Annotated in this window: 56 protein-coding genes and 1 tRNA gene (2 of these 57 running past the window's edge); 31 read left to right on the top strand and 26 right to left on the bottom strand. The window is 73.2% G+C overall.

Annotation, left to right across the window (positions count from 1 at the left end):
• From acs to ACZ501_RS20920, 4 genes are all read left to right on the top strand, one after another.
• On the top strand, window positions 1–188 hold the 3' portion of the coding sequence (gene acs / locus ACZ501_RS20935) for an acetate--CoA ligase (RefSeq protein ID WP_468797225.1). It extends 1,768 nt beyond the left edge of the window; 188 of the gene's 1,956 nt are visible here — the last part of the coding sequence; the start codon falls outside the window, past its left edge; it ends in the stop codon at window positions 186–188.
• 182 nt (window positions 189–370) lie between these two features.
• Entirely contained in the window at window positions 371–1,858 is a 1,488-nt protein-coding gene (nhaA, locus tag ACZ501_RS20930; protein ID WP_468797222.1) for a Na+/H+ antiporter NhaA, read from the top strand.
• Window positions 1,859–1,912: 54 nt separating this feature from the next.
• The gene (locus ACZ501_RS20925; protein ID WP_362455605.1) at window positions 1,913–2,371 is read left to right on the top strand and encodes a phage holin family protein; all 459 of its coding nucleotides are present in this window, start codon (window positions 1,913–1,915) and stop codon (window positions 2,369–2,371) included.
• On the top strand, window positions 2,368–3,327 hold the full coding sequence (locus tag ACZ501_RS20920; protein ID WP_468797219.1) for an alpha/beta fold hydrolase: 960 nt from the start codon (window positions 2,368–2,370) through the stop codon (window positions 3,325–3,327). The genes ACZ501_RS20925 and ACZ501_RS20920 overlap by 4 nt, the downstream gene beginning before the upstream one ends.
• Window positions 3,328–3,709: 382 nt before the next feature.
• Here ACZ501_RS20920 and ACZ501_RS20915 read toward each other — a convergent pair whose 3' ends face one another.
• The 3 genes from ACZ501_RS20915 to nth form a co-directional block, all read right to left on the bottom strand.
• Window positions 3,710–4,912, bottom strand: a complete 1,203-nt coding sequence (locus ACZ501_RS20915) for a MarP family serine protease (RefSeq protein WP_361610621.1) — start codon at window positions 4,910–4,912, stop codon at window positions 3,710–3,712.
• Window positions 4,913–4,925: 13 nt separating this feature from the next.
• Entirely contained in the window at window positions 4,926–5,642 is a 717-nt protein-coding gene (locus ACZ501_RS20910) for an NUDIX hydrolase (protein ID WP_362455603.1), read from the bottom strand.
• Between the two features lie 261 nt (window positions 5,643–5,903).
• Window positions 5,904–6,731 (bottom strand): endonuclease III, encoded by an 828-nt coding sequence (nth, locus tag ACZ501_RS20905; protein ID WP_361610622.1) that lies wholly within the window; start codon window positions 6,729–6,731, stop codon window positions 5,904–5,906.
• Window positions 6,732–7,017: 286 nt separating this feature from the next.
• Here nth and ACZ501_RS20900 point away from each other — a divergent pair, with 286 nt between their 5' ends.
• Together ACZ501_RS20900 and ACZ501_RS20895 are read left to right on the top strand one after the other, a co-directional pair.
• Complete coding sequence (locus tag ACZ501_RS20900) at window positions 7,018–7,692, top strand: Crp/Fnr family transcriptional regulator (RefSeq protein WP_007264960.1); 675 nt, start codon at window positions 7,018–7,020, stop codon at window positions 7,690–7,692.
• 120 nt (window positions 7,693–7,812) lie between these two features.
• Window positions 7,813–8,616: a nucleotidyltransferase domain-containing protein gene (locus tag ACZ501_RS20895; RefSeq protein ID WP_361602822.1), complete on the top strand. Its 804-nt coding sequence runs from the start codon at window positions 7,813–7,815 to the stop codon at window positions 8,614–8,616.
• 10 nt (window positions 8,617–8,626) lie between these two features.
• Here ACZ501_RS20895 and ACZ501_RS20890 read toward each other — a convergent pair whose 3' ends face one another.
• From ACZ501_RS20890 to ACZ501_RS20870, 5 genes are all read right to left on the bottom strand, one after another.
• The gene (locus ACZ501_RS20890; RefSeq protein WP_468797216.1) at window positions 8,627–8,929 is read right to left on the bottom strand and encodes a hypothetical protein; all 303 of its coding nucleotides are present in this window, start codon (window positions 8,927–8,929) and stop codon (window positions 8,627–8,629) included.
• Window positions 8,926–9,771 carry an MBL fold metallo-hydrolase gene (locus tag ACZ501_RS20885; RefSeq protein ID WP_361602816.1) on the bottom strand — a complete coding sequence of 282 codons (846 nt, stop codon included), beginning with the start codon at window positions 9,769–9,771 and terminating at the stop codon, window positions 8,926–8,928. Before ACZ501_RS20885 ends, ACZ501_RS20890 begins: the two co-directional genes overlap by 4 nt.
• Entirely contained in the window at window positions 9,768–10,676 is a 909-nt protein-coding gene (locus ACZ501_RS20880) for an NUDIX hydrolase (RefSeq protein WP_468797213.1), read from the bottom strand. Before ACZ501_RS20880 ends, ACZ501_RS20885 begins: the two co-directional genes overlap by 4 nt.
• 910 nt (window positions 10,677–11,586) lie before the next feature.
• On the bottom strand, window positions 11,587–12,057 hold the full coding sequence (locus tag ACZ501_RS20875) for a RidA family protein (protein WP_361602810.1): 471 nt from the start codon (window positions 12,055–12,057) through the stop codon (window positions 11,587–11,589).
• On the bottom strand, window positions 12,054–12,215 hold the full coding sequence (locus ACZ501_RS20870; RefSeq protein WP_007264966.1) for a DUF4177 domain-containing protein: 162 nt from the start codon (window positions 12,213–12,215) through the stop codon (window positions 12,054–12,056). Before ACZ501_RS20870 ends, ACZ501_RS20875 begins: the two co-directional genes overlap by 4 nt.
• Before the next feature lie 46 nt (window positions 12,216–12,261).
• On the opposite strand from ACZ501_RS20870, the gene bagA reads away from it, so the two are divergent.
• Together bagA and bagB are read left to right on the top strand one after the other, a co-directional pair.
• Window positions 12,262–13,248, top strand: a complete 987-nt coding sequence (gene bagA / locus ACZ501_RS20865) for an ATPase BagA (protein ID WP_362455594.1) — start codon at window positions 12,262–12,264, stop codon at window positions 13,246–13,248.
• Between the two features lie 17 nt (window positions 13,249–13,265).
• Window positions 13,266–14,561, top strand: coding sequence for an ATPase BagB (gene bagB, locus ACZ501_RS20860; protein WP_468797318.1), 1,296 nt, complete (start codon window positions 13,266–13,268; stop codon window positions 14,559–14,561).
• 38 nt (window positions 14,562–14,599) lie between these two features.
• On the opposite strand, the gene ACZ501_RS20855 is transcribed toward bagB, so the two are convergent.
• The gene (locus ACZ501_RS20855) at window positions 14,600–14,950 is read right to left on the bottom strand and encodes a WhiB family transcriptional regulator (protein WP_361602800.1); all 351 of its coding nucleotides are present in this window, start codon (window positions 14,948–14,950) and stop codon (window positions 14,600–14,602) included.
• A 397-nt stretch (window positions 14,951–15,347) separates the two neighbouring features.
• On the opposite strand from ACZ501_RS20855, the gene ACZ501_RS20850 reads away from it, so the two are divergent.
• The gene (locus ACZ501_RS20850) at window positions 15,348–17,735 is read left to right on the top strand and encodes a transglycosylase domain-containing protein (RefSeq protein ID WP_361602797.1); all 2,388 of its coding nucleotides are present in this window, start codon (window positions 15,348–15,350) and stop codon (window positions 17,733–17,735) included.
• 77 nt (window positions 17,736–17,812) lie between these two features.
• Here ACZ501_RS20850 and ACZ501_RS20845 read toward each other — a convergent pair whose 3' ends face one another.
• A complete protein-coding gene (locus tag ACZ501_RS20845) occupies window positions 17,813–18,274 on the bottom strand; it encodes a GatB/YqeY domain-containing protein (protein ID WP_361602794.1) in 462 nt (153 codons plus the stop codon).
• Between the two features lie 68 nt (window positions 18,275–18,342).
• On the opposite strand from ACZ501_RS20845, the gene ACZ501_RS20840 reads away from it, so the two are divergent.
• Window positions 18,343–19,281 (top strand): metallophosphoesterase, encoded by a 939-nt coding sequence (locus ACZ501_RS20840; RefSeq protein ID WP_361602791.1) that lies wholly within the window; start codon window positions 18,343–18,345, stop codon window positions 19,279–19,281.
• Between the two features lie 101 nt (window positions 19,282–19,382).
• A tRNA-Pro gene (locus ACZ501_RS20835) sits at window positions 19,383–19,456 on the top strand.
• Window positions 19,457–19,726: 270 nt separating this feature from the next.
• On the opposite strand, the gene ACZ501_RS20830 is transcribed toward ACZ501_RS20835, so the two are convergent.
• Window positions 19,727–22,321, bottom strand: a complete 2,595-nt coding sequence (locus ACZ501_RS20830; RefSeq protein WP_468797210.1) for an AAA family ATPase — start codon at window positions 22,319–22,321, stop codon at window positions 19,727–19,729.
• 159 nt (window positions 22,322–22,480) lie between these two features.
• Between ACZ501_RS20830 and ACZ501_RS20825 the strand changes: the two genes are divergently transcribed.
• Together ACZ501_RS20825 and ACZ501_RS20820 are read left to right on the top strand one after the other, a co-directional pair.
• A complete protein-coding gene (locus ACZ501_RS20825) occupies window positions 22,481–23,029 on the top strand; it encodes an NADPH-dependent FMN reductase (protein WP_361602773.1) in 549 nt (182 codons plus the stop codon).
• 73 nt (window positions 23,030–23,102) lie between these two features.
• Window positions 23,103–23,546, top strand: coding sequence for a luciferase domain-containing protein (locus ACZ501_RS20820; protein WP_361602770.1), 444 nt, complete (start codon window positions 23,103–23,105; stop codon window positions 23,544–23,546).
• A gap of 114 nt (window positions 23,547–23,660) precedes the next feature.
• On the opposite strand, the gene ACZ501_RS20815 is transcribed toward ACZ501_RS20820, so the two are convergent.
• A complete protein-coding gene (locus tag ACZ501_RS20815; RefSeq protein WP_361602767.1) occupies window positions 23,661–24,515 on the bottom strand; it encodes a hypothetical protein in 855 nt (284 codons plus the stop codon).
• Between the two features lie 332 nt (window positions 24,516–24,847).
• Between ACZ501_RS20815 and ACZ501_RS20810 the strand changes: the two genes are divergently transcribed.
• Window positions 24,848–25,372 carry a potassium channel family protein gene (locus ACZ501_RS20810; RefSeq protein ID WP_468797207.1) on the top strand — a complete coding sequence of 175 codons (525 nt, stop codon included), beginning with the start codon at window positions 24,848–24,850 and terminating at the stop codon, window positions 25,370–25,372.
• Complete coding sequence (locus ACZ501_RS20805) at window positions 25,369–26,703, top strand: chloride channel protein (RefSeq protein ID WP_468797205.1); 1,335 nt, start codon at window positions 25,369–25,371, stop codon at window positions 26,701–26,703. Before ACZ501_RS20810 ends, ACZ501_RS20805 begins: the two co-directional genes overlap by 4 nt.
• A gap of 123 nt (window positions 26,704–26,826) precedes the next feature.
• On the opposite strand, the gene ACZ501_RS20800 is transcribed toward ACZ501_RS20805, so the two are convergent.
• Window positions 26,827–27,648 carry an alpha/beta fold hydrolase gene (locus ACZ501_RS20800; protein ID WP_468797202.1) on the bottom strand — a complete coding sequence of 274 codons (822 nt, stop codon included), beginning with the start codon at window positions 27,646–27,648 and terminating at the stop codon, window positions 26,827–26,829.
• A gap of 102 nt (window positions 27,649–27,750) precedes the next feature.
• Between ACZ501_RS20800 and ACZ501_RS20795 the strand changes: the two genes are divergently transcribed.
• On the top strand, window positions 27,751–28,401 hold the full coding sequence (locus tag ACZ501_RS20795) for a TetR/AcrR family transcriptional regulator (RefSeq protein ID WP_468797199.1): 651 nt from the start codon (window positions 27,751–27,753) through the stop codon (window positions 28,399–28,401).
• A 70-nt stretch (window positions 28,402–28,471) separates the two neighbouring features.
• Here ACZ501_RS20795 and ACZ501_RS20790 read toward each other — a convergent pair whose 3' ends face one another.
• Entirely contained in the window at window positions 28,472–29,065 is a 594-nt protein-coding gene (locus ACZ501_RS20790) for an HD domain-containing protein (protein ID WP_468797197.1), read from the bottom strand.
• Window positions 29,066–29,075: 10 nt separating this feature from the next.
• Entirely contained in the window at window positions 29,076–30,392 is a 1,317-nt protein-coding gene (gene codA, locus ACZ501_RS20785; protein WP_468797194.1) for a cytosine deaminase, read from the bottom strand.
• A gap of 261 nt (window positions 30,393–30,653) precedes the next feature.
• Here codA and ACZ501_RS20780 point away from each other — a divergent pair, with 261 nt between their 5' ends.
• Together ACZ501_RS20780 and ACZ501_RS20775 are read left to right on the top strand one after the other, a co-directional pair.
• Window positions 30,654–32,477 (top strand): S9 family peptidase, encoded by a 1,824-nt coding sequence (locus tag ACZ501_RS20780; protein WP_468797191.1) that lies wholly within the window; start codon window positions 30,654–30,656, stop codon window positions 32,475–32,477.
• A 43-nt stretch (window positions 32,478–32,520) separates the two neighbouring features.
• Window positions 32,521–33,366, top strand: coding sequence for an SURF1 family protein (locus ACZ501_RS20775; protein WP_468797188.1), 846 nt, complete (start codon window positions 32,521–32,523; stop codon window positions 33,364–33,366).
• On the opposite strand, the gene ACZ501_RS20770 is transcribed toward ACZ501_RS20775, so the two are convergent.
• The 7 genes from ACZ501_RS20770 to ACZ501_RS20740 form a co-directional block, all read right to left on the bottom strand.
• Window positions 33,344–34,507 carry a hypothetical protein gene (locus tag ACZ501_RS20770; protein WP_468797185.1) on the bottom strand — a complete coding sequence of 388 codons (1,164 nt, stop codon included), beginning with the start codon at window positions 34,505–34,507 and terminating at the stop codon, window positions 33,344–33,346. The two genes, ACZ501_RS20775 and ACZ501_RS20770, sit on opposite strands and share 23 nt — an antisense overlap.
• Window positions 34,504–35,235, bottom strand: a complete 732-nt coding sequence (locus ACZ501_RS20765) for a SigE family RNA polymerase sigma factor (protein WP_468797182.1) — start codon at window positions 35,233–35,235, stop codon at window positions 34,504–34,506. Before ACZ501_RS20765 ends, ACZ501_RS20770 begins: the two co-directional genes overlap by 4 nt.
• A 265-nt stretch (window positions 35,236–35,500) precedes the next feature.
• The gene (locus ACZ501_RS20760; RefSeq protein ID WP_361608801.1) at window positions 35,501–36,574 is read right to left on the bottom strand and encodes an aspartate-semialdehyde dehydrogenase; all 1,074 of its coding nucleotides are present in this window, start codon (window positions 36,572–36,574) and stop codon (window positions 35,501–35,503) included.
• Window positions 36,571–37,845: an aspartate kinase gene (locus ACZ501_RS20755; RefSeq protein WP_361608799.1), complete on the bottom strand. Its 1,275-nt coding sequence runs from the start codon at window positions 37,843–37,845 to the stop codon at window positions 36,571–36,573. Before ACZ501_RS20755 ends, ACZ501_RS20760 begins: the two co-directional genes overlap by 4 nt.
• Before the next feature lie 142 nt (window positions 37,846–37,987).
• Entirely contained in the window at window positions 37,988–38,635 is a 648-nt protein-coding gene (locus tag ACZ501_RS20750; RefSeq protein WP_361608797.1) for a DUF5063 domain-containing protein, read from the bottom strand.
• Entirely contained in the window at window positions 38,628–39,227 is a 600-nt protein-coding gene (recR, locus tag ACZ501_RS20745; RefSeq protein ID WP_361608795.1) for a recombination mediator RecR, read from the bottom strand. Before recR ends, ACZ501_RS20750 begins: the two co-directional genes overlap by 8 nt.
• A gap of 68 nt (window positions 39,228–39,295) precedes the next feature.
• Window positions 39,296–39,640 carry a YbaB/EbfC family nucleoid-associated protein gene (locus ACZ501_RS20740; RefSeq protein WP_361608793.1) on the bottom strand — a complete coding sequence of 115 codons (345 nt, stop codon included), beginning with the start codon at window positions 39,638–39,640 and terminating at the stop codon, window positions 39,296–39,298.
• A 273-nt stretch (window positions 39,641–39,913) separates the two neighbouring features.
• On the opposite strand from ACZ501_RS20740, the gene ACZ501_RS20735 reads away from it, so the two are divergent.
• Window positions 39,914–40,639, top strand: a complete 726-nt coding sequence (locus tag ACZ501_RS20735) for an SLATT domain-containing protein (RefSeq protein WP_361608791.1) — start codon at window positions 39,914–39,916, stop codon at window positions 40,637–40,639.
• Window positions 40,640–40,693: 54 nt separating this feature from the next.
• Here ACZ501_RS20735 and ACZ501_RS20730 read toward each other — a convergent pair whose 3' ends face one another.
• The 3 genes from ACZ501_RS20730 to ACZ501_RS20720 all read right to left on the bottom strand — a co-directional run bounded on the left by ACZ501_RS20730 (window position 40,694) and on the right by ACZ501_RS20720 (window position 43,577).
• A complete protein-coding gene (locus ACZ501_RS20730; RefSeq protein ID WP_361608789.1) occupies window positions 40,694–41,344 on the bottom strand; it encodes a hypothetical protein in 651 nt (216 codons plus the stop codon).
• A gap of 100 nt (window positions 41,345–41,444) precedes the next feature.
• The gene (locus ACZ501_RS20725) at window positions 41,445–42,116 is read right to left on the bottom strand and encodes a GntR family transcriptional regulator (protein ID WP_361608787.1); all 672 of its coding nucleotides are present in this window, start codon (window positions 42,114–42,116) and stop codon (window positions 41,445–41,447) included.
• A 108-nt stretch (window positions 42,117–42,224) separates the two neighbouring features.
• Complete coding sequence (locus ACZ501_RS20720; RefSeq protein WP_361608785.1) at window positions 42,225–43,577, bottom strand: aspartate aminotransferase family protein; 1,353 nt, start codon at window positions 43,575–43,577, stop codon at window positions 42,225–42,227.
• Between the two features lie 168 nt (window positions 43,578–43,745).
• On the opposite strand from ACZ501_RS20720, the gene ACZ501_RS20715 reads away from it, so the two are divergent.
• From ACZ501_RS20715 to ACZ501_RS20695, 5 genes are all read left to right on the top strand, one after another.
• The gene (locus ACZ501_RS20715; protein WP_361608783.1) at window positions 43,746–44,444 is read left to right on the top strand and encodes a DJ-1/PfpI family protein; all 699 of its coding nucleotides are present in this window, start codon (window positions 43,746–43,748) and stop codon (window positions 44,442–44,444) included.
• On the top strand, window positions 44,437–44,928 hold the full coding sequence (locus tag ACZ501_RS20710) for a MarR family winged helix-turn-helix transcriptional regulator (protein ID WP_468797179.1): 492 nt from the start codon (window positions 44,437–44,439) through the stop codon (window positions 44,926–44,928). The genes ACZ501_RS20715 and ACZ501_RS20710 overlap by 8 nt, the downstream gene beginning before the upstream one ends.
• Window positions 44,929–45,065: 137 nt before the next feature.
• A complete protein-coding gene (locus ACZ501_RS20705) occupies window positions 45,066–46,706 on the top strand; it encodes a serine/threonine-protein kinase (RefSeq protein WP_468797176.1) in 1,641 nt (546 codons plus the stop codon).
• A gap of 81 nt (window positions 46,707–46,787) precedes the next feature.
• Window positions 46,788–47,189, top strand: coding sequence for a nuclear transport factor 2 family protein (locus tag ACZ501_RS20700; protein ID WP_362455552.1), 402 nt, complete (start codon window positions 46,788–46,790; stop codon window positions 47,187–47,189).
• 5 nt (window positions 47,190–47,194) lie between these two features.
• Entirely contained in the window at window positions 47,195–47,839 is a 645-nt protein-coding gene (locus ACZ501_RS20695) for a LysE family translocator (protein ID WP_468797173.1), read from the top strand.
• A gap of 26 nt (window positions 47,840–47,865) precedes the next feature.
• Here ACZ501_RS20695 and ACZ501_RS20690 read toward each other — a convergent pair whose 3' ends face one another.
• The gene (locus ACZ501_RS20690) at window positions 47,866–48,345 is read right to left on the bottom strand and encodes an HIT family protein (protein ID WP_468797170.1); all 480 of its coding nucleotides are present in this window, start codon (window positions 48,343–48,345) and stop codon (window positions 47,866–47,868) included.
• A gap of 241 nt (window positions 48,346–48,586) precedes the next feature.
• Between ACZ501_RS20690 and ACZ501_RS20685 the strand changes: the two genes are divergently transcribed.
• From ACZ501_RS20685 to ACZ501_RS20655, 7 genes are all read left to right on the top strand, one after another.
• Window positions 48,587–49,522 (top strand): alpha/beta hydrolase, encoded by a 936-nt coding sequence (locus ACZ501_RS20685; protein ID WP_468797167.1) that lies wholly within the window; start codon window positions 48,587–48,589, stop codon window positions 49,520–49,522.
• Window positions 49,515–50,726, top strand: a complete 1,212-nt coding sequence (locus ACZ501_RS20680) for an acyltransferase family protein (protein ID WP_468797164.1) — start codon at window positions 49,515–49,517, stop codon at window positions 50,724–50,726. Before ACZ501_RS20685 ends, ACZ501_RS20680 begins: the two co-directional genes overlap by 8 nt.
• A 10-nt stretch (window positions 50,727–50,736) precedes the next feature.
• Complete coding sequence (locus tag ACZ501_RS20675; protein ID WP_362455545.1) at window positions 50,737–52,047, top strand: sensor histidine kinase; 1,311 nt, start codon at window positions 50,737–50,739, stop codon at window positions 52,045–52,047.
• Window positions 52,044–52,715, top strand: coding sequence for a response regulator transcription factor (locus ACZ501_RS20670; protein ID WP_361598715.1), 672 nt, complete (start codon window positions 52,044–52,046; stop codon window positions 52,713–52,715). Before ACZ501_RS20675 ends, ACZ501_RS20670 begins: the two co-directional genes overlap by 4 nt.
• 87 nt (window positions 52,716–52,802) lie before the next feature.
• Window positions 52,803–54,131 carry a sensor histidine kinase gene (locus tag ACZ501_RS20665; protein ID WP_468797161.1) on the top strand — a complete coding sequence of 443 codons (1,329 nt, stop codon included), beginning with the start codon at window positions 52,803–52,805 and terminating at the stop codon, window positions 54,129–54,131.
• Window positions 54,128–54,787 carry a response regulator transcription factor gene (locus ACZ501_RS20660; protein WP_361598709.1) on the top strand — a complete coding sequence of 220 codons (660 nt, stop codon included), beginning with the start codon at window positions 54,128–54,130 and terminating at the stop codon, window positions 54,785–54,787. Before ACZ501_RS20665 ends, ACZ501_RS20660 begins: the two co-directional genes overlap by 4 nt.
• A 25-nt stretch (window positions 54,788–54,812) precedes the next feature.
• Window positions 54,813–54,927: the start of a cytochrome P450 gene (locus ACZ501_RS20655; RefSeq protein ID WP_468797158.1), read on the top strand. The gene runs 1,103 nt beyond the window's last position; the window shows 115 of its 1,218 coding nt (coding positions 1–115); its start codon is at window positions 54,813–54,815; the stop codon falls past the right edge of the window.

Genomic DNA, 54,927 nt, shown 5'->3' with positions numbered 1-54,927 from the left:
CGATCGCGAAGCCCAAGCGGATCCTGCCGGTGGCGGAGCTGCCGAAGACCCGCTCGGGCAAGATCATGCGCCGTCTGCTGCGCGACGTGGCGGAGAACCGTGCGGTGGGTGACGTCACCACGCTGGCCGATTCCTCGGTCATGGACCTGATCCAGACGAAGCTGCCCACCAGCTCCGACGAGGACTGAGACCGGCAGGCCCCGGCCTGAGGGGGGCGTCCGGCGCGCAACGCGCCGGACGCCCCCCGTCCGTTTAAGGTGAAGATCACCTGATGCGACCGCGCGCGCCCTGTAAAGTAAAAGAAGCGTCAAGAGGTGACGCGGAGAAGTTCTGGGTGCGCCGGGAAGTCTGGTCGGCAACTGCATGAGCCATGCCGTCGACCACCCGGAGGTTCCCCACCGTGGCCACCCCCACGCACACGCCCACCCCGGTCCGCAAGCTGCTCGGCCGCCTCTCGCTGCCCGAGCGCCGCTTCGTCGCGGCCGCGCTGCGCACGGAGACCGTCGGCGGCGTCCTGCTCCTGGCGTCGGCGATCGCCGCCCTCATGTGGGCCAACATCCCCGCCGTCTCCGAAAGCTACGACAGCGTCCGGTCCTTCCACATCGGACCTTCCTCGCTGGGCCTGGACCTCTCGCTCCAGCACTGGGCGGCCGACGGCCTGCTCGCCGTCTTCTTCTTCGTCGCCGGCATCGAGCTCAAACGCGAACTCGTCGCGGGCGACCTGCGCGATCCCAAGGCGGCCGCCCTCCCGGTGATCGCCGCGGTATGCGGCATGGCGGCGCCCGCGCTCGTCTACCTGCTGGTCAACGCCCTCGGGAACGGATCGAGCGACGGCTGGGCCGTACCGACGGCCACCGACATCGCCTTCGCCCTCGCCGTCCTCGCGGTCATCGGCACCTCGCTGCCCTCCGCGCTGCGCGCCTTCCTGCTGACCCTGGCCGTCGTCGACGACCTCTTCGCCATCCTGATCATCGCGGTGTTCTTCACCAGCGCGCTCGACTTCCTGGCCCTCGGCGGCGCCGTCGCCGGCCTGGTCCTCTTCTGGTTCCTGCTGCGCGCCGGCGTCCGCGGCTGGTACGTGTATGTCCCGCTCGCCCTGGTCATCTGGGGCCTGATGTACAACAGCGGCGTCCACGCCACCATCGCCGGCGTGGCCATGGGCCTGATGCTCCGCTGCACCCGCAAGGAGGGGGAGCACCACTCCCCCGGCGAGCGCATCGAGCACCTGGTGCGGCCCCTGTCGGCCGGACTGGCGGTGCCCCTCTTCGCCCTCTTCTCCGCCGGGGTCTCCCTTTCGGACGAATCCATCGCCCAGGTCTTCACCCGCCCCGAGACCCTCGGTGTGGTGCTCGGCCTCGTCGTCGGCAAGACGGTCGGCATCTTCGGCGGCACCTGGCTGGCCGCCCGCTTCACCAAGGCCGAGCTGAACGAGGACCTCGCCTGGCCCGACGTGTTCGCCGTGGCCTCCCTCGCCGGCATCGGCTTCACCGTCTCCCTGCTCATCGGCGAACTCGCCTTCGCCGGGGACCCCGTCCTCACCGACGAGGTCAAGGCCGCCGTGCTGATCGGCTCCCTCATCGCGGCTGTCGTCGCGAGCATCCTGCTCAAGCTGCGCAACCGCAGGTACCGGGCGCTGACCGAGGCCGAGGAGCGCGACGAGGACAGCGACGGGATCCCGGACATCTACGAGCTGGACAACCCGGACTACCACCTGCGGATGGCGAGGATCCACGAGGAGAAGGCCGCCGAACACCGCCGCATGGCCGAGGCCGTGGCGCTCGCGCAGGCCCGTGGGACGGACGCGGCCACGGGCGAAGCGGCGGGCGGATCCAGCACCCGGGCCGACCGTCCGGCATGATCTGAGTGACGACGGAGGACAGCCGCCGACAGCCGACGACAGAGGGAGACAGAGATGAGCGCAGTGGACCAAGGGGTTCCGGGAGCCGAGCGCACCCTTGGGCAGCTGGTCGCCTCCGCCACCGCCGAGATGTCCGCCCTGGTGCACGACGAGATCGCGCTCGCCAAGGTCGAGATCAGACAGGACGTCAAGCGCGCGGGCATCGGCAGCGGCGCGGCGATCGTCGCGGGCGTGCTCGTCCTCTTCTCCCTCCCCGTACTGAGTTTCGCCGCGGCCTACGGGATCCACAATCTGGGCCTCGGCCTGGCCTGGTCCTTCCTCATCGTCGGCGGCGCGTTCTGGCTGCTGGCGGGCCTGATCGGGCTGCTGGCCGTGGCGAAGTTCAAGAAGGTCAAGCCGCCGGTGAAGACCATCGACTCCGTCAAGCAGACCGCGGCGCTCGTCGGAACCGTCAAGCCGCATCCGCGTCCGTTCAGTGACCAGGCTGTGGGTGTGGCACGCTCGTCCTCATGACAGCGCCCTCGGCCGAATCCGGCACTCCGCCCACCGCCACCTCGGCGGTACGGCTCGACCTGCCCGACGGGCGGGCGGTGACGCACCGGGACGTCGCCGCCAACGGCGCCCGCTTCCACGTCGCGGAGGTCGGTGACGGGCCGCTGGTGCTGCTGCTGCACGGGTTCCCGCAGTTCTGGTGGACCTGGCGCCACCAGCTGACCGCCCTCGCGGACGCCGGATACCGCGCGGTGGCGATGGACCTGCGCGGGGTGGGCGGCAGCGACCGCACCCCGCGCGGCTACGACCCCGCGAACCTGGCGCTCGACATCACCGGGGTCGTACGGTCCCTCGGCGAGCCGGACGCCGCCCTGGTCGGACACGACCTGGGCGGCTACCTCGCCTGGACGGCGGCCGTGATGCGGCCCAAGCTGGTGCGCCGCCTGGTGGTCTCCTCCATGCCGCACCCCCGCCGCTGGCGCTCGGCCATGATGGCCGACTTCGGTCAGACCCGGGCGAGTTCGCACGTCTGGGGGTTCCAGCGGCCGTTCATCCCCGAACGGCAGCTGGTCGCCGACGACGGGGCGCTCGTGGCGGAGCTGATCCGCGACTGGTCCGGGCCGCTGCTCCCGGAGGACGCCGATCTCGGCGTGTACCGGCGGGCGATGTGCATCCCGTCCACCGCGCACTGCTCGGTCGAGCCCTACCGCTGGATGATGCGGTCGATGGCCCGCCCGGACGGACTCCAGTTCTACCGGCGGATGAAGCGCCCCGTACGCGTCCCGACCCTGCACCTGCACGGCTCGCTGGACCCGGTGATGCGCACGCGCAGCGCGGCCGGCTCGGGCGAGTACGTCGAAGCCCCGTACCGCTGGCGGCTCTTCGACGGTCTGGGGCACTTCCCGCACGAGGAGGACCCGGCTGCCTTCAGCACCGAGCTGGTGAACTGGCTCAAGGACCCCGAGCCCGACCGCTGACGGGCCGTCGGCGGGCTGCCGGTGCGGCCCCGCCGACGGACTTGCCGACGAACCGCCAGGTGGCCCGTACGACCGTCTTACGGTCATTCAATTGCCCGGCGCATAGGCCAATTGGCCGCCCCGGACGGGGTTACGGACCTTGGACCCCGGGCACAGCTCGTTGTATGGGCTGGACGCACGACCACGGTGACACCGCACACGAACGCCGCTCGGCAACGGCGCCGAGCACGCACGACAGGACCGGCCGGGACGGCCACGACCCCCGGCTCGGGATCCCGCGCATCCTCCGCCGCCGTGCCCGTTGGGTATCGGCTCGGCTCCGCCATCCACGGATGTAGGAACGGTCACGCCGCCGGGAGCGGCGCTCCCGGCGGCGCAGGGGTCAGAGGGCGCAGCCCTGGGTGTCGACCCGGCGGTCGGCGGTCTTCCCGATGCGGATGTCCTCGCGGATCTCGTCCGCCGTCAGGGCGTAGCCGGTGTTCGGGTCGTCGAGGGACTTCGCGAAGACGACCCCGTACACCCTGCCTTCGGGCGTCAGCAGCGGGCCGCCGGAGTTGCCCTGGCGCACGGTCGCGAACAGCGAGTAGACGTCGCGGCGGACCGTGCCCCGGTGGTAGATGTCCGGGCCGTTGGCGTTGATCCGGCCGCGGACACGCGCCGCGCGGACGTCGTAGGCGCCGTTCTCCGGGAAGCCGGCGACGATCGCGTCGCTGCTGCTCGTCGCGTCCCGGTCGGTGAACTCCAGCACCGGCGCCTTCAGCTTGGGCACGTCCAGCACGGCGATGTCGCGCTCCCAGTCGTAGAGCACGACCTTGCCGTCGTAGAGCTTGCCCTCGCCGCCAATCTGCACGGTCGGCTCCACGACCCCGCCGACGACGTGGGCGTTGGTCATCACCTTGCCGGGCGCGAAGACGAAGCCGGTGCCCTCCAGGACCTTGCTGCAGCTGGGCGCGGTACCGACGACCTTGACGATCGACAGCTTGGCCTGCTGGGCCACTCCGCTGCGCGCCAGCGCCGGGTCGGGGGCCTTCACCTCGGTGATCGGCTCGTTCGAGAACGGGCTGAAGACCTGCGGGAAGCCGTTGCGCGCGAGGGTGGAGCTGAAGTCCGAGAACCAGGTGTTCGCCTGGGCGGGCAGCACGCGCGAAACCCCGAGGAGCACCTTGGAGTTGCGGACCTCCTTGCCCAGGGTGGGCAGCGAGGTCCCGGCCAGCGCCGAGCCGATCAGCCAGGCCACGAGCAGCATGGCGACGACGTTGACCAGCGCACCGCCGGTCGCGTCCAGCGCGCGGGCGGGCGACCAGGTGATGTGGCGTCTGAGCCGGTTGCCCAGATGGGTGGTCAGCGCCTGCCCGATCGAGGCGCAGATGATGATCACGACGACGGCGATCACCACCACGGTGGTGGACACCTGGGTGCCGTTGTCGGTCACCCGGTCCCAGATCAGGGGCAGCAGGGACACGGCGACGAGGCCACCGCCGAGGAAGCCGATCACCGACAGGACGCCGACGACGAACCCCTGGCGGTAGCCGACGATCGCGAACCACACGGCGGCGACCAGCAACAGGATGTCCAGCACGTTCACGAGGGTCACCGTCTCATGCGTGCCAGTCGAGCGGGACGTGACGTGAGCGGTCCCACGGTCGCTCCCAGCCCGCGAAGTGCAGGATCCGGTCGATCACTCCGGCGGTGAAGCCCCAGACCAGGGCCGATTCCACGGTGAAGCCGGGCCCTTCGTGCCCCCGCGGATGGACCACGGTGACGCGGTGCGCGGGGTCCGTGAGATCCGCCACGGGCACCGTGAAGACCCGGGCCGTCTCCGCCGGGTCGACCGCGCCGACCGGCGAGGGCTCGCGCCACCAGCCCAGCACCGGGGTCACGACGAACTCGCTGACCGGGATGTAGAGCCGGGGCAGCACCCCGAAGAGCTGGACGCCCGCCGGATCCAGGCCGGTCTCCTCCTCGGCCTCGCGCAGCGCGGCGCGCAGCGGGCCGGTGGTGTGCGGGTCGCCGTCTTCCGGGTCCAGCGCGCCGCCGGGGAAGGAGGGCTGGCCGGCGTGCGAGCGCAGGCTGCCGGCGCGCTCCTGGAGCAGCAGCTCCGGGCCGCGCGGGCCCTCGCCGAAGAGGATCAGCACGGCGGACTGGCGGCCCCGGCCGTCCTCGGGCGGCAGGAAGCGGCTGAGCTGGCGGGGCCGGACGGTCCGGGCGGCCGTCACGACCGGGTCGAGCCACGCGGGCAGGCCGGCCGTCGTGAGGGCCGGGCCGTCGGCCCCGCGCGCCGTTGCCGTGGTCTCGTCCTGCGTACCGCGCGTCATGGGCACCCCTGTCCGCATTCTTCTGTCGCCGCCGTCTCCCACACCGCTGAACGCGGTCCGGGTCCCGATTCGTTCCGTGGGGGCGCGGGCCCGCCCGCCGCGCGCCCCTGGCCGCCCCGGCCGCTGCCCCGGCGCCCCTGGGCCGCCCCGGCTGCCTGCTTCGCCGGCCCCTTGCCGCCGCAGCTGCCCGCTGCGGGCCCGTGGCCGCCGCTGTCGTCCTCCGTGGGGCCCCGGCCGCCCAGTCCCTGCCGCCGCCCGCGCTCAGGGCTCCGTACGGGCTCCCAGCGGCGGGGCGGGCAGGCCCGGGTAGTCCGGGGGCGGGGAGAGCCGCTGGCCCGGCTGGCCGCCCTTCTCGTACCGCAGGAGCTTCTTCGCCTTCTCCGGGTCCGTCTCGCCCTCCCCGTAGGCCGGGCAGAGCGGGGCGATCGGGCAGGCACCGCAGGCGGGCCTGCGGGCGTGGCAGATGCGGCGGCCGTGGAAGACGACGCGGTGGGAGAGCATCGTCCACTCGCTCTTGGGGAAGATCGCGCAGATCTCCGCCTCGACCTTCTCCGGGTCCACCTGCTCGGTCCACTTGAAGCGGCGCACCAGTCGGCCGAAGTGGGTGTCGACGGTGATCCCGGGGACCCCGAAGGCGTTGCCGAGGACCACGTTGGCCGTCTTGCGGCCGACTCCCGGCAGGGTGACGAGGTCCTCCAGCCGCCCCGGGACCTCCCCGCCGAAGTCGTCGCGCAGGGCTCGGGAGAGGCCGAGCAGCGACTTCGCCTTCGCCCGGAAGAAGCCCGTCGGCCGGATGATCTCCTCCAGCCGCTCCGGCACGGCCGCCGCCATGTCCTCGGGGGTCGGGTAGGCGGCGAAGAGGGCCGGGGTCGTCTGGTTCACGCGCAGGTCGGTGGTCTGCGCGGACAGGACGGTGGCGACCAGGAGCTCGAACGGATTGCGGAAGTCGAGCTCCGGATGGGCGTACGGGTACACCTCCGCGAGCTCGCGGTTGATGCGGCGGGCCCGGCGGACCATCGCCAGGCGCGATTCCGGCTTCGGCGCCGCCGGTTTCTTGGCCGAACCTTTGCCCAGCGGGGCAGGTCGCACCTTTTCGGACGCCGCGACAGGGGCTTGTTCGCCCACGGCTGAATTCTGGCTCACCGTCACTCCTGCGGACCCCTTGGCCTGTGCTCTCACCGGCTTGTTGGACACCCGGCCAGCCTAAGGCCGGGCGCCGACACCCGCCCGGACCTCAGGTAACACGACCCCGATTGGCCTCTCGCCGCACAGCACGCCCATCCGTCCGGCATCCTTGTGATTGATCGCACTGTTTGAGCCGTCCGGCAAAATGGGGAGCGGTCCCCACTGGCTGGTCGACATAGGAGAGAGACTCGTGGACGACGTTCTGCGGCGCGCCCCGCTCTTCGCGGCGCTCGATGACGAGCAGGCCGCGGAGCTCCGCGCCTCCATGGCCGAGGTGACCCTCGCGCGCGGCGACGCCCTGTTCCACGAGGGCGACCCCGGCGACCGGCTGTACGTGGTGACCGAGGGCAAGGTGAAGCTCCACCGCACCTCCCCCGACGGCCGCGAGAACATGCTGGCCGTTCTCGGCCCCGGCGAGCTGATCGGTGAGCTGTCGCTCTTCGACCCGGGCCCCCGCACCGCCACCGCCACCGCGCTGACCGAGGTCAAGCTCCTCGGCCTCGGCCACGGTGACCTCCAGCCGTGGCTGAACGCCCGGCCCGAGGTCGCGACCGCGCTGCTGCGCGCCGTCGCCCGGCGCCTGCGCAAGACCAACGACCAGATGTCCGACCTGGTCTTCTCCGACGTTCCCGGCCGTGTCGCCCGGGCGCTCCTCGACCTGTCGCGCCGCTTCGGCGTGCAGTCGGAGGAGGGCATCCACGTCGTGCACGACCTCACCCAGGAGGAGCTGGCCCAGCTCGTCGGCGCCTCCCGCGAGACCGTGAACAAGGCGCTCGCCGACTTCGCGGGCCGCGGCTGGCTGCGCCTGGAGGCCCGTGCCGTGATCCTGCTGGACGTGGAGCGGCTCGCCAAGCGCTCGCGCTGACGGCGTCGGCCAACGCCGCGGAAGGGCCCCGTCCGGGTGCGGACGGGGCCCTTCGCGCACCGGTCCGGCGGGGGCGGAACGTACCTGCGCTCCCTGCCCGGCGGCGTGCAGAGTAGGACCATGGAACGCAGAGGGCTGGACGCGGACGGCTACTTCGAGCGGGAGGGGTCCCTCGGGCGGATCCAGCCCGCGTTCGCGGAGCCCGTCGCGGCGGCGCGCGCCCGCGCCGCGGACGCGTACGGACCCCGGCTGCACAGCGCCTACCTCTACGGCTCCGTACCGCGCGGGACGGCCCGGCCGGGGCTCAGCGACCTCGACCTGCTGATCGCCCTGCACCGGGAACCGGGCGACGAGGACCGCGACACGGCCGAGGTACTGGGGCGCGGGCTCGACGAGGACTTCCCGCAGATCGACGGCGTCGGCATCCTGCTGTACGGCAAGGAACGGCTGCTGAGCGAGCAGGAACGTTACGACCTGGGCTGGTTCCTGGCCTGCCTGTGCACCCCGCTGCTCGGCGACGACCTGGCCGAGCACCTGCCCCGCTACCGCCCGGACAGCACGCTCGCCCGGGAGGCCAACGGCGACCTGGCCGCCCTGCTCCCGCGATGGCGGGCCCGGTTCGAGGCCGCCTCGGAGCCCGCGGAGTTCCGCAGGATGAACCGGTTCTTCTCCCGGCACCTGGTGCGGACCGCCTTCACGCTGGTCATGCCCCGGTGGGGCGGCTGGACCAGCGACCTCACCGAGTCCGCGGAGGTCTTCGGCCGCTACTACCCCGAGCGGGCGGCCCAGCTGCGCCGCGCGGCCGTGGTGGCCCTGGCCCCGACCGAGGACCCGGCCGTGGCGCGCGCGTACCTCGACGACCTCGGACCCTGGCTCGCGGACGAGTTCACGGCCCGGCTCGGCACGAAGTCGCCGCGCGGCTAGGGGGTGCTTCTCAGGCCTTGGGGGCGGCGGGCTCCAGGGACTCGACGGCCCGCTTGGCCTCCGCCAGGCCCGCGCCCGTGATCTGCCGGTAGAGCCTGATCGCCGAGACGGTGCGGCCGTCCCGCACCAGGGCGCGCACCCGGTCCATGCCCGCCGGCTCCGGCTCCTCGATGCCGAAGTGGTCCAGGACCCGGCCCAGCCGGCGCTCCAGCCGGTCGGCCTTGTCCTCCAGGGCCCGCACCTTGAGGTTCAGCGTCGACGTGATCCAGCCCGCCGTCGCCAGCAGCGCGAGCAGCAGGAAAAGCGTGTTCATTCAGGTCCCCCCGGGATCAGTCCGTGATCCCGAAGGTACTCGAGCTGTGCCTGCACCGACCACGTGGCCGCGGGCCACAGCGAGCGGTCCACGTCCGCGTAGACCTGCGCGACGACGGCCTCGGCGGTGCTGAACCCGTTCTCCACGGCCGTCTCGACCTGGGCGAGGCGGTGCGCGCGGTGGGCGAGGTAGAACTCCACCGCCCCCTGCGCGTCGTCCAGGACCGGGCCGTGGCCCGGGAGCACCGTGTGGACCCCGTCGTCCACCGTCAGGGAGCGCAGGCGGCGCAGGGAGTCCAGGTAGTCGCCCAGGCGCCCGTCGGGGTGCGCGACGACGGTGGTGCCGCGGCCCAGGACGGTGTCGCCGGTCAGCACGGCCCGGTCGGCCGGCAGGTGGAAGCAGAGCGAGTCGGCGGTGTGCCCCGGCGTGGCCACCACGCGCAGCTCCAGACCGCCGGTGCGGATCACGTTCCCGGCGGCGAGGCCCTCGTCGCCCAGGCGCAGCGCGGGGTCGAGGGCGCGGACCTTGGTGCCGGTCAGCTCGGCGAAGCGGCCGGCGCCCTCGGCGTGGTCGGGGTGGCCGTGGGTGAGGAGGGTGAGCGCGATCCGCTTGCCGGCCTGCTCGGCGGTGGCGATGACGGCCCGCAGGTGGCCCTCGTCGAGGGGGCCGGGGTCGATGACGACGGCCAGTTCGGAGTCGGGTTCCGAGACGAGCCAGGTGTTGGTGCCGTCGAGGGTCATGGCCGAGGCGTTGGGGGCCAGCACGTTCACCGCGCGGGCGGTGGCCGGCCCGGAGGAGACGGTCCCGCGGGGCTGTCCGGGGAGGGCTGCGGCATCGGTCATGCGGGGCCTCCCGGGCGCACGCGCTTGGTGAACTCGTCATGGCCCGGCCAGCTGAGGACCAGTACGCCGTCCTCCAGGGCGGCCTGCGCCAGCACCGGGGCGAGGTCCTGGGCCCCGGCCGCGGCGAGCGCGTCGGCGGCGCTCGCGTACGGCTCCAGGGAGCGCAGCGTGGAAATGGTCGGCGGCATCATCAGCAGCTCGCCCTTGTCGTATCCGGCGGCGGCGTCGGCGGGGCGGATCCACACGGTCCGGTCGGCTTCGGTGGAGGCGTTGCGGGTGCGCTGGCCCTCCGGGAGGGCGGCGACGAAGAACCAGGTGTCGTAGCGGCGGGGCTCGAACTCCGGGGTGATCCAGCGGGCCCACGCCCCGAGCAGGTCGGAGCGCAGCAGCAGGCGGCGGCGCTCCAGGAACTCCGCGAAGGACAGCTCACGCGCCACGAGCGCCTCGCGGTCGGCCTCCCAGCCGTCGCCCGTGGTGTCTCCGACGACCGTGTCCGGGGTCTCCCCGGCCAGCAGGACGCCGGCCTCCTCGAAGGTCTCCCGTACGGCACCGCAGACGATCGCCTGGGCCGTGGCGGCGTCCGTGCCGAGGCGCTCGGCCCAGAGCTCCTGGCCGGGTCCGGCCCAGCCGATGCGGCGGTCCTCGTCGCGGGGGTCGACGCCGCCGCCGGGGTAGGCGTACGCGCCGCCGGCGAAGGCCATGGAGGCGCGGCGGCGCAGCATGTGCACGGCCGGGCCGGCGGGGGTGTCGCGGAGCAGCATCACGGTGGCGGCGCGTCTGGGTTCCACCGGGACGAGGGCCCCGTCCGCGAGCGCGCGGATGCGGTCGGGCCACTCCGGGGGGTACCACTGGCCTCCGGCGGGCGGCTGGGCGGGCGACGGCTGACCGTGCTGACCATTCGGCATGGCCGGATGCTACGGCCATCCGGCCCGATGTTCGAGGCCCGCCCCCGCCCGGACGCCCGGGGGCCGCTGCCGTGACCGGGCGGGGCCGCTGCCCGGGCCGGGCGGACCGTGGACCACTCCGCTACCCGGGCCGGGCGGACCGTGGACCACTCCGCTGTCCAGGCCGGGCGGACCGTACCCCTCACCGCTGCCCAGGCCGGGCGGTGCGGAGCCCTTGCCCTGGCCGGGCGGTTGCGCCGCCCCTGGCCTTGCCCTGGCCGAGCGGCCCGTGACCTCACCCCTGCCCTGGCCGGACGGACGAACGTGGACGGCGCCCCTGCCCTGGCGAGGCGCACTGGACCGCGCCGCTACCTGCGCGGACGGACGTGGACGGCGCCCATGCCCTGGCCGGGCGGTTGCGCCGCCCCTGGCCTTGCCCTGGCCGGGCGAACCGTCATCCTCACCGCTGCCCAGGCCGGGCGGTGCGGAGCCCTTGCCCTCGCCGGGCCGTTCTGCGGCCCCTGCCGTTGCCCGGGCTTACCGCTGCGCGGGGCTGGGTCCCCCCTACCCGCCCTTCGCCCGTTCCCCGGGGCTCCGCCCCAGACCCCGCGCCTCAAACGCCGACGAGGCTGGGTGTGGCGCCGGCGTATCGAGGCGCGGGCGCGATACCGCTGTGTCCGTAGCCGCGCCCGGCGCTTGAGGGCGAGAACGGGTGAAGGGCGGGGAGGGGCGAGCCCGCGCAGCGGCCAACCACCCGCACCCGACCACCGGCACCAGCCACGCGCACCGACCCCGCCCCCGGCCCGACGGCCGGAGGCTGTCGCAGCGGGCCGAAGCCCGGGAAGCGCGCCGGCGCTGAGCGGTGCCAGGGCCGGGAAGCGCGCCGGCGCTCGGCGGTGCCAGGGCCGCGTCGCAGCAGGGGCTCGGCGCGTCAGGAAGGAAGCAGCTCGACCTGGATCTCGATCTCGACCGGCGCGTCCAGCGGCAGAACCGCCACACCGACCGCGGAGCGCGCGTGCACGCCCTTGTCGCCGAGCACCGCGCCCAGCAGCTCGCTCGCACCGTTCAGCACGCCCGGCTGCGCCGTGAAGTCGGGGGCCGAGGCGACGAAGCCGACGACCTTCACCACACGGGCGATCCGGTCCAGGTCACCGGCCACGGACTTGACGGCCGCCAGGGCGTTCAGCGCGCACGTCGCCGCGAGCTCCTTGGCCTGCTCGGCGGAGACCTCGGCGCCGACCTTGCCGGTCACGGGCAGCTTGCCCTGCACCATCGGCAGCTGGCCCGCGGTGTACACGTACGCGCCCGACCGGACCGCCGGCTGGTACGTGGCCAGCGGCGGTACCACCTCGGGCAGGGTCAGGCCGAGCTCGGCCAGCTTCGCCTCGACGACGCCGCTCATGCCTTCTCCCGCTTGAGGTAGGCCACGAGCTGCTCGGGGTTGTTCGGGCCGGGCACGACCTGGACGAGCTCCCAGCCGTCCTCGCCCCAGGTGTCCAGGATCTGCTTGGTGGCGTGAACCAGCAGGGGGACCGTCGCGTATTCGAACTTCTTGGTCATGGGGGCGAGCGTAATGCCTGAGCGGGAGTGGTTAGGCTCGGACGCTGTGAGCAGGCTCCAGGTGGTCAGCGGCAAGGGCGGCACCGGCAAGACCACGGTCGCCGCCGCACTCGCGCTGGCCCTCGCACGCGAGGGCAAGCGGACTCTTCTCGTGGAGGTCGAGGGCAGGCAGGGCATCGCACAGCTTTTCGGCACGGAAGCGCTCCCCTACGAGGAGCGCAAGATCGCCGTGGCGCCCGGCGCCGGCGGGGGTGAGGTGTACGCGCTCGCCATCGACGCCGAACGGGCGCTTCTGGACTACCTCCAGATGTTCTACAAGCTCGGCTCGGCCGGCCGCGCCCTCAAGAAGCTCGGCGCGATCGACTTCGCGACGACGATCGCACCCGGTCTGCGGGACGTGCTGCTGACCGGCAAGGCGTGCGAGGCGGTACGGCGCAAGGACAAGGCCGGGCGGTACGTCTACGACCACGTGATCATGGACGCTCCGCCGACGGGGCGGATCACCCGCTTCCTGAACGTCAACGACGAGGTGGCCGGGCTGGCCCGGTTCGGGCCGATCCACAACCAGGCGCAGGCCGTCATGAAGGTGCTCAAGTCCCCGGAGACCGCGGTGCACCTGGTGACCCTGTTGGAGGAGATGCCCGTCCAGGAGACCGCGGACGGGATCGAGGAGCTGGTGCGGGCGGGGCTGCCCGTCGGCCGGGTGATCGTCAACATGGTGCGCCCGCACCACCTCGACGAGGACACCCTGCGCGCGGCAGCGGAGGGCCGGCGCCCGGAGATCGCCAAGGCCCTGTCCCGGGCCGGGCTGGGCGGCGCGCGGCGGGGCGGGCTGGCCGAGCGGCTGGTGGAGCCGCTCCTGACGCAGGCCGCCGAGCACGCGAGCCGGGTGGAGCTCGAGCGGGAGCAGCGCGCGGTACTGGCGGGGCTGCGCGTGCCGACGTACGAACTCCCCCTGCTCGGCTCGGGGATGGAGCTGGCCGGGCTGTACGAGCTGGCGACGGAGCTCCGCAAGCAGGTGGACGCCGAATGAGCGAGGGAGGGGACGGCATGGGCCTGGACACGCCGCAGCGGCTGGCGGTCGACGCGCTGCTGGAGGACCCGAAGACCCGGATCATCGTGTGCTGTGGCGCGGGCGGGGTCGGCAAGACCACCACCGCGGCCGCGCTGGGCGTACGGGCGGCCGAGCGCGGCCGGAAGGTGGTGGTGCTGACCATCGACCCGGCGCGCAGGCTGGCCCAGTCGATGGGCATCGACTCGCTGGACAACACCCCCCGACGGGTGGCCGGCATAGAGGACGGCACGGCCGGCGGGGGCGAACTGCACGCCATGATGCTGGACATGAAGCGGACCTTCGACGAGATCGTCGAGTCGCACGCGGAGGCCGGGCGGGCGCAGGCGATCCTCGCGAACCCCTTCTACCAGTCCCTGTCGGCCGGCTTCGCGGGCACGCAGGAGTACATGGCCATGGAGAAGCTGGGCCAGCTGCGGGCCAGGGACGACTGGGACCTGATCGTCGTGGACACCCCGCCGAGCCGGTCCGCGCTGGACTTCCTCGACGCGCCGAAGCGGCTCGGGTCGTTCCTGGACGGGAAGTTCATCCGGGTGCTGATGGCTCCGGCGAAGGTCGGCGGCCGGGCCGGGATGAAGTTCCTGAACGTCGGCATGTCGATGATGACCGGCACGCTGAGCAAGCTGATGGGCGCCTCACTGCTGAAGGACGTGCAGACCTTCGTGGCGGCGATGGACACGATGTTCGGCGGGTTCCGCACCCGCGCGGACGCGACGTTCCGGCTGCTCCAGGCTCCCGGTACGGCCTTCCTGGTGGTCGCGGCTCCCGAGCCGGACGCCCTGCGGGAGGCGGCGTACTTCGTGGAGCGGCTGGCCGCGGAACGGATGCCGCTGGCCGGTCTGGTGCTGAACCGGGTCCACGGGAGCGACGCGGAACAGCTGTCCGCGGAGCGGGCGCTGGCCGCCGCAGAGAATCTTGAAGAAGGCGGCATTGTCGATCAGGAGTCCGGGAAAGCTGGACTTCGTGACGCCGCCGACGACGGCTCCCCCGGCGTGGACGACGCGCACGAACCGGCCGGCCCGCCCGACACGGATGGCACGGACGGCATGGACAGCACGGTGGACGTGGACCAGATCACGGCAGGGCTGCTGCGCCTGCATGCCGAGCGGATGCAGGTGATCGCGCGTGAGCAGCGCACACGCGATCGCTTCACCTCTCTGCACCCCGAAGTGGCGGTGGCCGAAGTGGCCGCCCTGCCCGGCGATGTGCACGACCTCGCCGGGCTGCGGGCCATCGGAGAGCGACTCGCGGCCGGGGTACCGGCCGGAGCGTAGGCGTGCGTACGGGTGGTGCCGACGCGGTGCCCGGGTGATTACCCGGCTGCCGCGTAGGTCTCGTACGTCACGTCGATCTCCGCGTCGACATCCACGGTGAGGATGCCCGTGCTGCGCTCGTACTCCGTGCGGGCGGTCTCGAGCAGCCGTCGCCACGAGGTGACGGTGGGACGCCGGCGCAGCAAGGCGCGTCGTTCCCGCTCGGTCATTCCGCCCCATACTCCGAACTCGACGCGATTGTCGAGCGCGTCGGCCAGGCACTCGGTCCGCACCGGACACCCGGTGCACACCGCCTTGGCCCTGTTCTGTGCCGCTCCTTGAACGAACAGTTCATCCGGATCGGTAGTGCGGCAGGCTGCCTGCGCACTCCAGTCGGTAACCCAGCCCATCCCGGTGCCGTCCTCTCCCGAATCGAGGCTCCCCCACGGCGGTAGCGGCATATTCACCGCTGCCAGTTGAGGACGTTACGGAAGGCGAGCACAGCGCAACACCCCCGACGGGCCCAATCTTGAATGGTCCGAACGGACTATGGGTAAGCGGCAGATCACCCGACGGAGTGATCCGGCGACATGCCCGACCATTCCGGCGATTCGGGTGAAATCGGGAAAGCGCCGGTGAGAGGCCGTCAGAGCGAAGGGCGGGATTCGGACATGAGTCCACCCCATTCGGGAAGGGTGAAAATCAAGCCGAGGGGTTGATGTCTCACCGCACTGCTGTGACAGTTGGGGACAGCTTAGGCCAAGGCATTCGCGCGTGTACGGCGAATGAGAACGTAGGCTGCCCTCCATGGGAAAGAAGCGCTCGGGCGCAGGGCTGACGGGGCCGCAGCAGGCCGCCAGGTTCCTCGGGGTGTCGGTTCTCTCCGGAGTTGTTCTCGCCGGCATCGCGATCCCGGGCGCCGGTGCGCTGGGCCTCGCCGCCAAGGGCACGGTCGAGGGTTTCGATGAGATCCCGGCCAATCTGAAGACGCCTCCGCTGAGCCAGCGCACCACGATTCTGGATGCCGAGGGTGGCTTGATCGCCACCGTCTATTCACGGGACCGGCAGGTGGTGCCGCTCACGGCCATGTCGCCGTACATGCAGAAGGCGATCGTCGCGATCGAGGACTCGCGTTTCTACGAACACGGCGCGGTCGACCTCAAGGGCATCCTGCGCGCGGTGAACCGCAACGCGCAGGAGGGCGGCGCGGCGCAGGGCGCCTCCACGCTCACGCAGCAGTACGTGAAGAACGTCTTCGTCGAGGAAGCCGGCGACGACGAGACGAAGGTGCGCGAGGCGCAGGAGAAGAGCCTCGGCCGCAAGATCCGCGAGCTGAAGTACTCGATCCAGGTCGAGGAGGAGCTCGGGAAGAAGAAGATCCTCGAGAACTACCTCAACATCACCTACTTCGGGCAGGGGGCGTACGGCATCGAGTCGGCCGCCCAGCGCTACTTCAGCAAGCCCGCCAAGGACCTCACCCTGGACGAGTCGGCGCTGCTGGCCGGACTCGTGCAGTCGCCGAGCCGGTACGACCCGGTGAACGACAGCCAGGAGGCGATGAAGCGCCGCAACGTCGTCCTGCAGCGCATGGCCGACGTGAAGGACATCTCGCAGGCCGAGGCGGACGAGGCGAAGGCGAAGCCGGTCACCCTGAAGGTGACCCGGCCGAAGAACGGCTGCATCACCGCGGTCAAGGGCGCGGGCTTCTTCTGCGACTACGTGCGCGCCACGTTCCTGTCCGACCCGGTCTTCGGCAAGACCCGCGAGGAGCGGGCGAGGATCTGGAACCAGGGCGGCCTGACGGTCCGTACGACTCTGGACCCGCAGTCCCAGGACGCCGCGAACGCCTCGATCAAGGACCACGTCGACGAGGACGACTCGATCGCCACGGCCGTGACCATGGTCCAGCCGGGCACCGGTCGGGTCCTGGCGATGGGCCAGTCGAAGCCGTACGGCTTCGGGAAGAACGAGACGCAGATCAACTACTCCGTCGACAAGCGGATGGGCGGCTCCAACTTCGGCTTCCAGGTGGGCTCCACGTTCAAGCCGTTCATCGCGGCCGCCGCCCTGGAGCAGGGCATGGAGCCGACCAAGGTCTACTCGGCCCCGAACAAGATGGAGTACCCGAGCCCGGTCTCGCGCTGCTCGGGCGCGCCCTGGCAGAACCTCCCGCTCGGCAACGGCAAGCTGCAGACCGCCGAGAACGAGACGCGGGACGAGGTCGGCCCGTACGCACTGAGGACGGCGATGGAGAAGTCCATCAACACCTACTTCGTGCAGATGATCTCGGAGATCGGGCTGTGCCCGGTGACGGAGATGACGCAGAAGCTCGGCGTGGTCCCGGCCAGCGGGGTGAAGCTGCCCGAGGAGCCGTCCATCGCCCTCGGTTCCGCCGAGATGTCCCCGCTGACGATGGCCAACGCGTACGCCGCCTTCGCCAACCGGGGCGTCTACTGCACCCCGATCGCCCTGGAGTCGATCACCGACGCGCACGGCAAGTCGCTCGCGGTGCCGAAGACCAAGTGCGACCGGGCGATGTCCCAGGACACGGCCGACACCATCAACAACCTGCTGCGCGGGGTCGTCGACTCCGGTACGGGTGAGCGGGCCGGTCTGACCGACCGCGACAACGCGGGCAAGACCGGTACCACCGACAACCGCTACAACGCCTGGTTCGTGGGCTACACCCCGAACCTGTCCGGCGCGGTGTGGGTCGGCTCCGGCGGCTCGAAGAAGATCTCGATGGAGGACATCACCATCGGCGGGCAGTACTACCCGAAGGTCTTCGGCGGCGGCCTGCCCGGCCCGATCTGGAAGGACGCCGTCTCGGGCGCGCTCGCCGGCCGCGAGGCCCCGGGCTTCGCGGCGGTCAGCATCCCGGAGGGCTCCACCGGAGGCGGCGGCACCGGTTCCGGCACGGGCGGCACCACCGGCGGCCGGGGCAACCCCAACCCGCCGGCCACCCGCAAGCCGGGGAAGCCCGGCAAGCCCGGCGGTGACGGCAAGCCCGGCGACACCCGGCCCGGCGGCGGGGCCGTCGGAGGAGCCGTCGGCGGCGGGGCCCTCGGCGGCACCGGCACCGGCGGTGTCGTCAGCGGAGGCGGCGGGGCCCAGCCCCCGGTACCGCCGGTCGACCCCGTCACCGGGGGCACCGTGGTCCCGGACCCCGCGGGCGGCGGCGCCCAGACCCCGTAACCACGGCATGCGAAGGGCCCCGGCCGGATCTCCGGCCGGGGCCCTTCGCGTACCCGTCGTCCGGGCGGGCCCGTCGGCTACGAGAGCTGCTGCCTGACGGCGGCGGCGACGCGGCCGCCCTCTGCCAGACCCGCCACCTTCGGGTTCACGATCTTCATGACGGCGCCCATGGCCCGCGGCCCCTCGGCGCCCGCCGCCTTCGCCTCCTCGACGGCCTGCGCCACGATCGCGCCCAGCTCGTCGTCACTGAGCTGCTTGGGCAGGTAGGCGTCCAGGAACTCGCCCTCCGCGGTCTCCCGCGCGGCCTGCTCGTCGCGGCCGCCCTGGCCGAAGGCCTCCGCGGCCTCGCGGCGCTTCTTCGCCTCCTTCGCGATCACCTTGAGGACTTCCTCGTCGGAGAGCACGCGCGCCTCCTTGCCCGCGACCTCCTCCTTGGTGATGGCGGCGAGGGTCAGGCGCAGGGTGGACGAAGCGAGTTCGTCGCGCGCCTTGATGGCGGTGGTGAGGTCTTCCTGGAGCTTGGCCTTGAGCGTGGTCATGCCCCTGAGTCTGCCAGGTAGGGGGGCTGCGGCGCCCACCGGTTTTCCGGGTCTGCGACGATGGGGTCATGCGCGCGCGTTACGGAGTCCCCCTGAAGGTGACCGCCTCCCTCGCGGCGGTGGGGGCCGCGGGAGTGGCCTATGCCGCCGGTTTCGAAGCCCGGTCCTTCCGGCTGCGCCGGATCACGGTGCCGGTGCTGCCCGCCGGCATGCGGCCGCTGCGCGTCCTACAGGTCTCGGACATCCACATGGTCGGCGGCCAGCGCAAGAAGCGCGCCTGGCTGCAGTCCCTGGCCGGACTGCGCCCCGACTTCGTCGTGAACACCGGTGACAACCTCTCCGACACGGAGGGCGTGCCCGAGCTGCTCGACGCGCTGGGGCCGCTGATGGACTTCCCCGGCGTGTACGTCTTCGGGTCGAACGACTACTACGGGCCGCGGCTGCGCAACCCGGGGCGCTACCTGATCGAGAAGGCGCAGGGCCGGCACGGGCTGAACGGCAACAAGCCGGTCGTCGGCGCCGTCCACAACCCGTGGGAGGACATCCGGGACGCCTTCGACGGGGCGGGCTGGCTGAACCTCACCAACACCCGGGCCCGGCTGAAGGTCAACGGAGTGGAGCTGGCGTTCACCGGCCTGGACGACCCGCACATCAAGCGGGACCGCTACGAGCGGGTCGCGGGTGGCCCGGAGGCGGACGCGGACTTCTCGATGGCCGTCGTGCACGCCCCGTACCTGCGGGTGCTGGAATCCTTCACGGCCGACCGCTACCCCTTGATCCTCGCGGGGCACACGCACGGCGGGCAGCTGTGCATCCCCTTCTACGGGGCGCTGGTCACGAACTGCGACCTCGACACGAAGCGGGTGAAGGGCCTGTCGACGTACGAGGCCCAGGGGCAGCGCTCCTACCTGCACGTCTCGGCCGGCTGCGGCACCAACCGCTTCACCCCGGTCCGCTTCGCCTGCCCCCCGGAGGCGACGCTCCTGACGCTGGCCCCGAAGTCCTAGCCGACCCGGGCGGCCCCCGGTGAAAACCGGATTTCGTCTCAGGCCGAGGGTCCGCTAAAGTAATCGATGTCGCCAGGACAGCAACACTCCAGGGCGACGATCGGGGTGTAGCGCAGCTTGGCAGCGCGCTTCGTTCGGGACGAAGAGGTCGTGGGTTCAAATCCCGCCACCCCGACTTCGTAAGACCAGGTCAGGGGCCTGATCCGCATCGCGGATCAGGCCCCTGTTTGGCGTTCGCCCCTATGTGGGGAGCAACGGGTAAGCCAGCCTCGGGAAACCGGCTCCCAGGGGAGCCGGTCGGGCATCTGCTGTGCTGCTGTGCTTGCGGTAACGCTCCTGTTCGGTGTCCTCACCGGATTGGAGGGAGAACGGAGCGGCCTTGACCGTCTCCGACGACCGAAGCACCCGCGCGGCTGTCCCGAACCACGAAGAGTGGGGCTGGGGGTCAGTCCAGGTTGAGGCGGGCGAGTTCGGTGCGGGAGCGGATGCCCAGTTTCGGGTAGGCCTTGTACAGGTGGTGCTCCACCGTGCGGGGGCTCAGGAAGAGCAGGGCGGCCACCTCGCGGCTGCTGCGGCCCGCCGCCGCCAGCCGGACCACCTGGAGTTCCTGCGGGGTGAGCCGGTCGGCGAGGGCGCGGGCGGTGGGGACCGCCGGGGCTGCGGACTCCCCCGCGGCGCGCAGTTCGGCGCGGGTGCGCTCCGCCCAGGGGGTGGCGTTCAGGCGCTCGAACACCTCCAGCGCGCCGTGCAGGCGGGCCCGTGCCTCCGCCTGGCGGCGGGCACGGCGCAGCCACTCGCCGTGGACGAGCAGCGTACGGGCGGCCTCGAAGGGGCGTCCGCTCCTCTCGTGCAGCGCTTCGGCCTCCGCGAAGGCCTCCTGGCGGCCGGTCAGCTGCGCCTCGCACCGCAGCGCGATCGCCCGGGCCCACGGCTGGCCCCCGGCCCGCGCCCAGGATTCGAGGCGCTGCCACGGGACCCGGCCCCGCTCGGGAACACCGAGCCGCACCGCGGCCTCCACCAGGTCGCCGGTCGCCGCCACCAAAGCCGTCATGTAGTGCGCCGGGCGGGTCCACGCCGACTCCAGCCGGACCAGGGCGTCCTCGTAGCGGCCGAGGCCCAGGTCGAGCAGGCCGAGCAGGCAGGCCACCGAAATCCCGCCGTCGACGGTCCCCCCGGCCACGGGCCGGCAGCGCTCCGGGTCCCCCTCGATCGCCGCGATCCGGGCGAGGGCCACGTCGAGGCGGCCGATCCGCTGCGGCATGCCGCAGTCCTCGGCGACGGCCCTGGCCTCGGCCACCGACGCCTCCGCGTCGCGGTGCCGACCCTGGATGACCTGGAGCCGGGCCAGCATCTGCAACGCCTCCGGGAGTCCGCCCACCAGGCCGGCCCGGCGCCGGCGGGCCACTTCGGCGGTGACCAGTTCCTGCACCCGGTCGTCGTCGCCGAGCAGGGCCGCGGCGTAGACCGGGCGCATGCCCTCCCCGCCCTCGGCGGCGGCCTCGGCGAGTGCGGCGAGACCGGCCGCATGGTCGCCGTCCACCAGGCCGGCCATGCCCTGGACGGTGTGGTCGCCGGGAAGGAGTTCCGCGCAGGCGCGCACCGAGTCGGCGTCCCCGGAGAACCAGGCGTACGTCGCCGCGGTGCGCAGCATCGACGCGGACGGCCCGGGCCCCGCTTCCCGGGCGCCGGCCACCAGGAGCCGCGCCGCGGCGGCCTGGTCGCCGCGCTCGAACTCCACGGCGGCGCGGACCTCGGCGACGGCGGCCCGTTCCGCTCCGGTGGTGGCGAGCGGGCCGGCCTGTTCGGCCAGGGTGTCGGCCAGGTGCAGGTCGCCGGCGGCCACCGAGGCGGCAGCGGCGCAGCGCAGCAGGCGTCCTCGGTCCGGCAGGGAGGTGGAGAGGGCCGCGGCGCGCTGGTAGAGGTCGCAGGCGATGGCCGGGGCGGCGCGGTCCCGCGCCCGGTCCGCCGCCCGGGCGACCTCCGCGGCCACCGCGGCGTCCGGTCCGAGGGCGGCCAGCGCCAGGTGGCGGGCGCGTACGTCGGAGTCCGCCGCACGCTCGGCCAACTCGCGGTGCACGCGGGCCCGCTGGAGGGAGGCGGCGCCCTGGTAGGCGGCGGCGCGGATCATCGGGTGCCGGAAGGCCGGCCGGGAGCCGTCGACACGGAGCAGGCCGGACTGTTCCGCCGCCTCCAGTGCCTGCGCCCCGTTGCCGCCCAGCGCGTCGACGGTGGCCAGTACGGAGGGCAGGTCCCGGCTGCTGTCCGCGGCCGCGGTGAGCAGCAGCAGCCGGACGTCGGCGGGCTGTTCGGAGATCTCGTCGCGGAAGGCAGCGAGGACGCGGTCGGTGACGGGCCGCCCGCCGGAGGGCCCGGAGGTGCGGTCGGTGCGGCCGAACTCCAGCAGGGCCAACGGGTTCCCATCGGCGTCGTCGAGGACCCGTTCGCGGCGTGAGGGCGACAGCCCGTACCGGTCGAGCACCTTCGCGGCGTCCTGCCGGTCCAGCCGGGGCAGGCAGAGCTCCGGGAGGCCGCGCGCGTCGAAGCCCTCGTCCCGGGCGGCGAACACGAGCACCACCGGTTCGGCGGTGATCCGGCGGGCGGCGAAGAGCAACGCGTCCGCGCTGCTCTGGTCCAGCCACTGGGCGTCGTCGACCACGCAGAGCACGGGGCCGGGTTCGGCGAGGCGGGCGAGCAGGGTGAGCAGCGCGAGCCCGGTCGTGTACCGGTCAGCGGGTAAGGCGGATCCGCCCAGCACGATCCGGAGTGCCTGCGCCTGCGGTTCGGGCAGCTCGGTGACCAGGTCCTGTACGGGCCACAGCAGTTGGAGCAGTGCGGCGCCCACGAGGTCGCGCTCCGCCTCGCATCCGGTCACCCGCAGGACCGTGTGCGCCGGCGCCGCCGCGATGCGGTCCAGCAGGGCCGACTTGCCGATGCCCGCCTCCCCGCGCAGGACGAGCGCGCCCCCGCGCCGGCCCTCCCCCGTCGCCGCGTCGAGCAACGCGTCCAGCGCCGCCTCCTCGGACTGGCGCCCGTAGAGCATGTGCTGCCCTCCCCCTCGTTCCTGCGGGCCGCGCAGACGGTTACGTAGCTGCTGTCAGAAACCTTACTGATCCGGCCGGTAGTCATCCGAGCCTACTGTCGGACCTGTCCGCGGCACCCGCCACGGTCGCCCCCGGGCCTCTCGACAAGGAGTCTGATCATGACGGTACGCATCCTCACCCTCGTGGGAAGCCTGCGGGCCGGCTCACACAACCGCCGGATGGCCGAGGCAGCCGTCAAGCACGCGCCGGAGCACGCGGAGATCGAGATCTACGAGGGCCTTGCCGAGATCCCCTTCTACAACGAGGACATCGACGTCGAAGGCGCCGTGCCCGAGCCGGCGGCGCGCCTGCGTGAGGCGGTCTCCCGGGCGGACGGGCTGCTGCTGGTCTCGCCCGAGTACAACGGCACGATCCCCGCCGTGCTGAAGAACGCCATCGACTGGCTGTCCCGCCCGTACGGGACCGGTGCGATCACCGGGAAGCCGGTCGCCGTCATCGGCACCGCCTTCGGCCGCTACGGAGGGGTCTGGGCCCAGGACGAGGCCCGCAAGTCCGTCGGCATCGCCGGAGGCACCGTCCTCGAGGAGGCCCGGCTCTCCATCCCCGGCTCCGTCACCCGCTTCGCCACCGTCCACCCCGCCGACGACAGCGAAGTCGTCACCGGCCTGCTCCAGGTCCTCGACCAGCTCGCCCCTGCACATGCGTGAACCGCTCTCGCCGCAACTCCTCCGAGCACTCGCGCCACGGCCGGCTCACCGGCTGGAAAGGAACAACACCGTCATGCTGACCCTGACTCCCCGCGAGGGCGCGGCCCCGCGCGTCTTCGGCCCGGCCCCGCACGGCCAGGGCTCGCAGATCTCCCCGATCATGCTGCAGGAAGAGCTGTGGGGGCGGATGCGTTCGCTGCCGTACGTCTACATGGCCCCGACGCTGGTCTCGGTCCCGCACGCCCGTGCGCTCTTCCTGCCCGAGGGCATCGGCACGGGGCCGGCCGAAGCCTTCCAGCGCGGCCGTGAGTGGGCCCACATCCACCCCCACCACGACGGCTCCCTCCACGTCACGCTCCCGAAGGAGGCCGAGGAGGACGTCATCGAGGCGGGCTGGGGCGTGCACCACCCGGTCCAGGCGGTGACGCTCGTCTACGGGCCCAGGAACGCGGCGGAGTTGGAGACCGTCTGGCAGATCGTCCAGGCGTCGTACCGGTACGCGGTGGGAGCGAAGTAGGCCCCACACGGGAGACCCGGCCGGTGGCCCGCGCGTGGCCCACCGCCCGGGAGGGATCCCGCCCCGGACCCCGGCTGCCCGTGAGGCAGCCGGGGCGGCGGCGTGTGCGCGGGGTCAGACGGCCTCGTCCAGGGTGTGGGGCGGCGTGGCGTCGAGCTGGAGCTTCCTGGTGATCTGGGGCATCTTCTCGCCCGGCGAGCGGCGCAGCAGCTTCAGTTCACGGCCCTCGACCCAGGCGTTCCAGGACTTGAGGTAGTAGAGGAGGTGCTCGCGTGAGTCGTCGGCCTTGCGGTGGCGCTTGCCGGCCGCCAGGCCCAGCAGGGTGTTGCGCAGGGTGAGCCTGGGGTCCCACTGGGAGAGACCCGCTCCGGTCATCAGGCCGTCGTACCACGGGCTCTGGTCCACGTCGGGCCGCTCACGGCCGGTCACGTACCAGCCGATGGACGCGGCGGTCACCGTGATCTTCGTGCCCCTGTTCAGCTGGATGCCGTGGTTGACGGCGTCCCGCATGTCAGGGTGCTGGGCCAGGATGCCCAGCAGCTGGTCGTTGGAGACGAGGGACGAGGCTCCCGACCATCCCAGGTCGGGCTGTGTCAGGTAGAGGTGCAGGCCGCGCAGGGCCGCGGCCAGGTGCGTGCTGTTCACCTCACCCGCGAGGGAGAGGGCGTCCCGGCCCGTGCGCTTGCGGCCGGTGTCCATGACGGTGAAGGACGCCCTCGGCACTCCGAGCGTCACCATCATCTCGACCGCGATGTCGGCTTTGACCACCGCTTCGAGTCGGTGCTGCCCGTCGATCAGCACGTCATCCTCGTCGAAGGCGATCCCCTGGTGGGTGAGCTGCCACTCCCCCCGCTCGATCGCCCGTGCCATCTGCGCGATCGTCTGCCGGCTGAGCGGTCGGTTGCTCGTGTTCTTCTTCAGCCACTCCTGGGCCAACTGCGGCGTGATCTTGCGGATTTCCGAGTACACGGGGTCCCCTTCCCCAGGCGCGACAGCACATGCCGGCAGCACGACTCAAATGCCCGTGCGGGCAACGGTGTTGATGCTAGCCCAGGGCTCTGACAGAAGGTGTCGTCCTGGACGATTTCGCCCGGGCCGCGGTCCTTGCTCCCCCTCGACCCCCCAAAACACGGTCTGACCTGCGTCGATGCGGGCGAGAGGCCGCCTGACGCGGAGTGCGTGGGGTGGAGTGCGGAGCTGCACACGTGCGCCGTCGGGCTTCGGGTGGGTGTGTGTGAGGTGCGGGGTGGGGTGGGGGGTGTTGGAATGCGGGGAGGGTCCGGCGGCGGTGAGGAGCGGTCATGGGCGGCGGCTCCGGGCGGGTGGCGGTGCTGGGGCACCTGGTGCGGGCGGGCGCGTCCGCGGCGCTGCTGACCTGGCTCTATTACGCGGCCCCGCTCGACCACGGCTTCGGGGCGGCGGCCGTCGCCGCGCTGCTCGCCGGGCTGGCCCTCTTCGGGTTCCTGGTCGCCTGGCAGGTGTCGGCCATCGCCCGTTCGCGCCGTCCGAGGCTGCGGGCGCTGGAGGCGGTGGGTACCGCCGTGCCGCTGTTCCTGGTGCTGTTCTCGGCGACGTACGTCCTGCTCTCGCAGGACCGGCCGGGGTCGTTCTCCGAGCCGCTGAGCCGCACCGACGCCCTGTACTTCGCCGTCACGGTGTTCGCGACCGTCGGCTTCGGGGACATCGCGCCCTCCGACGGGACGGGGCGCGCGCTGGTCACCGTACAGATGGTGGCCGACCTGATCGTGGTGGGGCTCGTCGCCAAGGTGCTGTTCGGAGCGGTACAGACCGGGCCTTCCCGACAGCCCGAGAGGAGCGAGCCATGACGGCGACCCCACCGAGCCGGCCGGCCGCACCGGCCCCGCCGGCCGAGCCGGTCCTGTTGCGGGGGCTGCTGAAGACGCCCCCGTACCGCAGGATCCTGCTGCTCTGCGCCCTGGTCGGGATCCCCGTGTCCCTCGTCTGCTTCTGGTTCCTCGCCGGGCTGCACGCGTTGCAGCGGCTGTTGTGGGAGAGCCTGCCGCACGCGCTGGGCTGGGACGGGCCGCCGTGGTGGTGGCCGCTGCCCCTGCTGCTGGCCGCCGGCGCCCTCGTGGGCCTGGTGGTCGCCCGGCTGCCCGGCGCCGGCGGGCACATCCCCGCCGCCGGTCTGGCCGTGGGCGGGGGATCGACCAGGGCACTGCCGGGCGTGGTGCTCGCGGCGGTGGCGAGTCTGCCGTTCGGCGCGGTGCTGGGGCCGGAGGCTCCGCTGATCGCCCTGGGCAGCGGCTTCGCCCTGCTGCTGCGGGACCTCGCGCGCGGCCCGGCCACCCCGCAGGCCACGGCGCTGCTGGGAGTGGCCGGGGCGGCGGCGGCCATCGCCGCCATCTTCGGGAGCCCGCTGATCGCGGCGGTGCTGCTGATCGAGGTGGTGGGCGTGGGGGGGCCGCAGCTGGTCGCCGTGATGCTGCCGGCCCTGCTCTCCAGCGGGCTGGGGGCCCTGGTGTTCACGGGCTTCGGACGCTGGACCGGTCTGCAGACCGGCGGCCTGAGCGTCAAGCTCCCCGGGCCCGTGCCCCGGCTGGACGCGGCGGACGTGGGCTGGGCACTGCTCGTGGCGGTGGCGGTGGCGGCCCTCCTGCGCCAGGCGGTGGGCGTGGGCCAGGCGGTGGCGGCCTTCGTGGCGAAGGCTCCGATCGCCCGTACGGCGCTGTGTGCGCTCGGCGCCGGCGTCTGCGCGGCCGTATACGCGCTGGTCACGGGCCGTTCCCCGGCCGACGTGGCCTCGTCCGGGCAGGCCGTGATGGCCACGCTGGCCGATGATCCGCGCGCCTGGGGGGTGCTCGCGCTGGTGGCCGTCCTGCTGTGCAAGGCCGTCGGGTACGCGCTCTGTCTCGGCAGCCTGCGCGGTGGCCCGATCTTCCCGGCGCTGTTCCTCGGGGCCGCCGCCGGGGTGCTGGCGTCGCCGCTGCCGGGGCTGGGGGTGGTGCCCGCGGTGGCGGCCGGGCTGGCCGCGGCGGCGGCGAGCGTGCTGCGGCTGCCGGTCAGCAGCTCGGTGATGGCGCTGCTGCTGGTCGGCACCGCTGGTATGACCCCGGTGGTGATCCTGGCCGCCGTGGCCGCCCTGATCGTCACCGAGCTGCTGCCCGGGCCGCGCCGCCGCGAGCTCGCGGGCTGAGGGCCGCCGCGTGTGAGGGGGGCGGGGGCGGGTTGCGCCGCCGCACCCGCCCCGCCGCGTGCGGCGGCCGTGCGCCGGCCCGTGCGAGCCGGGGAGGACGCCGCCGTCCTCCGGGCCTCACGGCTACGCGGCCGGGCCCGCGCTCTGCTCGCTGCCGTGGAACTCGGCCAGTACGGGCGCCAGAGCGGCCGGATCCACGTCGTGCGTCTGGCCGTCCAGGGTGCGGTGCAGGCCGGCCGGCAGCAGGGCGGCGAGGGCGCGGGCGCCGGACTGGAGCCAGGGGTCGCTGGCTCCGCCGCCGAGGGCGAGGACGGGGATCCGTACGGCCGCCCAGCGGTCCGCGGGCAGGGGCCGTCCGGACATGGTGCCGTCCATGATCCGGGCGTCGTACGGGAGGGTGTGCGCCAGCGCCGCGAAGTGGTTCCAGATGCCGCTCGCGCGCATGTGCTCCACGACCTCGGCGGGGACGCCCACGGCGGCGGTCAGCATGAAGGCGACGGCGTCGTCGCGCCGGCCCTCGGCGATGGCCTCGTCCAGCCGGGCGACGTAGTCGGCGGGGACCGGAGGGCGGCTGTCGTCGATGACGAACGGCGGCTCGTACACCGTCAGTTCCTTCATCGGGACGCCGTGGGCGGCGGCCTCCAGGGCCAGGACGGCGCCCGATGACATGCCCATCACCCGTACGGGCCCGTCGAGTTCGGCGATGACGGCGGCCAGGTCCTCGAACTCGCGCTCCACGGCGTAGGGGGCGGTGTCACCGCTGTCGCCGCGCCCGCGCCGGTCGTAGGTGACGACGGTGAACCGGTCGGCGAGGAGCCGGGCCAGCACGCCCCACCTCGGGTCGTCGCGGACCTGGTAGGCGCCGCCGACGAGGACGAGGGCGGGGCCCCCGCCGGTGCGGTCGTAGGCGATGGCGGTCCCGTCGCGGGATACGACCTTCTCCATGCTCTGCTCCCCCTATTCCCTATGTGGACGACGTCCACATCGCGCACATAGGCTATACCTAGAAGTTGACGCCGTCCACATACTGCGAGGAATCGAGGCCCCATGTCTTCGGAAGCCGAACCGCCCGCGCCACCCAAGCGCAGCACGTACCGCCACGGGAACCTCCGCAGCGCGCTGCTCGAAGCGGCCCTGGAGCTGGCGCGTGAAGGGGGACCGGACACCGTCTCCCTGCGGGAGGCCACCCGGCGCGCAGGGGTGTCGCCCAACGCCGCCTACCGGCACTTCGCCGACCGGGGAGCGCTGGTGCACGGGGTCGCGCAGGCCGCCATGGCCCGGGTGGCGCTGGCGATGGAGGCGGAGATCGACGGCCTCCCCCCGGCCCGGGACCCTGCCGAAGGAGCCCGGGCCCGCTTCCGGGCCGTGGGGACGGGCTACATCCGCTTCGCCGTGTCCGAGCCGGGCTGGTTCCGGACGGCGTTCCACGTCCCGGCCGACATGACGTACGCCACCGACACCACCGCCGCCGGGGCCGGCGGGCTCACGCCGTTCGAGCTGCTCGGCGCCTCACTGGACGCCCTCGTGGAGACCGGCGTCCTGCCGCCCGACCGCCGCCCGGGCGCGGAGTTCCTCGCCTGGTCGGCGGTGCACGGCCTGGCCGCCCTGATCATCGACGGCCCCCTGCGCGGCATCGGCCCGGAGCAGGCGCACCAGGCGGGCCAGGACGTGATCACCATGGTCGAGCGGGGGCTCTGAGGCAGTGCGCGGGCCGGGCCGGGCGGAACGGCCCCGCCCGGCCCGGCGCCTCACGCGTCCGCCCGGCGCGTCACGCGTCCAGGGGGTTGGCCGCGATGCGCTTCGCCGCGCCCGAGGCGACGTACGCCGCGGCCGCGCAGGCGGGCTTGCGGGACGCCTGGTCCTCGACCAGGGCCAGGAAGGCCGGGCCGAAGCCGAGGCGCGGGTACTGCTCCAGCAGGCCGGCCCGGAAGGCGGGGTCGAAGTCGGGCACGCGCAGACCGGACACGTCCGCGCTGGTGCCCACCTGGAGGAGGTGGCTCTCGACGTCCTCGGCGGCGGTGACGTCCTCCCGCATGTGCCGCACGATGACCTCCTCCGCACGGGCCCGGCGGGCCGGCTCCCAGCCCAGGCCCGCCGTGAAGATCCGCGCCACGTGTCCGCCGGCCTCCTCGAAGGGCAGGGTGTGGCTGTCGAAGGGTGCGGTCAGGCCCAGGTCGTGGAGCAGAGCACTGACGTAGAAGAGCTCCGCGTCGTACGAGAGCCCGTGCACGCGCGCGTACTCGGCGCCGAACGCGTAGGAACGCACGGAGTGGTTGAGCAGGGCGGTGTCGGCGTACTCCGAGGCGATCTCGAAGGCCGAACGGGCCGCGCCGGAGTCAAGGTTGTGAAGGGTCCACGTCATGGACGGAACCCTAGGCCGTGCCCGTCCCGGAGCGCCGCGTGAAGTCCACCTCCGACGGGCCCTCCTCCCCCGGCCACCACAGTCTGGCGGGTGCGGGCGGGGTCTCGGCGAGGACGGTGCCGCGCGAGACGACGTACCGGGGCCGGACCTGACGGCGGATCGCCTCCTCCGGACTCGGCGCCGGGAGGAGGACGAAGGAGGCGGGCGCGCCCGCCGCGATCCCGTACTCGGCGGAGGAGAGGCCCAGCACGCGCGCCGCACGCTCCGTCACCATCGAGAAAGCGAGCGGGATGTCGTCGGCGCCGGTGAGCTGGGCGGCGTACAGACCGACGAGGGCGGTCTGGAGCGGGTTGGCGGTGCCGAGGGCGTTCCAGGGGTCCATCACGTCGTCGTGGCCGAAGGCCACGTTGACCCCGGCGGCCAGCATCTCCTTGACCTGGGTGAGGCCGCGCCGCTTGGGGTAGGCGTCGAAGCGGCCCTGGAGGTTGAGGTTCGCGAAGGGGTTGGCGACCAGGCCGATTCCGGAACGGGCCAGGAGACGCTGGAGTTTGAAGCTGTAGGCGCCGTTGTAGGAGCCCATGGCGGTGGTGTGGGAGGCGGTGGCGCGCTCGCGCAGTCCCGAGCGCAGCGCCAGTGTGGCCAGTACCTCCACGAAGCGGGACTGTTCGTCGTCGATCTCGTCGCAGTGGGCGTCGACGCGCAGCCCGTGTTCCTCGGCCACCGCGAAGGCGGTCCGCAGTGAGGCGACCCCGTCCTCGCGGGTGTCCTCGAAGTGCGGGATCGCCCCGACGACGTCCGCCCCGCGGGCGACGGCCTCGCGCAGCAGGGCTTCGCCGTCGGGGAAGGAGACGATGCCCTCCTGCGGGAAGGCCACGATCTGCAGGGTCATCACGTCCCGCACCCGGTCGCGGACCTCCAGCAGCGCGTCGAGCGCCGTGAGGGACGGGTCGGTGACGTCGCAGTGGGTGCGGACGTGCAGCACGCCGTTGGCCGCCTGCCAGCGCAGCACCTCGGTGGCCCGCGCGATCACGTCCTCACGGGTCAGGGTCCTTTTGCGCTCGCTCCAGCAGGCGATGCCCTCCCAGAGGGTGCCGGAGGTGTTCGGGCGGGGCTGCCCGGCGGTCAGGGCGGTGTCGAGGTGGATGTGGGGCTCGACGAACGGGGCGGTGAGGAGCCCGCCGTGCGCCTCGATGAGCACGCCCGTCGCGGGCGGCTCCTTCTGGTCGTCGTACGGGATCACCCGGGCGATCCGGCCGTCCTCGGCGACCTCGACGTCGGACAAGCCGTGCTCGTGCAGCAACCGGGCGCCCCGGACGATCATCCGCATGCCGTCAGCCTACGCACGGGACCCCGTGTTTCACGTGAAACATCGAGCCGTGGCCGTGGCTTGTGCCGGCGGCCTTGGCACGCGCCTCGGCGGCCGTGGTCTTCGCCATCGCGCGTTCCGAATCCTGGTGGCGTGGTGGCCGGTACGAGCCTTCTTGGCCGTGCTCGACACCCTCTCGGCAGCGTCCGGCGTACGGACACCACCGTGCGCCCGTTCGGCGCAGTCGGCATCCCGGCCGCCGGTGCGGCAAGAATGGGGCGCATGACCAGCGACAGCGACCTGACCCCCGGCACGGCCCCCGCTTCCGAGATGCCCGACTGGGAGAAGCGTTTCCGGGCTCCGCGCGTGGGGCTGCCCGACTGGGCCGAGGACGCCCCGGACCGCGCGCTCTTCGTCTCGAACGCCACCGGGACGTACGAGCTCTACGCCTGGGACCGGGCCACCGGCTCGCAGCGGCAGGCCACCGACCGTCCCAACGGCACCACCGACGGCGCCCTCTCCCCGGACGGGGAGTGGATCTGGTGGTTCTCCGACACCGACGGCGACGAGTTCGGCACCTGGGTCCGCCAGCCCTTCGCGGGCGGACCCGACGAGCCCGCCACGCCCGGCCTGGAGCCCTCCTACCCCGCCGGCCTCGCCATCGCGCGGGACGGCACGGCGGTCGTGGGCCGGTCCACCGACGAGGACGGCTCCATGATCCACGTCGTACGGCCCGGCGGCGGTGCCCCGGAGGTCATCTACCGGCACCGCGAGTCGGCCGGCGTCGGCGACCTGTCGTACGACGGAACCCTGCTCGCGATCGAGCACACCGAGCACGGCGACGCCATGCACTCGGCACTCCGCGTGGTCACCCTCGACGGCGCCACCGTCGCGGAGCTGGACGACTCCCGCGGCGGAACCGAGGAGCTGGGCCTGGAGGTGCTCGGCTTCGCGCCGGTCGCCGGGGATACCCGGCTGCTCGTGGGACACCAGCGGCGCGGCCGCTGGGAGCCGATGGTGTGGGACGTGGCCACGGGATCGGAGGAGGACCTGGCCGTCGACCTGCCGGGCGACGTCAGCGCCGAGTGGTACCCGGACGGGACCGCGCTCCTCATCGCGCACAGCTACGAGGCGCGCAGCGAGCTGTGGCGCTACGACCTGGCCGCGCGGGAACTCGTACGGGTGGACACGCCGCCCGGCACGGTGTCCGGCGCGACGGCCCGGCCGGACGGGACGGTGGAGTACCAGTGGTCCTCGGCCGCCGAGCCTGCCGCCGTACGGTCCACCGCGGGCGGGATCGTCCTGGACCCGCCGGGCATGCGGCCGCCCGGCTCGGTGCCGGTGGAGGACGTGTGGGTCGAGGGGCCCGGCGGACGGATCCACGCGCTCGCGCAGCGGCCCGCGGGGCACGGTGACGGGCCCTTCCCGACGATCTTCGAGATCCACGGCGGTCCCACCTGGCACGACTCCGACGCCTTCGCGGCGACCCCCGCCGCCTGGCTGGACCACGGCTTCGCGGTGGTGCGGGTCAACTACCGCGGCTCGACGGGCTACGGCCGCGCGTGGACCGACGCCCTCAAGCACCGCGTCGGCCTGATCGAGCTGGAGGACATCACGGCGGTCCGGGAGTGGGCCGTGGCCTCCGGCCTGGCCGACCCGGCGCGGCTGGTGCTGTCGGGCGGGTCCTGGGGCGGGTACCTGACGCTGCTGGGCATCGGCACGCGGCCCGACGACTGGGCGGTCGGGCTGGCCGCCGTACCGGTGGCGGACTACGTGACGGCGTACCACGACGAGATGGACGCGCTGAAGTCCCTGGACCGCACCCTCTTCGGCGGTACGCCGGAGGAGGTCCCGGAGCGGTTCGCGGCCTCCTCGCCGCTGACGTACGTCGACGCGGTGAAGGCGCCCGTCCACATCACGGCGGGCGTGAACGACCCGCGCTGCCCGATCCGGCAGATCGACAACTACATCGACCGGCTCGCCGCGCGCGGCGCGGTCCACGAGGTGTACCGCTACGACGCCGGGCACGGCTCGCTGGTGGTGGAGGAGCGGATCAAGCAGGTGCGGATGGATCTCGAATTCGCGCTGAAGCACCTGCCGCGCTGACCCGGCACGGGTCTCCCGGTGCACCCCCCGTACCGTTGGTGGGGTGCACCGGTTTCTCCTGACCCCGCGCTGGTGGGGGATCAACGTCTTCGTCGCGCTCGCCGTCCCCTTCTGCCTGTTCATGGGCACCTGGCAGCTCGGCCGGTTCGAGGACCGCGTCGGCAGCCACAAGGAGGCGCAGGCCGAGCGCCCCGCCGAGCAGGCGGCCGAGCCGCTGGACTCGCTGCTCCCGGTGGACACCAGGACCTCCGGACGGCCCGCCGCCACGGCCGGCGAGTACGGGCAGCAGCTGCTGGTTCCCGAGCGGGACCTCGGCGGCCGGTCCGGCTTCTACGTGCTGACCCTGCTGCGGACCGACTCCGGGAAGACCATCCCCGTGGTCCGGGGCTGGCTGCCGGGGGCGGCGGACCCCGCGAAGGCACCGGCCCCGCCGGCCGGGCGGGTCGAGGTCACGGGGGCCCTGCAGGCCTCGGAGAACGCCGGCACCAAGGGCGTGCACGCGCAGGGCGGGCTGCCGCCGGGCCAGCTCGGGGTGATCGCAGCGGCCACGCTGGTCAACCTGGTGCACGATCCGCTGTACGACGCCTGGCTGACGGTGCAGACACCGGTGGACGGGATGACTCCGGTGCCGGCGAAGGCGCCGGCCAACACCGGGCTCGACCTGAAGGCCTTCCAGAACCTCGGCTACACCGGCGAGTGGTTCGTCTTCGTCGCCTTCGCGCTCTTCATGTGGTTCCGGCTCTACCGGCGCGAGGTGGAGACCCTGCGCGACGCCGAAGCGGGTCTGCTGCCCGCCGGGGTCCCCGGCGCGGCTGCCGCGGACGCGGCCGCGGGGACCGCGAGCCCGGTCGGGGACGCGGCGCCGGCTACGGCGCGCCCGGCGGAATGAGGCCCGTGCGGTAGACCGTGCCGCCGCAGGCCGCCGGGATGGTGGCCTGGGTGACCGGCGCACCCGTACCGGGCGTGTGGGAGACCTCCACTCCGGCCGCCTCCGGGGCCGTGGAGCCGCTGTGCGCGTCACCGGCCGCGGCTCCGTCGGCGCCCGTCGGCTCCCCACCCCCGGCCGTGCCGTCGGCCGTGCCGCCCTGCGCGCCGGTGGCGGGCTGTGCCGCCGCGCCGCCGTCCTGCCGGGGCTTGGGCGACGGGGTGGGCGTCGCCGCCGGGCAGGACTGCCCGGAGGGCACCCACGCGAACCGCACCTCGTAGGCGCTGTTCGGCTGGAGCACCACGACCGGGGCCTCGGCGGACGGGTCGGGCAGCAGCGCGCTCGCCGGGTCCCCCGCCGTGTGGTCCGCCACCGTCACGGGCGGCGCCGCGGCCGGCGCGGGCGGCGGGCCGGGAGGCGCCACCGGGGCGGCCGTCACGGTGTCCGGGCCGGTGACCGTGCAGCCCCGGGCCGAGACGTTGGTGACCTTGAAGCTGCCGTAGACCTTGCCGTCGGTCTCGGGGGCGCGGGCGCTGCCCGACACGCCGAGCTGGTCGGCCGTGCAGCCCGGGACTCCGGCCGCCGCTCCCAGCGGCGGCAGCGGGCCGCGACCGGCTCCGCCGGCGGGGACGCCCGCCGTGCTGGAGGGGCCCGCGACCGCGTCGGCGTACGGCGAGCCGCTCACCCCGGGCGACGGCCGCTCGCCGCCGCCCGGCTGCCGTCCCTGACCGGCCGACGTCGACGGCCCGGGCCCGGCCACGGCGTCGGAGCCGTTCTGGCGGGGGTCGGAGGGGTCGCCCGGCTTGCCGCCCTGCGACTCCCCGTGGCCCGCCATGGCCGAGTGCCCGGCCGCGGTCCCCTCGTCGGAGCCCAAGTGCAGCGCGGCCGGGACCGCGGTGCCGGCGAGCAGCGCGGCCGCCGCCGTCACGAGCAGGGCCTGCCGTTTGCGGGCCCGGCGCGCGGGCACCGCGTGGCGCAGCCGCTCCAGGGCCCCCTCACAGGGCTCCAGTCCCTGCACGGCACCGGCCAGCAGGCTGCGCAGCGCCTGCTCGTCGGCCGTGGCCGTGGCGGCGGGGCCGGGCGGGTTCCTGTGGTCGTCCCTCATGACTGCGCAGCCTCCATCGCCACCCGCAGCGCGGCAATGCCCCGCGATCCGTACGCCTTGACCGAGCCGAGCGATATCCCGAGCGCCTCGGCGACCTGGACCTCCGTCATGTCCGCGAAGTAGCGCAGCACCAGCACCTCGCGCTGCCGGCGCTGGAGTCCACGCATGGCCCTGATCAGGTCGTCGCGCTCCAGCTGGTCGTACGCCCCCTCCTCCGCGCTGGCCATGTCCGGCATCGGCTTCGACAGCAGCTTCAGGCCGAGGATGCGGCGGCGCAGCGCGGAGCGGGAGAGGTTGACGACGGTCTGGCGGAGGTAGGCCAGGGTCTTGTCGCGGTCCCGTACCCGGTTGCGGGCCGAGTGGACGCGGATGAAGGCCTCCTGGACGACGTCCTCGCAGGAGGCGGTGTCGTCGAGGAGGAGCGCGGCCAGGCCGAGGAGGGAGCGGTAGTGGGCCTGGTAGGTCTCGGTGAGGTGGTCGACGGTGGTACCGGCCACGACGGGCCGCTCACCGGCGGCACCGGCGAGCTCGCCACCGGCCCCGGCTTCGGCACCACCGCGTACCGTCCCGGCGGGTGTCGGGGCCTGCGGTATCGCGGTCTCCGGCGGGAGGGCCTGCGCCGCCGGCGGGTTCGCGGCGGTGTCCGCGCCGTCCCGGGGCGAGGGCACGCGGCCGCCCCGGGTCGTCGCGATGTGCGGCACGCTGGCCGGCGGGACGGGAACGATCACAGGGAAGCCGCCGCCGGGCGCGCCCGGTCGCCGGCGCGGGGGAGCGATCCCGCTGCGCGCCGGTAGGACGGCCACGTCCAACAGTGCCTCTGCCACGCCCGTTGGACACGCGTCGCCCCGTCAGGGTTGTACGCGCGCGGCAGAGTATTCAGCAATTTCCCCATTGCCTTCATGCGTACCCGCTCTTCCCGATTGCCCCATTCATCCAGGCGGCAGTCGGGCCATCACCTTGATCAAGGGATCATCACAGATCCTACAAAGCGAATTACGCGAATTCACCCGCGATCAGTTCCGAGATCTGAGCGGCGTTCAGTGCGGCGCCTTTGCGTAGATTGTCCGCACACACGAAGAACTCGAGCGCCCTCGGGTCGTCCAGGGAACCCCGCAGCCGCCCCACCCAGGCCGGGTCGGTACCGGCCGCGTCCGCCGGAGTCGGGAACTCCCCCGCGGCCGGATCGTCGACGACGACCACCCCGGGCGCCGCTTCGAGGAGGTCGCGGGCGTGCGACGCGGCCACCTCCCGCTCGAAGCGGGCGCGCACCGTCAAGGAGTGCCCGGTCACCACCGGGACCTGGACGCAGGTCACGGCGACCGGCAGCGATGCCAGGCCGAGGATCCGCCGCGTCTCCGCCCGTACGGCCAGTTCGTGCGAGGACCAGCCGTCCTCCCGCAGCTCACCGGACCAGGGCACCACGTTCAGCGCGAGCGGCGCCGCGAACGGCCCGGTGTCCTCGCCCACGGCACGGCGCACGTCCCCGGGCAGCTCCCCCAGAGGACTGCCGGCGACCTGGACCAGCTGCTTGCGCAGCGCCTCCACACCGGCCCGCCCCGCGCGGCTCGCGGCCTGGTACGAGGAGACGGCCAGCTCGGCCAGCCCGTACTCGGCGTGCAGCGCGCCCACGGCGGCGATCATCGCGGCGGTCACGCAGTCCGGGCCCGCGACGATCCCGCGCGGCCGGATCCGTACGGCGTGGCCGTTCACCTCGGGCACCACCAGGGGCACCTCGGGGTCCTCCCGGAAGGCGGCGGACTGGTCCACCACGACGGCACCGCGCGCGGTGACGACCGGAGCCCAGCGCGCCGACACCTCGGCCGGGGTGAGGAAGAGCACGACGTCGCCCGCGCCGAGGCCCTCGAAGGCGTCCTCGGTGAGGGCGAGCACCTCGGTCTCCTCGCCGCGGACGGCCAGCACGCGGCCGGCCGAGCGCGGGGAGGCGATCAGGCGGATGCCGCCCCAGACGTCCGCCCGCTGGGACAGGATCTGGAGCAGGATCGAGCCGACTGCTCCGGTCGCCCCGACCACGGCGAGCGCCGGGCCGGAGGACCGGTCCGCGGTCATCGGCCGGTGCCTCCGTAGACGACGGCCTCGTCGCTGTCGGAGTCGAGGCCGAAGGCCGTGTGGACGGCGATGACGGCCGCGTTGACGTCGTCCTGGCGGGTCACGACCGAGATGCGGATCTCGGAGGTGGAGATCAGCTCGATGTTGACGCCCGCGTCGGACAGCGCCTGGAAGAAGGAGGCGGTGACGCCCGGGTTGGTCTTCATGCCCGCGCCGACCAGGGAGATCTTGCCGATCTGGTCGTCGTAGCGCAGGGAGTCGAAGCCGATCTGCGTCTTCGCCTTCTCCAGGGCGTCGATGGCCTTGTGGCCCTCGGCCTTGGGGAGGGTGAAGGAGATGTCCGTGAGGCCGGTGGAGGCGGCCGACACGTTCTGGACGATCATGTCGATGTTGATCTCGGCGTCCGCGATGGCGCGGAAGATCGCCGCGGCCTCGCCCGGCTTGTCCGGAACGCCGACGACCGTGATCTTGGCTTCGGAGACGTCGTGAGCGACTCCGGAGATGATGGCGTGCTCCACCTGCGCGTCCCCTTGCGGATTCTCGTTGCTGACCCATGTGCCCGGCAGTCCGGAGAAGGACGAGCGGACGTGGATCGGGATGTTGTAGCGGCGGGCGTACTCGACGCAGCGGTGCAGGAGCACCTTGGAGCCGGAGGCCGCGAGCTCCAGCATGTCCTCGGAGGAGATCCAGTCGATCTTCCGGGCCTTCTTCACGACGCGGGGGTCCGCGGTGAAGACGCCGTCGACATCGGTGTAGATCTCGCAGACCTCGGCGTCCAGCGCCGCGGCGAGCGCGACGGCGGTGGTGTCCGAGCCGCCCCGGCCGAGGGTGGTGATGTCCTTGGAGTCCGCGGAGACACCCTGGAAGCCGGCGACGATGGCGATGTTGCCCTCGTCCAGCGCGGTGCGGATCCGGCCCGGCGTCACATCGATGATGCGCGCCTTGTTGTGGACCGAGTCGGTGATCACGCCTGCCTGGCTGCCGGTGAACGACTGGGCCTCGTGGCCCAGGTTTTTGATCGCCATGGCCAGCAGGGCCATGGAGATCCGCTCTCCGGCGGTCAGCAGCATGTCGAATTCACGCCCGGCAGGCATCGGGGATACCTGCTCGGCGAGATCGATCAGCTCGTCCGTCGTGTCGCCCATCGCGGAAACCACGACGACCACCTGGTGGCCGTTCTTCTTGGCATCCACGATCCGCTTGGCGACGCGCTTGATGCCCTCGGCATCGGCTACGGAGGAGCCTCCGTACTTCTGCACGACAAGGCCCACGTGCGCTCCTCGCTCGGTCCGTCTCATTGCTGGTGCAGTGTAACGAGCGGCCGCGATCCGACCGCCACGTACCACATCATGAGATGAAAAGATCGTCGGAGCGGTTGCCCCGCGGACACGGTACGCGCCGCCGGTTCCGCGCCTACTTGCGGCCCAGCTGTCCGAGCTCCTCGGCCATGACGGCGCCGGCCTGCTCCGCGAGGTCGTCCTCGGCCAGGTCCTCGTCCGTGTCCAGCCCGTCCAGGGCGGCGAGCGGCTGGTCGAGGCGCACGTGGGCGATCAGCGACTGGAGGGCGCGCAGCATGGCGGAGGCGGTCGGGCCCCAGTTGGTGAAGTAGGAGAACTGCCACCACCACAGGGCCTCGGTGACCCGGCCCGCCTGGAGGTGGATGAGGCCGTGGCGCAGGTCGGCGACCACGTCGGCCAGGTCGTCGGAGATGCGGTGCGGGACCGGGGCCTTGCGCGGTTCGTAGGGGTCGAAGACCTCGGAGTAGACGTCGACCGGCTCCAGCATCAGGGCGAACCGCTCGCGCAGGATGTCCACGTCGGGCTCCGGGCCCAGGTCGGGCTCGTAGCGCTCGTCGGGCAGCACGTCCTGGTACGCGCCCAGCCGGCCGCCCGCCAGCAGCAGCTGGGACACCTCCAGGAGGAGGAAGGGAACCGCGCTGTCCGGGTCCTCGCCCTTGGCCACCTCGGTGACCGCGACGATGAAGGACTCGATCTGGTCCGCGATCTGGACGGCGAAGTCGTCCGGATCCTGGCCCCGGGCGTGCAGCGTTGCGTCAGACATCGAGAAGTCGCCTTCCTTCAAAGGCCCGCCCCAGCGTGACCTCGTCCGCGTACTCCAGGTCTCCCCCGACGGGGAGCCCGCTGGCCAGGCGGGTGACCTTCAGGCCCATGGGCTTGATCATGCGGGCGAGGTAGGTGGCGGTGGCCTCGCCCTCCAGGTTCGGGTCGGTCGCCAGGATCAGCTCGGTGACCGCCCCGTCCGCCAGCCGCGCCAGCAGCTCGCGGATGCGCAGGTCGTCGGGGCCGACGCCCTCGATCGGGCTGATCGCCCCGCCCAGGACGTGGTACTTGCCCCGGAACTCGCGGGTCCGCTCGATCGCGACGACGTCCTTCGGCTCCTCGACCACGCAGATGACCGCCTCGTCGCGGCGCGGGTCGCGGCAGATCCCGCACCGCTCCTCCTGCGCCACGTTCCCGCACACCGCGCAGAAGCGGACCTTCTCCTTGACCTCCAGCAGCGCGTGCGCGAGGCGTCGGACGTCGGTCGGCTCCGCCTGCAGGATGTGGAAGGCGATCCGCTGCGCGCTCTTGGGCCCGACGCCGGGCAGCCTGCCCAGTTCGTCGATCAGGTCCTGGACCACGCCTTCGTACAACGGACTGCCTTCTTTCGTTCTGCGCGGTGTATGCGGTGGGGAGTGCGGGACGGTGGGGGTGGAAGGGACTAGAACGGCAGGCCGGGGATGCCGCTGCCGCCGCCCAGTGCCTGGGTCAGCGGCCCCAGCTTCTGCTGCTGGAGCGCCTGCGCGTTCTCGTTGGCCGCCTGGACCGCCGCGACCACCAGGTCCGCGAGGGTCTCGGTGTCCTGCGGGTCGACGGCCTTCGGGTCGATGACGAGGGCGCGCAGCTCACCGGAGCCGGTGACGGTCGCCTTCACCAGGCCGCCGCCGGCCTGGCCCTCGACCTCGGCCAGGGCCAGTTCCTCCTGGGCCGCCGCGAGGTCCTGCTGCATCTTCTGGGCCTGCTGGAGCAGCTGCTGCATGTTGGGCTGGCCACCACCGGGAATCACAGGTACTCACTCCGTACGTCACAACGGTTGCGGATCGCCTTCGGAAAGGCTCGGTCAATCCGAGCCTACGTGCTCCCCGGGCGCGGCGCCCTACGCCGGGAGGACCAACTCTTTCGGGTGAGAGACGGGGCGTGCGCGTACCTGATGGAGCCCTCCTTGCGGGCGGAAAACCCGGGATTCGCTGCCCATCGCGTGTCATTCGAAGGTAGGAAGAGCATGCGCACCATTGCGCACACGCGCATCACACGTCAGCGCAGGCAGAGGGAGTGCCGGGTGAGTCAGCCGGAGATGCAGCCCGAGGGGCCACCCCGGGATCCCGCAGAGGACGGCGACCTGACCGGCCGGCCGTTCCCTCTGGGGGACTGGGGTGAGCCCGCCGAGCGCCTCGACGAGCTCTACCGGCGGGTGGAGGCCGACGCGCTGCGCACGGCCGAGTGGTACCTGTCCGACCGGGCCTGGAAGCGCCGGGGTGCGCGGACCCTGCGGGCGGGCGCGGCCGTGGGCGCCGTCACGGGTGCGGCCATGCCGCTGCTGGAGCTGACCGGTTCGGCGCCGGGCGCGTCCTCGTACGGGTACCTGGCCCTGCTGCTGGCGGCGGCCTGCCTGGCCTGTGACCGGTTCTTCGGGCTGACGTCCGGGTGGATGCGGGACGTGGCGACGGCGCAGGCGGTGCAGCGGCGGCTCCAGACGCTCCAGTTCGACTGGGCCTCGGAGAACGTGCGCGAGGTGCTGGGCCCCACGGAGGGGACGGCCAGCGAGGCCGCCGAGCGGTGCCTGACCGTACTGCGCCGCTTCTCCGAGGACGTCACGGAACTCGTGCGCTCGGAGACGGCGGACTGGATGGTGGAGTTCCGGGCGGGTCCGGCGCCGCTGCTGATGCAGTCCCTGGCCGGCGCGCCCGCCCGTCCGGATCCGGGCGTCCCCCCGGCGCGTTTCCCGCTGCCGCCGGGCACCCGCCCGAACATGCCCCGCCAGCGACCGCCCGAGCAGCCGCGCTGAGCCGGGCGGGGACGCGCCGCCCGGCTCCGCGGCGGGGCCGCCGCCCGGGCCGGGTCAGCTGAAGATGATCATCGAGCCCTGACCCAGGCTGCGCGTCGCCGCCGCGTGCAGCCCCAGCCAGACGTGCCGCTCCCGGGCGAAGGGGCTCTCGTCGTACGGGATCGGCCCCGCCGGCTCCTCCAGCGAGGTCGGGCCGCCGGGCGGCGCCGGCGCGGCGGGCGGGTTCGCCGGGTCTATGCCGATCGCCGGGGCGACGAAGGCCAGCTCCCGCAGCAGCCCCTGCGCCGACCCCAGGGGGCCGCCCGCCGCGAGCAGCTCCTCGTTGGCCAGCGGCGCCGTGAAGTCCACCGGGACGTACGCCCCCGCGTGGTCGTAGTGCCACACCAGGTGCGACTGCTGCGCCGTCGGCTCGAACATCTCCAGCAGCTGCTCGTAGTCCCCGCCCAGCTCGTCCACCGGCGTCACCGGCAGCCCGCAGACCTGCAGCAGGTACGCCCGCCGCAGGAAGTGCAGGGCGTCGTAGTCGAAGCCGGCCACCGGGGCCACGTCCCCGCTCAGGCCCGGCATGTACGCGAACACGGGCACCGACGGCAGGCCCGCCTCGCCCAGCGCCTTGTCGTACGAGGCGATCTCTTCCGCGAAGGGGTTGTCGGGGCTGTGGCACAGCACGTCGACAAGGGGGACCAGCCACAGGTCACAGGCCACGCGGGCTCCGATCAGTCGTTGCCGCCGATCCGGCCAGAGTAATGCGCCGGACACGCTCCGCGAAGGGGTGCGCAGAACCCCGCCGGGCACGGCGGCGGCGTCAGAGGCCCGCGGCCCAGTCCAGCCCGTGCTGGTTGTACGCGCGCACGATGCGCCGTACCGCGTCCGGGTCCGCCAGGGTCACCGCGTCCACCAGCTCGTTGTGCCCGTCCCAGAGCGCGGCGCGCAGCTCCGGCGCTTCCTGCAGGTGGGGCACCGAGAACACCCAGCACTGGATCCGTATGCGGTGCAGGAACTCCGATATGTAGGTGTTGCCGACCAGCTCGCTGAGCTCCCGCCAGAAGCGCAGGTCGTAGCCGATCAGCACTTCGAGCGAACCGCTGCGCACGGCCCGCCGCGCCTCCTCCGCGCGGCGGCGCACCGACACCAGCAGTTCGCCCGTGCCGGGCGGGGCACCGCGTTCGACGAGCCTGCGGAAGATCCCGTCGAGCACCAGCGTCCGGGCCTCGATCATGCCCCGGAAGTCGTCCACGGTGTACACCCGCACGCGAAAGCCCCGGTGCTGCACGGAATCCAGCAGGCCCTGCGCCGCGAGGTCGACCAGCGCCTCGCGCACCGGGGTCGCGGAGACCTCGTACTGCTCGGCGATCTGCTTGACGGTGAACTCGGTCCCCGGAGGGAGCCGCCCCGCGAGCACCTCGTCACGCAGCGCGTCCGCGAGCTGCTGCCGAAGGGTGTTGCGGGTGACACCTCCGCTCCGGCTGCCTGGCATAAGGGTCCGTCTCCTCCGTAGGACTTCGGACACCTTAGGCCAGGCAGCGCGGCCGAAACCGAGCGGTCTACGGCCGGTATGCGGATATAACGCCCGCTATCCGGACCCTCACGCCCCGACCGTGTGGCGGTCGGCCACCGTCAGCGCCTCGTCGAGCAGCGCCAGGCCCTCCTTGGCCTCGGCTTCGGTGACCGTGCACGGGGGGACGACGTGCGTCCGGTTCATGTTGACGAACGGCCACAGCCCCGACGCCTTGCAGGCCGCCGCGAACTCGGCCATGGGGACGTTGTCGGCGCCCGAGGCGTTGTACGGGACGAGCGGCTCGCGCGTGGCCCGGTCGCGTACGAGTTCCAGTGCCCAGAAGACGCCGAGCCCGCGGACCTCCCCGACCGAGGGGTGCCGCTCGGCGAGGTCGGCCAGCCCCGGCGCGATCACCTCGGTGCCGATGCGCGCGGCGTTCTCGACGATGCCCTCCTCCTCCATCACGTTGATCGTCGCGACGGCGGCGGCGCAGGCCAGGGGGTGCCCGGAGTACGTGAGGCCGCCCGGGTAGGGGCGGGTGGCGAAGGTCTCGGCGATGGCGGCGGAGATGGCGACGCCGCCGAGGGGCACGTAGCCGCTGTTCACGCCCTTGGCGAAGGTGATCAGGTCGGGGGTGACGTCCCAGTGGTCGGCGGCGAACCACGCGCCGGTGCGACCGAAGCCCGACATGACCTCGTCGAGGATGAAGACGATGCCGTGGCGGTCGCAGAGCTCGCGCACGCCGGCCAGGTACCCGGGCGGCGGGGTCATGATCCCGGCGGTGCCGGGGACCGACTCCAGGATAATCGCGGCGACGCTCTGCGGCCCCTCGAAGGCGAGGGTGTCGGCGAGGTGCGCGAGGGCGCGCTCGCACTCCTCGGCCTCGGTGGCGGCGTGGAAGGGCGAGCGGTAGAGGAACGGGCCCCAGAAGTGGACGACGCCGGCGGAGGCGGTGTCGGAGGGCCAGCGGCGCGGGTCGCCGGTCAGGTTGATCGCGGCGGCGGTGGCGCCGTGGTACGAGCGGTAGGTGGAGAGCACCTTCTGGCGGCCGGTGTGCAGCCGGGCCATCCGTACGGCGTTCTCGACGGCCTCGGCGCCGCCGTTGGTGAAGAAGATCTTGTCGAGGTCGCCGGGGGTGCGCTCGGCGATGAGGCGTGCGGCCTCGGAGCGGACGTCCACGGCGAAACCGGGCGCGAGGGTGCAGAGCTTGGCGGCCTGTTCCTGCACGGCCGCGACCACCTTGGGGTGCTGGTGGCCGATGTTGGTGTTGACCAGCTGGGAGGAGAAGTCGAGGAAGCGGTTCCCGTCGTAGTCCCAGAAGTACGAGCCCTCGGCGCCGGCGACGGCCAGCGGGTCGATCAGGGCCTGGGCGGACCACGAGTGGAAGACGTGAGCGCGGTCGGCGGCCTTGACGGACGCGCCGGTGACATGAGGGGTCATGCGGTCACGCTAGAAGTGCGCAGGTCGGGAGGGACATCGGCGGACTGTATGGGGGTGGGCGGCCGCCCTCGGCAGTCTGTCTGCCACGGGCCCCACCATTGACAGCATGCTGGCAAAATGACAGTATCTTGTCATGGCCTGTCGACCTGCCGACCGGAGGCGAGCACCATGACCGAGACCACTGCCGGGACCACTGCCGGGACCGCTGCGGGGACCACCGCCGAGACCGCTGCCGGGACCGCTGCCGCACCCGCCAAGCCCGTCCACCTCGCCGTCTACGACACGTGGGCGGACTGGGAGACCGGCCACACCACCGCGCACCTCGCGCAGCGCGGCCACCGGATCCGTACGGTCGGCTTCGCCGCCGGAACCCCGGTGACCACGATGGGCGGGGTCCGGATCCTGCCCGACCTGGCCCTCGCCGGCCTGCGGCCCGAGGACTCCGCGCTGCTGATCCTGCCGGGCGCCGCACTCTGGGACGCGGGCGACGGGCTGGCCCCCTTCGCGGCCAAGGCCCGCGAGTTCCTGGCGGCCGGGGTGCCGGTCGCGGCCATCTGCGGGGCCACGGCGGGCCTGGCCCGGGAGGGGCTGCTGGACGGGCGACCGCACACCAGCGCCGACCCCTCCTACCTCGCGGCGCAGCCCGGTTACGGGGGCGCGGCGCGGTACGTCGAGGCCGACGCCGTGACGGCCCAGGACCTGATCACGGCCGGCCCGACGGAGCCGGTGGCCTTCGCGCGGGAGGTCTTCGCCCGGCTGGGCGCGTACGAGCCGGTCGTCCTCGACGCGTGGTACCGCCTCTTCCACGACTCCGACCCGAGCGCGTTCCCGGTCCTGATGGCGGCGGCGGAGGCCGGCCGTGCCTGACCCGCGCCGCGACCCCGCGGTGACCCTCCCCGTCCGGGCACAGCAGGACCTGCTGAGCCGCACCGCCCTCGGCGTCTTCCAGCTGAACGGGCAGTTCCTCTCCGTCTCCGAGGAACTGGCCCGTCCGGCCGGGCTGACGGCCGCGCGCTGGCAGGTGCTGGGCGCCGTGCTGAGCGAGCCGCTGCCGGTCGCGGGTATCGCCAGGGCCATGGGGAACACCCGGCAGAGCGTGCAGCGCGTCGCCGACCTGCTGGCGGCGGCCGGCCTCGCCGAGTACGTCCCGAACCCGGCCCACCGCCGCGCGAAGCTCCTGCGTCCGACGGAGGCGGGCCGCGCGGCGATCGCCCGCATCAACCCGGGGCACGCCGCGCTGGCCGCCCGCCTGACGGAGGTCCTCGGCGAGGCCGCCTTCGCCGAGACGGCCGCCGCCCTGGAACGCCTCTCGGCGGCCCTGACCACGATCGCCTCGACGGACCGGGACTGAGAGGGGCGTCGACGGACCAGGACCGGAACCGGGCGGTCCGTCCCCGCCCGGCCGGTCACCCCGTCCCTCCCCTCGCGGAGCCCACCGCACTACGCTCAGCCCGTCCGGCCAGCCCAGGGGGAAGGGACCACCCGGCGATGGAACCGCTGCACCGCACCGACCCGCTCCACATCGGCCCGTACCGCCTCCTGTCCCGCCTCGGGGCCGGCGGCATGGGCCAGGTGTACCTCGCCCGCTCCGACCGCGGCCGTACCGTCGCGGTCAAGCTCGTCCACCCTGGCCTGGCCCTCCGCGAGGAGTTCCGCTCCCGGTTCCGCCAGGAGGTCGCCGCCGCCCGGCGCGTCGGCGGCGCCTGGACCGCCCCCGTCCTCGACGCCGACACGGAGGCGCAGACCCCCTGGTTCGCCACCGGCTACGTCGCCGGGCCGAGCCTGCGCCAGGTCGTGGCCCACGACTTCGGCCCGCTGCCCGCCCGCACGGTACGGACCCTCGCGGCCGGACTCGCGTACGCCCTCCAGGACATCCACCGCGCCGGGCTGATCCACCGCGACCTGAAGCCCTCCAACGTGCTGCTCACCCTCGACGGCCCCCGCGTCATCGACTTCGGCATCGCCCGACCCCTGGAGGAGGCCGACGGCGGGGTGACCCGGACCGGGGAGCTCGTCGGCTCCCCCGGCTTCATGGCCCCCGAACAGGTGCGCGGTGAAACGGTGACCGCGGCCTGCGACGTCTTCTGCCTCGGCGCCGTCCTGGCCTACGCGGCCACCGGGCGGCTGCCCTTCGGCGACGCGGAACACCCCGGCGGGACCGCCGGCCTGCTGCTGCGCATCGCCGACGCGGAACCCGACCTGGGCGGCGTACCCGCCGAGCTGCGCGATCTCGTCGCGGAGTGCATGCGCAAGGATCCCGCCGCCCGGCCGACGCCGCAGGCCGTCCTGGACCGGCTGGGGGCGGGCGCCACCGTGGCCGACGGGCGGGCCCTGGAGCCCTGGCTCCCGACCGCGCTCGTGGCCCAGCTGGGCCGGCACGCCGTCCAGCTCCTGGACCGTGAGGACCCCGGCCCGGACCGCACCGGCCACCCGGATGCCGCCCAGCCTCCTACGGCTCCCGATGCCGTCCCCACCTGGACCGCGCCTCCCGTACCGGCCACCGACCCCTCCACCCTCACGGCGGCCCCCGCCCACCCGTACCGGCCGACGGCCCCCACCTACCCGTACCAGCCGCCGGCGCCCGTTCCGCCGGCCCGCCCGGCCACGGCCTCGACGGCCTTCCTCGTGGCGGTCGCGGTCGTCGTCGCGGCAGCGGCGGGCGGCACGGTGTACGCGGTGATGAGCGAAGACCCGCCGCCCCCGGTCGCGGCCCCCAGCGCGTCCGCGGACCCTTCCGCCTCGGGTTCCGGAGCGCGCTCCGGCTCCGCCACCGGGCCCGCCGCGGGCGGCCCGGGCAGCGGAACCCCGGGCCGGCTCCCGCAGTCCTACGCCGGCACCTGGCGGGCCACCTCCGGCTCCACGAGCTGGCGCCTCACCCTCACCCCCGGCGCGGTCGGCGACCCCGTCATGACCCTGAGGGTCGACGACCCGGCCTACTCGTGCTCCTGGCGGGCATCCCTGCGCAGCGCCCCCGACCCGGTGGAACTCGACGCTTCCACCGTCACCTCCGGCGCCCCTCCCACCTGTACGTCCGGCAGCTGGAGCCGGCTGCGGCTGCTGCCCGACGGGGGCCTGCGCCGCGAGCTGAACGGGGGAGCCGGCGCCCCTCTCACGTACTACAGGGAGTAGTCGGCGGCCGTTTGTGTCGAAGTTAATAAGCCTGCAAGGAGCGCTTGTTGCGCGCGAGGCCTCCGTCGCACACTGCGGCACATGGAGCCCTTGAAGGTAGTGGCACGACTGTGGGAGCGGATCGAGGCACGCGACTGGGACGGCGTGGCCGGGCTCGTCGCCGAGGACGCCGTCATCGAATGGCCCGTCAGCGGCGAGCGCATCGTCGGCAGAAACAACTTCATCGCCGTGCTCAGTGACGAGGCGGACGGCACCGACGAGCGCTCCCTCGGCTCGGTCGAGGTCCTGCGCATCCTCGCGGACGGAGACCTCGTCGTCACCGAGGTGGAGATACCCGAGGACCACGTCCTCTACCGGGCCGTCTCACTGTGGACGATTCGGGACGGACTGGTCGTCGGCGCCCGGGAGTACTGGACCAGCCCTGGACAGGACCCTGCGCCCCGCTGGAGGGCCGTTTACGTCGAACCCCTGGTGGCAGACTGAGCCCCGTGCTCACGCAACTCGCCGCGGCGACCGGCGTCCTGGCCCTGCTGACCCTCGTGCCCGGCCCCGACATGGCCATCGTGACCCGCCGGGCCGTCTCGCGGGGGCGGGCCGACGGGCTGCGCACCGTCGGCGGCATCGCCGCCGGCCTGCTGCTCTGGGGAGCCCTGACGGTGGCCGGGCTCGCGGCGCTGCTCGCCGCCTCGGCCGAGGTGTACCTGGTGGTCAAGCTCGCGGGGGCGGCGTACCTCTGCCTCCTCGGGGTGCAGTCCCTGCGCCGTCCGGGCGCGGGAGGCGGCCCGGACGACGCCGCCGGCGACCCGGGCGGGCGTACGGCGCACGGCCGCAGCGGCGGCGGCAGCGCCTGGCGCACCGGCCTGGTCGCCAACGCCCTCAACCCGAAGATCGCCGTGTTCTACACCGGCCTGCTGCCCACCCTCGCGCCGTCGGGTCTGAGCCCGGCGGCGGGGATGGCGCTGCTCGTCCTGGTCCACGTCCTGCTGACGCTGGCCTGGCTGAGCACGTACGTCTACGTCCTGTCGCGCGCCCGGCGGTTCTTCACGCGCCCCCGCGTCCGCCGGACGATGGACCGGGTGACGGGCGTCGTCCTGATCGGCTTCGGGGTGCGCGTGGCCACGTCTGCGGCATAGCTCCGCAGGGGTGCCCGCTAGACGGCCTATTCGAGGAGCCGGTCGAGCTCCTCGGTGACGGCGGCCCGGATCCCGTCGTGGCGGGGGGCCAGCGCGTGGCGCTCGCCGCGCCAACACTCCTCGTCCTCGTAGAGCCAGACCGGCATCCGCACGAGGTCCGCGGGCTCCCAGTCGTAGCGGGGCCAGATGTGGGCGTGCAGGTACGGGTCGGTGTTGCCGAGGATCTCGATGTTCACGCGGCGGAAGGCCGGGTCGAGCCGCGTACAGGCGCGCTCGACGGCTTCGGCGAGCCGCTCCATGTCGGTGAGGTACGCGATCCGGCGCGCCGGGGGCAGGTCGGAGAGCCGGGTGGCGGCGGGGTCGTCGGTCAGCAGAACCGAGTAGCCGGGCAGGAACTGCCGGTCCCCGATCACCGCGAACCCGGAATCGAGGCGGCGCATGACGGTGGGGTTCCGGCCCCGGTGCGCGCTGCCGATGCGGTCGTGGCGCCAGTCGGTCTCGTCCATTCCCGGACCCTAACGGACGCCCACCGGCCGGCAACGGGCAGCGGGCGGAGGGGCGATGGGCGCTGGCGGAACGGTGGAGAACGCCTGGCGGCTGGCTCTCGGGTACTGCCGGTCATACCTGAGAGCTACCTGCGAAGCCCGCTCCGCAGCGTGACGCCGACGAGGGGGGCCGATTCCTAACTTCGGTACCAGAGCGGGCGCGTGCCCGTCCGGGACCGAAGGACAGGAAGAGGAACCCGACATGAGCCCTGGCCCTGGCAGCCGCATCCGCCGCACCCTGCTGGCCGGCCTCGTCGCCGCGGCCGTCGTGCTCCCCGTCTCCGCCGCCGCGTCCCCGCGGATACCTGCGCCGGCCCCGGCGGTCCTGTCCGAGTCCGCCACCCCCCAGAGCCGGTACGCCGCCGCCCTCGCCGGCATGGCCGAGGCGGCGCGGGCCGCCGAGAGCGCGGGCCACGGCGGGCGGGCCCTGAAACTCCGGGCGATGGCGCGGCCCGGAGCGCAGTTCCTCGCCTTCGACGGGCGCGGCCAGGGCCGTGCCGTGGAGGTGTTCGGCGATCTGGGCACCGCCGACCGGGTCGCCGTCCTGGTGCCCGGATCCGACACGAACCTGGACACCTACGAGCGCTTCCGGGAGGGGGCGCTCGCCCTCCAGCGGCGGCTCCAGGCCGGGCACCCGCACACCGCGGTGGTCGCCTGGCTCGGGTACGACACCCCGGGCACGGTCAGCACCACCGTCCTGACCGCGGACCGCGCCGACCGGGCCGCCGCCGAACTGGGTCCGTTCCTGGGGCGGTTGCGGGACGCCACCCCGGCCGGGGCGCGGATCTCCCTGCTCTGCCATTCGTACGGCTCGGTGGTCTGTGCCCGGACGCGGACGGGCCCCGGGGTGAGCGACATGGCCCTGTACGGCAGTCCGGGGACGGGAGCCGCCTCCGCGGCGGACCTGCCGACCGCCGCCCGGGTGTGGGCCGGGCGGGGCACGGGCGACTGGATCGGCGGCGTTCCCCATGTCCGGCTCGGCGGGGTCGGGTTCGGAACCGATCCGGTGGACCCCGCCTTCGGGGCCCGGCCCTTCGCGGCGGGCGCCGCCGGGCACAGCGACTACCTCAAGCCCGGCACCGAGTCCCTCGACAGCCTGGCCCGCATCGTCCTCGGCCCGGAGGTCCCCCATGCGTAAGCCCGCCGCCCGCTGGTCGGCCCTCGCCGACCGCATCGACAGCGCGACCCCGGAGGACCGGGACCGGTCGGTGGACGCTCTGCGGGTGTTCGCGATCGTCGGGGTGGTCCTCGGGCACTGGCTCGTCACCTCGCTGACGGCCACCGACGGCGGCCTGCGCGGCACGAGCCCGCTGGTCCACATGCCCTGGCTTGCCCCGGTCTCCTGGGTGTTCCAGACCCTCGCCGTGTTCTTCCTGGTCGGCGGTCATGTCGCGGCCCGGGGGTACGCGTCGGCGCGGGAGCGAGGGGTCTCGTACGGGGCCTGGGTGCGTCGGCGCCTGGGCCGGCTGTTCCGTCCGGTGGCCGCGGTGCTGGTGCTGTGGGCCGTCGTGGCGGGTGGCCTGCTGCTGGGCGGCGCGGAATGGGACACCGTCCGGACCCTGCTCCGGCTGGTGTGGTCACCGCTGTGGTTCCTGCTGGTGTTCGCCGTGCTCACCGCCGCGACCCCGCTGGTCGCCCGGCTGAGTCCGCTGTGGCCGACGGCCGTGGTGGCGGGGGTCGATCTCTGGAGGTTCGGCTTCGACGGGCCGCAGTGGACCGGCTGGGTCAATGTCGCCGCGGGCTGGCTGGTGCCCTACACGCTGGGTGCGGCCTGGGCCCGGGGCGCGTTCACCGGGCGGCGTCCGGCGCTGCTCCTGCTGGTCGGGGGTGCGGCCGCCACCGCCGGACTGGTCCTGTGGGGCGGGTACCCGGCGTCGATGGTCGGCGTGCCCGGGGCGGCGGTGTCCAACCTGAACCCGCCGACGCTGGCGGCGGTGGCGTTCGGACTGGCCCAGTGCGGGCTGGCGCTGCTCCTGCGCGAGCCGCTGGCCCGGGCCCTGCGCCGGCCCCGGACCTGGGCGGCGGTGGCGCTGGTGAACCTGTCCGCGATGACCGTCTTCCTGTGGCACCAGACGGCGATGATGTCCGTCACCGCCCTCGGGCTCCTGGTCTCCTCCGACCTGCCCGGCCTGCACACCGTGCCCGGTACGGCGGGCTGGATAGCCGTCCGGCTGCTGTGGCTGCCGGTGTTCGCGGCCGCCCTGGCCGTCTGCCGGTCCGCCTTCCACGTCTACGAGCGCCCGCGCGGCCACCGGCCCCGGCCCCGGCACACGGTCCGCACCGGCCCGGCGTCGCCCCACGGGCGTCTCGGAGCATCCGAACGGGAGACGGCCCGTGCCTAGGCTGGCCCGCGTGACCCAGCGATCCGTTCTGCCCGCCGAACCGCACGCCCCAGCCGAGGGCAGCGCCCTGGTCCATGAGCTGTTCACCCTGCGGCCGGACCCGCTCCCGAAGATGGCCCGGCCCCGGTGGCTGACCCGGCTGCCGCACGTCGTGGTCGTGTACCTGGCCGTCTTCTTCACCTTCCTGACGAACCAGCAGCTCTTCGACCACTACCACGTCCGCGGCGGGCCGCCGCTGGTCATGTCCCTCATGACGGGACTGTCGATCGCGCTGGCGCTGACCCGGCCGATCGCCGCCTGGTGGCTGGGCCTGATCACGACGGGTGTGATCGCCTACGCGATCCACGACCACGTCGGGCACGGGCAGACCTGGCCGCTGATGCCGGGCGCCCTGCTCACCTTCGTCCCGCTGGTCCTGCTGGTCGCCCTGCGGGTGCCGGCGCGGGTGACCGGCGCGGTCGTCGGCATCACCATGGCCTGCACCGGCCTGGCCGAACTGCTCTTCAAGCCGCTCCACAGCAGCACCAGCTTCTTCGCGTCCAGCCTCGTCTTCGCCGTCACCGGCCTCCTCGGCTACGCGCTGCGCGCGGTGCGGCTGGCCCGCGGCCAGCTCGTCGTCCAGGAGACGCTGACCGAGGAGGAGCGGGCCCGGCGGACACTGCTGGAGGAGCGCAGCCGCATCGCCCGTGAGCTGCACGACGTGGTCGCCCACCACATGTCGGTGATCTCCATCCAGGCGCAGGTAGCCCCGCACCTGGTGGAGAACCCCTCCGAGGAACTGAAGGAGAACCTCGCCGGCATCCGGGCGAACGCGCTGGAGGCCCTGACCGAGCTGCGCCGGGTGCTGGGCGTGCTGCGCTCCGAGCAGCCCGACGATCCGGCCGGTCCCCATCATCCGCAGCCCACCCTCGCGGAGCTGGAGGGTCTCGTGGACAACGTGCGCGGTGCCGGGCTGGAGGTGACCACGGAGGTGGCGGGCATACGCAGGCCGCTGACTCCGGGAGTGGAGCTCACCGCCTACCGGATCGTGCAGGAGGCCCTGAGCAACTGCCTGCGCCACGCCCCCGGTTCAAGAGTGGAGGTGGGGATCGCCTACGGTCCGCGCGAGCTGCACCTGTGCGTCGCGAACTCCGCGCCGACGCGGCCCGCGCCGCCTTCACCCGGCGCCGGGCACGGGCTGCTCGGCATGCGGGAGCGGGCGGGCATGCTGGGGGGCGAACTGGCGGCCGGCCCGCGCCCTGACGGCGGGTACGAGGTGAGCGCCGTGCTCCCCATGGACCCGCCCGGCGGTTCCCCCTCCGAGACGAAGAAGGACATATGAGCACTCCCATCAGGGTGATGATCGCCGACGACCAGATGATGGTCCGGCAGGGTTTCACCGTCCTGCTGAACGCCCAGCCCGACATCGAGGTGGTCGGCCAGGCCGTCGACGGCGCCGATGCCGTGGTGAAGGCCGGCGACCTCTCCCCGGACGTGGTCCTGATGGACATCCGCATGCCGGGCATGGGCGGTATCGAGGCCACCTCCGTCATCACGGGCACGGCGGATTCGGCGGTGAAGGTCCTGGTCCTGACCACCTTCGACCTGGACGAGTACGTGTACGAGGCGCTGCGCGCGGGGGCTTCCGGTTTCCTCCTGAAGGACGCCTCGGCGGATCAGCTCGCGGAGGCGGTGCGGGTGGTCGCGGCCGGGGAGGCCCTGCTGTCGCCGAACATCACGAAGCGCCTGATCACCGAGTTCTCGCGGCTGGGCGCTCCCCGTGCGCCGTCCAGGGCGCGGATCGAGGAGCTGACGGAGCGGGAGACGGAGGTGCTCTCCTTGATCGCCCAGGGCCTGTCCAACGCGGAGATCGCGGCGCATCTGGTGGTGGCCGAGCAGACGGTGAAGACCCATGTCGGCCGGATCCTGGTGAAGCTGGGCCTGCGGGACCGGACCCAGGCCGCCGTGTTCGCCTACGAGACGGGTCTGATCCGTCCGACGGGCTACTGACGGGCCCGTGTAGTACCTGAGGGGGATGCCGGTAAATCCCCTTCAGCGGCGACGCGGTCGAGGGTGGCGGCGGCCTACGGTTTGGACATGACCGAGACGACCACCGGGGTGACCCCCCGGCCCCCCGAACTGCGGCTGGCTTCGGGCCTGATCCAGAGCCTGCGGGACGAGCTGATCACCGATGCCTTCGCCTACCGGCCGCTGCCCCTGATGCGTACGGACGGACCGCTGGTGCGCAGGCTGCCCCGGGGGATACGGCCGAAGGCGGCGTACCTGCCGCATGCGGTGGTGGTCGTGACGGCCTTCGTCGTGACCATGCTGGCGAGCGCCGACAACATGTACGGTGGGCCGCCCCTCCAGTTCGTGGTGCTGGGGCTGCTCGCGGCGGGGCCGGTCCTGATGACGCTGGTGCGTCCCGCGGGCGCTTTCTGGGTGGTCCTGGGCATGACCACCGCCCTGTCGATGCTCTCCGGCCGGACCATGACCTGGCCCTGGTCGCCGAGCACCTTCGTCGCGACCCTGGCCGTCATGACCTTCGTGGCCATGCGGGTCCGGCCCCGGGCCGCCGGCTGGATGTGGGTCATCACCCTGCTCTACGGGACGGTCCTGCCGGTCCTGGTCGGCGACGGGGACGGCACCACGGTCGCGCCGATGGCCTTCTTTTCGGCGGTGGCCCTGCTGGTGGTGACCGTCCGCAACACGCGCAAGGAGGCCCGGCGGGAGGTCATGGCCCAGCAGGAGGTGACGGCCGTCGAGCGGGACCGGCGCACGCTGCTGGAGGAGCGGACGACGATCGCGCGGGAGCTGCACGACGTGGTCGCGCACCACATGTCGGTGGTGGCGATCCAGGCCGAGGCGGCCCCGTACCGGGTCAAGAATCCGCCGCCGGAGCTGGAGGCGGCCTTCGCCACCATCCGGGAGAACGCGGTGGCGGCCCTGACGGAGCTGCGCCGGGTGCTGGGCGTGGTGCGGTCCGCGGACTACGAGGCGCCGGACGCCCCGCAGCCGACGCTGGCCTCGCTGGACGGGCTGCTGGCCAATGTGCGGGAGGCGGGGCTCCAGGTGGACAAGACCGTCACGGGTGCGGTGCGCGAGCTGCCGCAGGGCGTGGAGCTGTCGGCGTACCGCATCATCCAGGAGGCGCTGAGCAACACCCTGCGGCACGCTCCGGGCGCCGCGGCCGGGGTGGAGGTCTCCTACGTGCTGGGCGGCCTGGGCATACGGGTCGTCAACGGGCCGGCGGCCGGTGACGTCCGGCCCTCCCCGGGAGCCGGGCACGGCATCACCGGTATGCGGGAGCGGGTGGCGATGCTGGAGGGGGAGATGACGGCCGGGGAAACCGCGGCGGGAGGGTACGAGGTGGCCGTGTTCATACCGGTGCGCGCCCGGCCGCAGCCGGAGGAGGAGCCGGCATGACGATCCGGGTACTGATCGTCGACGACCAGATGATGGTCCGTGAGGGTTTCTCCGTCCTCCTGAACGCGATGGAGGGCATCGAGGTCGTCGGGGAGGCGGTCGACGGCCGGCAGGCCATCGCGAAGGTCGCGGCCCTGCGGCCGGACGTGGTGCTGATGGACATCCGGATGCCGGAGATGAACGGCCTTGAGGCGACGCGGCAGATCGTGGCGGCGGACACGGACGCGAAGGTGCTGGTCCTGACGACCTTCGACCTCGACGAGTACGTGTACCAGGCGCTGCGGGCGGGGGCCTCCGGGTTCCTGCTGAAGGACGCCTCCGCCAGGCAGCTGGCGGAAGGGGTGCGGGTCGTGGCGGCCGGGGAGGCGCTGCTGGCCCCGTCGGTGACGAAGCGGCTGATCGTGGAGTTCTCGAAGCTCGCGGAGGTGCAGAGGGCGGCGGACCCCTCGGCGGTGACGGAGTTGACGGAGCGGGAGACGGAGGTGCTGGTGCTGATCGCCCAGGGCCTGTCCAACGTGGAGATAGCGGACCGGCTGCTGGTGGCGGAGTCCACGATCAAGACGCACGTGAGCCGGATCCTGGTGAAGCTCGGCCTGCGCGACCGGACGCAGGCGGCGGTGTACGCCTACGAGACCCGGCTGGTGACCCCCGGTTAGGAGCGGAGCGGCCTAGGCTGCTGCGATGCGCTTTGATCCTTGGGATGCCGCCTTCGTCGCCGATCCGTATCCCGCCTACCGGGAGTTGCGTGAGCAGGGGCGGGCCGTGTGGTGCGGGGCGACGGGTCAGTGGCTGGTGC

The organism is Streptomyces sp. NPDC034085 (assembly GCF_055575555.1).
The sequence above is the reverse complement of the archived record's forward strand: the minus strand, read 5'-3'. Positions and strand labels throughout refer to the sequence as shown.

Coding starts and splice junctions, on each gene's coding strand:
- ACZ501_RS20800 (WP_468797202.1), bottom strand. CDS start 27,648: ATGGAGAAGGTCGTATCCCGCGACGGGACCGCCATCGCCTACGACCGC.
- ACZ501_RS20685 (WP_468797167.1), top strand. CDS start 48,587: ATGAGCCCTGGCCCTGGCAGCCGCATCCGCCGCACCCTGCTGGCCGGC.
- ACZ501_RS20720 (WP_361608785.1), bottom strand. CDS start 43,577: ATGACCCCTCATGTCACCGGCGCGTCCGTCAAGGCCGCCGACCGCGCT.
- ACZ501_RS20820 (WP_361602770.1), top strand. CDS start 23,103: ATGCTGACCCTGACTCCCCGCGAGGGCGCGGCCCCGCGCGTCTTCGGC.
- ACZ501_RS20795 (WP_468797199.1), top strand. CDS start 27,751: ATGTCTTCGGAAGCCGAACCGCCCGCGCCACCCAAGCGCAGCACGTAC.
- ACZ501_RS20910 (WP_362455603.1), bottom strand. CDS start 5,642: ATGACGCGCGGTACGCAGGACGAGACCACGGCAACGGCGCGCGGGGCC.
- ACZ501_RS20690 (WP_468797170.1), bottom strand. CDS start 48,345: ATGGACGAGACCGACTGGCGCCACGACCGCATCGGCAGCGCGCACCGG.
- ACZ501_RS20845 (WP_361602794.1), bottom strand. CDS start 18,274: ATGACCACGCTCAAGGCCAAGCTCCAGGAAGACCTCACCACCGCCATC.
- ACZ501_RS20660 (WP_361598709.1), top strand. CDS start 54,128: ATGACGATCCGGGTACTGATCGTCGACGACCAGATGATGGTCCGTGAG.
- ACZ501_RS20790 (WP_468797197.1), bottom strand. CDS start 29,065: ATGACGTGGACCCTTCACAACCTTGACTCCGGCGCGGCCCGTTCGGCC.
- ACZ501_RS20760 (WP_361608801.1), bottom strand. CDS start 36,574: ATGACCGCGGACCGGTCCTCCGGCCCGGCGCTCGCCGTGGTCGGGGCG.
- ACZ501_RS20725 (WP_361608787.1), bottom strand. CDS start 42,116: ATGCCAGGCAGCCGGAGCGGAGGTGTCACCCGCAACACCCTTCGGCAG.
- ACZ501_RS20885 (WP_361602816.1), bottom strand. CDS start 9,771: ATGACCGATGCCGCAGCCCTCCCCGGACAGCCCCGCGGGACCGTCTCC.
- ACZ501_RS20925 (WP_362455605.1), top strand. CDS start 1,913: ATGAGCGCAGTGGACCAAGGGGTTCCGGGAGCCGAGCGCACCCTTGGG.
- ACZ501_RS20810 (WP_468797207.1), top strand. CDS start 24,848: ATGGGCGGCGGCTCCGGGCGGGTGGCGGTGCTGGGGCACCTGGTGCGG.
- bagB (WP_468797318.1), top strand. CDS start 13,266: ATGGGCCTGGACACGCCGCAGCGGCTGGCGGTCGACGCGCTGCTGGAG.
- ACZ501_RS20780 (WP_468797191.1), top strand. CDS start 30,654: ATGACCAGCGACAGCGACCTGACCCCCGGCACGGCCCCCGCTTCCGAG.
- ACZ501_RS20750 (WP_361608797.1), bottom strand. CDS start 38,635: ATGTCTGACGCAACGCTGCACGCCCGGGGCCAGGATCCGGACGACTTC.
- ACZ501_RS20825 (WP_361602773.1), top strand. CDS start 22,481: ATGACGGTACGCATCCTCACCCTCGTGGGAAGCCTGCGGGCCGGCTCA.
- ACZ501_RS20665 (WP_468797161.1), top strand. CDS start 52,803: ATGACCGAGACGACCACCGGGGTGACCCCCCGGCCCCCCGAACTGCGG.
- ACZ501_RS20805 (WP_468797205.1), top strand. CDS start 25,369: ATGACGGCGACCCCACCGAGCCGGCCGGCCGCACCGGCCCCGCCGGCC.
- ACZ501_RS20705 (WP_468797176.1), top strand. CDS start 45,066: ATGGAACCGCTGCACCGCACCGACCCGCTCCACATCGGCCCGTACCGC.
- ACZ501_RS20700 (WP_362455552.1), top strand. CDS start 46,788: ATGGAGCCCTTGAAGGTAGTGGCACGACTGTGGGAGCGGATCGAGGCA.
- ACZ501_RS20770 (WP_468797185.1), bottom strand. CDS start 34,507: ATGAGGGACGACCACAGGAACCCGCCCGGCCCCGCCGCCACGGCCACG.
- ACZ501_RS20850 (WP_361602797.1), top strand. CDS start 15,348: ATGGGAAAGAAGCGCTCGGGCGCAGGGCTGACGGGGCCGCAGCAGGCC.
- ACZ501_RS20875 (WP_361602810.1), bottom strand. CDS start 12,057: ATGAGCGGCGTCGTCGAGGCGAAGCTGGCCGAGCTCGGCCTGACCCTG.
- ACZ501_RS20840 (WP_361602791.1), top strand. CDS start 18,343: ATGCGCGCGCGTTACGGAGTCCCCCTGAAGGTGACCGCCTCCCTCGCG.
- ACZ501_RS20880 (WP_468797213.1), bottom strand. CDS start 10,676: ATGCCGAATGGTCAGCACGGTCAGCCGTCGCCCGCCCAGCCGCCCGCC.
- ACZ501_RS20680 (WP_468797164.1), top strand. CDS start 49,515: ATGCGTAAGCCCGCCGCCCGCTGGTCGGCCCTCGCCGACCGCATCGAC.
- ACZ501_RS20895 (WP_361602822.1), top strand. CDS start 7,813: ATGGAACGCAGAGGGCTGGACGCGGACGGCTACTTCGAGCGGGAGGGG.
- nhaA (WP_468797222.1), top strand. CDS start 371: ATGCCGTCGACCACCCGGAGGTTCCCCACCGTGGCCACCCCCACGCAC.
- ACZ501_RS20670 (WP_361598715.1), top strand. CDS start 52,044: ATGAGCACTCCCATCAGGGTGATGATCGCCGACGACCAGATGATGGTC.
- ACZ501_RS20830 (WP_468797210.1), bottom strand. CDS start 22,321: ATGCTCTACGGGCGCCAGTCCGAGGAGGCGGCGCTGGACGCGTTGCTC.
- ACZ501_RS20855 (WP_361602800.1), bottom strand. CDS start 14,950: ATGGGCTGGGTTACCGACTGGAGTGCGCAGGCAGCCTGCCGCACTACC.
- codA (WP_468797194.1), bottom strand. CDS start 30,392: ATGCGGATGATCGTCCGGGGCGCCCGGTTGCTGCACGAGCACGGCTTG.
- ACZ501_RS20715 (WP_361608783.1), top strand. CDS start 43,746: ATGACCGAGACCACTGCCGGGACCACTGCCGGGACCGCTGCGGGGACC.
- ACZ501_RS20890 (WP_468797216.1), bottom strand. CDS start 8,929: ATGAACACGCTTTTCCTGCTGCTCGCGCTGCTGGCGACGGCGGGCTGG.
- ACZ501_RS20870 (WP_007264966.1), bottom strand. CDS start 12,215: ATGACCAAGAAGTTCGAATACGCGACGGTCCCCCTGCTGGTTCACGCC.
- ACZ501_RS20920 (WP_468797219.1), top strand. CDS start 2,368: ATGACAGCGCCCTCGGCCGAATCCGGCACTCCGCCCACCGCCACCTCG.